Annotated in this window: 51 protein-coding genes and 1 tRNA gene (1 of these 52 only partly in view); 27 read left to right on the top strand and 25 right to left on the bottom strand. The window is 67.3% G+C overall.

The window, feature by feature from the left end:
- Positions 1-191 precede the first annotated feature (191 nt).
- From AB0I19_RS23045 to nth, 4 genes are all read right to left on the bottom strand, one after another.
- Positions 192-1,385: a MarP family serine protease gene (locus tag AB0I19_RS23045; RefSeq protein ID WP_357151011.1), complete on the bottom strand. Its 1,194-nt coding sequence runs from the start codon at positions 1,383-1,385 to the stop codon at positions 192-194.
- 67 nt (positions 1,386-1,452) lie between these two features.
- Positions 1,453-2,139, bottom strand: a complete 687-nt coding sequence (locus tag AB0I19_RS23040) for a CoA pyrophosphatase (protein WP_357151037.1) — start codon at positions 2,137-2,139, stop codon at positions 1,453-1,455.
- A 73-nt stretch (positions 2,140-2,212) separates the two neighbouring features.
- The gene (locus AB0I19_RS23035; protein ID WP_357151035.1) at positions 2,213-2,815 is read right to left on the bottom strand and encodes a TlpA disulfide reductase family protein; all 603 of its coding nucleotides are present in this window, start codon (positions 2,813-2,815) and stop codon (positions 2,213-2,215) included.
- Between the two features lie 38 nt (positions 2,816-2,853).
- On the bottom strand, positions 2,854-3,534 hold the full coding sequence (nth, locus tag AB0I19_RS23030; protein WP_157101786.1) for an endonuclease III: 681 nt from the start codon (positions 3,532-3,534) through the stop codon (positions 2,854-2,856).
- A 234-nt stretch (positions 3,535-3,768) separates the two neighbouring features.
- Here nth and AB0I19_RS23025 point away from each other — a divergent pair, with 234 nt between their 5' ends.
- Both AB0I19_RS23025 and AB0I19_RS23020 read left to right on the top strand, forming a co-directional pair.
- A complete protein-coding gene (locus AB0I19_RS23025) occupies positions 3,769-4,011 on the top strand; it encodes a hypothetical protein (RefSeq protein ID WP_067494492.1) in 243 nt (80 codons plus the stop codon).
- Positions 4,012-4,167: 156 nt separating this feature from the next.
- Positions 4,168-4,842 carry a Crp/Fnr family transcriptional regulator gene (locus AB0I19_RS23020; RefSeq protein WP_040703546.1) on the top strand — a complete coding sequence of 225 codons (675 nt, stop codon included), beginning with the start codon at positions 4,168-4,170 and terminating at the stop codon, positions 4,840-4,842.
- 163 nt (positions 4,843-5,005) lie between these two features.
- Here AB0I19_RS23020 and AB0I19_RS23015 read toward each other — a convergent pair whose 3' ends face one another.
- The 3 genes from AB0I19_RS23015 to AB0I19_RS23005 are packed head-to-tail and all read right to left on the bottom strand — an operon-like array spanning position 5,006 to position 6,435.
- The gene (locus AB0I19_RS23015; protein WP_357151009.1) at positions 5,006-5,800 is read right to left on the bottom strand and encodes an MBL fold metallo-hydrolase; all 795 of its coding nucleotides are present in this window, start codon (positions 5,798-5,800) and stop codon (positions 5,006-5,008) included.
- Between the two features lie 9 nt (positions 5,801-5,809).
- Positions 5,810-6,271 (bottom strand): RidA family protein, encoded by a 462-nt coding sequence (locus AB0I19_RS23010; protein ID WP_067494498.1) that lies wholly within the window; start codon positions 6,269-6,271, stop codon positions 5,810-5,812.
- Positions 6,272-6,273: 2 nt separating this feature from the next.
- Complete coding sequence (locus AB0I19_RS23005; protein ID WP_110038224.1) at positions 6,274-6,435, bottom strand: DUF4177 domain-containing protein; 162 nt, start codon at positions 6,433-6,435, stop codon at positions 6,274-6,276.
- Positions 6,436-6,494: 59 nt separating this feature from the next.
- Between AB0I19_RS23005 and AB0I19_RS23000 the strand changes: the two genes are divergently transcribed.
- Both AB0I19_RS23000 and AB0I19_RS22995 read left to right on the top strand, forming a co-directional pair.
- The gene (locus AB0I19_RS23000) at positions 6,495-7,532 is read left to right on the top strand and encodes an ArsA-related P-loop ATPase (RefSeq protein ID WP_225281437.1); all 1,038 of its coding nucleotides are present in this window, start codon (positions 6,495-6,497) and stop codon (positions 7,530-7,532) included.
- Positions 7,529-8,659, top strand: a complete 1,131-nt coding sequence (locus tag AB0I19_RS22995; protein ID WP_357151007.1) for an ArsA family ATPase — start codon at positions 7,529-7,531, stop codon at positions 8,657-8,659. Before AB0I19_RS23000 ends, AB0I19_RS22995 begins: the two co-directional genes overlap by 4 nt.
- Positions 8,660-8,758: 99 nt before the next feature.
- On the opposite strand, the gene AB0I19_RS22990 is transcribed toward AB0I19_RS22995, so the two are convergent.
- On the bottom strand, positions 8,759-9,082 hold the full coding sequence (locus AB0I19_RS22990) for a WhiB family transcriptional regulator (protein WP_019044565.1): 324 nt from the start codon (positions 9,080-9,082) through the stop codon (positions 8,759-8,761).
- 371 nt (positions 9,083-9,453) lie between these two features.
- Here AB0I19_RS22990 and AB0I19_RS22985 point away from each other — a divergent pair, with 371 nt between their 5' ends.
- Positions 9,454-11,832, top strand: coding sequence for a transglycosylase domain-containing protein (locus tag AB0I19_RS22985; protein WP_357151005.1), 2,379 nt, complete (start codon positions 9,454-9,456; stop codon positions 11,830-11,832).
- Positions 11,833-11,884: 52 nt separating this feature from the next.
- Here AB0I19_RS22985 and AB0I19_RS22980 read toward each other — a convergent pair whose 3' ends face one another.
- Positions 11,885-12,349 carry a GatB/YqeY domain-containing protein gene (locus AB0I19_RS22980; protein WP_225281440.1) on the bottom strand — a complete coding sequence of 155 codons (465 nt, stop codon included), beginning with the start codon at positions 12,347-12,349 and terminating at the stop codon, positions 11,885-11,887.
- Positions 12,350-12,482: 133 nt separating this feature from the next.
- Between AB0I19_RS22980 and AB0I19_RS22975 the strand changes: the two genes are divergently transcribed.
- The 3 genes from AB0I19_RS22975 (at position 12,483) to AB0I19_RS22965 (ending at position 14,911) form a co-directional block, all read left to right on the top strand.
- Positions 12,483-13,445 (top strand): metallophosphoesterase, encoded by a 963-nt coding sequence (locus AB0I19_RS22975; RefSeq protein WP_357151003.1) that lies wholly within the window; start codon positions 12,483-12,485, stop codon positions 13,443-13,445.
- A gap of 597 nt (positions 13,446-14,042) precedes the next feature.
- On the top strand, positions 14,043-14,771 hold the full coding sequence (locus AB0I19_RS22970; RefSeq protein WP_357151001.1) for a hypothetical protein: 729 nt from the start codon (positions 14,043-14,045) through the stop codon (positions 14,769-14,771).
- A 66-nt stretch (positions 14,772-14,837) separates the two neighbouring features.
- A tRNA-Pro gene (locus tag AB0I19_RS22965) sits at positions 14,838-14,911 on the top strand.
- A 120-nt stretch (positions 14,912-15,031) separates the two neighbouring features.
- Here the strand turns inward: AB0I19_RS22965 and AB0I19_RS22960 are convergent.
- Both AB0I19_RS22960 and AB0I19_RS22955 read right to left on the bottom strand, forming a co-directional pair.
- Positions 15,032-15,577 (bottom strand): tyrosine-type recombinase/integrase, encoded by a 546-nt coding sequence (locus tag AB0I19_RS22960; protein ID WP_357150999.1) that lies wholly within the window; start codon positions 15,575-15,577, stop codon positions 15,032-15,034.
- Positions 15,574-16,023 carry a hypothetical protein gene (locus AB0I19_RS22955; protein ID WP_357150997.1) on the bottom strand — a complete coding sequence of 150 codons (450 nt, stop codon included), beginning with the start codon at positions 16,021-16,023 and terminating at the stop codon, positions 15,574-15,576. The genes AB0I19_RS22960 and AB0I19_RS22955 overlap by 4 nt, the downstream gene beginning before the upstream one ends.
- A gap of 12 nt (positions 16,024-16,035) precedes the next feature.
- On the opposite strand from AB0I19_RS22955, the gene AB0I19_RS22950 reads away from it, so the two are divergent.
- From AB0I19_RS22950 to AB0I19_RS22930, 5 genes are all read left to right on the top strand, one after another.
- Positions 16,036-16,878, top strand: coding sequence for a hypothetical protein (locus tag AB0I19_RS22950; RefSeq protein ID WP_357150995.1), 843 nt, complete (start codon positions 16,036-16,038; stop codon positions 16,876-16,878).
- Positions 16,875-17,558 carry an HAD hydrolase-like protein gene (locus AB0I19_RS22945; protein ID WP_357150993.1) on the top strand — a complete coding sequence of 228 codons (684 nt, stop codon included), beginning with the start codon at positions 16,875-16,877 and terminating at the stop codon, positions 17,556-17,558. Before AB0I19_RS22950 ends, AB0I19_RS22945 begins: the two co-directional genes overlap by 4 nt.
- Positions 17,559-18,082: 524 nt before the next feature.
- On the top strand, positions 18,083-19,243 hold the full coding sequence (locus AB0I19_RS22940) for a hypothetical protein (RefSeq protein WP_357150991.1): 1,161 nt from the start codon (positions 18,083-18,085) through the stop codon (positions 19,241-19,243).
- A 558-nt stretch (positions 19,244-19,801) separates the two neighbouring features.
- Positions 19,802-20,071: a hypothetical protein gene (locus AB0I19_RS22935; protein WP_357150989.1), complete on the top strand. Its 270-nt coding sequence runs from the start codon at positions 19,802-19,804 to the stop codon at positions 20,069-20,071.
- 64 nt (positions 20,072-20,135) lie between these two features.
- Positions 20,136-20,627 (top strand): hypothetical protein, encoded by a 492-nt coding sequence (locus AB0I19_RS22930; RefSeq protein WP_357150987.1) that lies wholly within the window; start codon positions 20,136-20,138, stop codon positions 20,625-20,627.
- A gap of 36 nt (positions 20,628-20,663) precedes the next feature.
- Here AB0I19_RS22930 and AB0I19_RS22925 read toward each other — a convergent pair whose 3' ends face one another.
- The gene (locus tag AB0I19_RS22925; protein WP_357150985.1) at positions 20,664-20,795 is read right to left on the bottom strand and encodes a hypothetical protein; all 132 of its coding nucleotides are present in this window, start codon (positions 20,793-20,795) and stop codon (positions 20,664-20,666) included.
- Between the two features lie 181 nt (positions 20,796-20,976).
- Between AB0I19_RS22925 and AB0I19_RS22920 the strand changes: the two genes are divergently transcribed.
- Positions 20,977-21,669 carry a GntR family transcriptional regulator gene (locus tag AB0I19_RS22920; RefSeq protein ID WP_357150983.1) on the top strand — a complete coding sequence of 231 codons (693 nt, stop codon included), beginning with the start codon at positions 20,977-20,979 and terminating at the stop codon, positions 21,667-21,669.
- An 8-nt stretch (positions 21,670-21,677) separates the two neighbouring features.
- Positions 21,678-23,363 (top strand): allophanate hydrolase, encoded by a 1,686-nt coding sequence (atzF, locus tag AB0I19_RS22915; RefSeq protein ID WP_357150981.1) that lies wholly within the window; start codon positions 21,678-21,680, stop codon positions 23,361-23,363.
- Here atzF and AB0I19_RS22910 read toward each other — a convergent pair.
- Positions 23,320-23,982, bottom strand: a complete 663-nt coding sequence (locus tag AB0I19_RS22910; protein ID WP_067640448.1) for an arsenate reductase ArsC — start codon at positions 23,980-23,982, stop codon at positions 23,320-23,322. The two genes, atzF and AB0I19_RS22910, sit on opposite strands and share 44 nt — an antisense overlap.
- Positions 23,983-24,690: 708 nt before the next feature.
- Here AB0I19_RS22910 and AB0I19_RS22905 point away from each other — a divergent pair.
- Positions 24,691-25,929, top strand: coding sequence for an amino acid permease (locus AB0I19_RS22905; protein WP_357150979.1), 1,239 nt, complete (start codon positions 24,691-24,693; stop codon positions 25,927-25,929).
- 49 nt (positions 25,930-25,978) lie between these two features.
- Positions 25,979-27,319 carry a serine hydrolase gene (locus AB0I19_RS22900; protein ID WP_357150977.1) on the top strand — a complete coding sequence of 447 codons (1,341 nt, stop codon included), beginning with the start codon at positions 25,979-25,981 and terminating at the stop codon, positions 27,317-27,319.
- A 47-nt stretch (positions 27,320-27,366) separates the two neighbouring features.
- Here AB0I19_RS22900 and AB0I19_RS22895 read toward each other — a convergent pair whose 3' ends face one another.
- The 3 genes from AB0I19_RS22895 to AB0I19_RS22885 form a co-directional block, all read right to left on the bottom strand.
- A complete protein-coding gene (locus AB0I19_RS22895) occupies positions 27,367-28,401 on the bottom strand; it encodes an aspartate-semialdehyde dehydrogenase (protein WP_357150975.1) in 1,035 nt (344 codons plus the stop codon).
- Positions 28,402-28,403: 2 nt separating this feature from the next.
- A complete protein-coding gene (locus tag AB0I19_RS22890) occupies positions 28,404-29,669 on the bottom strand; it encodes an aspartate kinase (RefSeq protein ID WP_067494539.1) in 1,266 nt (421 codons plus the stop codon).
- Between the two features lie 136 nt (positions 29,670-29,805).
- Positions 29,806-30,378: a dihydrofolate reductase family protein gene (locus AB0I19_RS22885; protein ID WP_357150973.1), complete on the bottom strand. Its 573-nt coding sequence runs from the start codon at positions 30,376-30,378 to the stop codon at positions 29,806-29,808.
- Between the two features lie 72 nt (positions 30,379-30,450).
- Here AB0I19_RS22885 and AB0I19_RS22880 point away from each other — a divergent pair, with 72 nt between their 5' ends.
- The 3 genes from AB0I19_RS22880 to AB0I19_RS22870 all read left to right on the top strand — a co-directional run bounded on the left by AB0I19_RS22880 (position 30,451) and on the right by AB0I19_RS22870 (position 32,823).
- On the top strand, positions 30,451-31,023 hold the full coding sequence (locus tag AB0I19_RS22880; protein ID WP_067640437.1) for a TetR/AcrR family transcriptional regulator: 573 nt from the start codon (positions 30,451-30,453) through the stop codon (positions 31,021-31,023).
- Positions 31,024-31,121: 98 nt separating this feature from the next.
- Entirely contained in the window at positions 31,122-31,580 is a 459-nt protein-coding gene (locus tag AB0I19_RS22875) for an SRPBCC family protein (protein WP_067640435.1), read from the top strand.
- Positions 31,581-31,620: 40 nt separating this feature from the next.
- Positions 31,621-32,823, top strand: coding sequence for a low temperature requirement protein A (locus tag AB0I19_RS22870; RefSeq protein WP_357150970.1), 1,203 nt, complete (start codon positions 31,621-31,623; stop codon positions 32,821-32,823).
- Here AB0I19_RS22870 and AB0I19_RS22865 read toward each other — a convergent pair.
- From AB0I19_RS22865 to AB0I19_RS22855, 3 genes are all read right to left on the bottom strand, one after another.
- Positions 32,810-33,601, bottom strand: a complete 792-nt coding sequence (locus AB0I19_RS22865) for an ion transporter (RefSeq protein ID WP_245655386.1) — start codon at positions 33,599-33,601, stop codon at positions 32,810-32,812. The two genes, AB0I19_RS22870 and AB0I19_RS22865, sit on opposite strands and share 14 nt — an antisense overlap.
- 156 nt (positions 33,602-33,757) lie before the next feature.
- Positions 33,758-35,368: a GMC oxidoreductase gene (locus AB0I19_RS22860; protein ID WP_357150968.1), complete on the bottom strand. Its 1,611-nt coding sequence runs from the start codon at positions 35,366-35,368 to the stop codon at positions 33,758-33,760.
- 107 nt (positions 35,369-35,475) lie between these two features.
- Positions 35,476-36,240 carry a sulfite exporter TauE/SafE family protein gene (locus tag AB0I19_RS22855; protein ID WP_067494561.1) on the bottom strand — a complete coding sequence of 255 codons (765 nt, stop codon included), beginning with the start codon at positions 36,238-36,240 and terminating at the stop codon, positions 35,476-35,478.
- A gap of 284 nt (positions 36,241-36,524) precedes the next feature.
- Between AB0I19_RS22855 and leuA the strand changes: the two genes are divergently transcribed.
- Together leuA and AB0I19_RS22845 are read left to right on the top strand one after the other, a co-directional pair.
- Entirely contained in the window at positions 36,525-38,324 is a 1,800-nt protein-coding gene (gene leuA, locus AB0I19_RS22850; RefSeq protein WP_357150966.1) for a 2-isopropylmalate synthase, read from the top strand.
- A 326-nt stretch (positions 38,325-38,650) separates the two neighbouring features.
- Positions 38,651-40,390, top strand: a complete 1,740-nt coding sequence (locus AB0I19_RS22845) for an AAA family ATPase (protein WP_357151033.1) — start codon at positions 38,651-38,653, stop codon at positions 40,388-40,390.
- A gap of 83 nt (positions 40,391-40,473) precedes the next feature.
- Here the strand turns inward: AB0I19_RS22845 and AB0I19_RS22840 are convergent, their stop codons facing one another.
- Positions 40,474-41,373, bottom strand: a complete 900-nt coding sequence (locus AB0I19_RS22840; RefSeq protein ID WP_225281199.1) for a LysR family transcriptional regulator — start codon at positions 41,371-41,373, stop codon at positions 40,474-40,476.
- Positions 41,374-41,445: 72 nt separating this feature from the next.
- On the opposite strand from AB0I19_RS22840, the gene AB0I19_RS22835 reads away from it, so the two are divergent.
- On the top strand, positions 41,446-42,435 hold the full coding sequence (locus tag AB0I19_RS22835; RefSeq protein ID WP_357150963.1) for an EamA family transporter: 990 nt from the start codon (positions 41,446-41,448) through the stop codon (positions 42,433-42,435).
- Here the strand turns inward: AB0I19_RS22835 and mycP are convergent.
- A complete protein-coding gene (mycP, locus tag AB0I19_RS22830) occupies positions 42,384-43,718 on the bottom strand; it encodes a type VII secretion-associated serine protease mycosin (protein ID WP_357150961.1) in 1,335 nt (444 codons plus the stop codon). The genes AB0I19_RS22835 and mycP overlap by 52 nt on opposite strands.
- Before the next feature lie 383 nt (positions 43,719-44,101).
- Between mycP and AB0I19_RS22825 the strand changes: the two genes are divergently transcribed.
- The 3 genes from AB0I19_RS22825 (at position 44,102) to AB0I19_RS22815 (ending at position 47,780) form a co-directional block, all read left to right on the top strand.
- A complete protein-coding gene (locus AB0I19_RS22825; RefSeq protein ID WP_357150959.1) occupies positions 44,102-45,763 on the top strand; it encodes an FAD-dependent oxidoreductase in 1,662 nt (553 codons plus the stop codon).
- 68 nt (positions 45,764-45,831) lie between these two features.
- Positions 45,832-47,067 (top strand): MurT ligase domain-containing protein, encoded by a 1,236-nt coding sequence (locus tag AB0I19_RS22820; protein ID WP_357150957.1) that lies wholly within the window; start codon positions 45,832-45,834, stop codon positions 47,065-47,067.
- A complete protein-coding gene (locus AB0I19_RS22815; RefSeq protein WP_357150955.1) occupies positions 47,064-47,780 on the top strand; it encodes a glutamine amidotransferase in 717 nt (238 codons plus the stop codon). Before AB0I19_RS22820 ends, AB0I19_RS22815 begins: the two co-directional genes overlap by 4 nt.
- A gap of 39 nt (positions 47,781-47,819) precedes the next feature.
- Here AB0I19_RS22815 and AB0I19_RS22810 read toward each other — a convergent pair whose 3' ends face one another.
- Both AB0I19_RS22810 and AB0I19_RS22805 read right to left on the bottom strand, forming a co-directional pair.
- Entirely contained in the window at positions 47,820-48,677 is an 858-nt protein-coding gene (locus AB0I19_RS22810) for a transglutaminase family protein (RefSeq protein WP_357150953.1), read from the bottom strand.
- Complete coding sequence (locus AB0I19_RS22805) at positions 48,674-51,439, bottom strand: circularly permuted type 2 ATP-grasp protein (RefSeq protein WP_357150951.1); 2,766 nt, start codon at positions 51,437-51,439, stop codon at positions 48,674-48,676. Before AB0I19_RS22805 ends, AB0I19_RS22810 begins: the two co-directional genes overlap by 4 nt.
- Positions 51,440-51,565: 126 nt before the next feature.
- On the opposite strand from AB0I19_RS22805, the gene AB0I19_RS22800 reads away from it, so the two are divergent.
- Positions 51,566-52,201, top strand: a complete 636-nt coding sequence (locus tag AB0I19_RS22800; protein WP_357150949.1) for a hypothetical protein — start codon at positions 51,566-51,568, stop codon at positions 52,199-52,201.
- On the opposite strand, the gene recR is transcribed toward AB0I19_RS22800, so the two are convergent.
- Positions 52,198-52,806, bottom strand: a complete 609-nt coding sequence (gene recR / locus AB0I19_RS22795; protein WP_067494585.1) for a recombination mediator RecR — start codon at positions 52,804-52,806, stop codon at positions 52,198-52,200. The two genes, AB0I19_RS22800 and recR, sit on opposite strands and share 4 nt — an antisense overlap.
- On the bottom strand, positions 52,806-53,065 hold the 3' portion of the coding sequence (locus tag AB0I19_RS22790; RefSeq protein WP_067640418.1) for a YbaB/EbfC family nucleoid-associated protein. It continues 82 nt past the right edge of the window; 260 of the gene's 342 nt are visible here — the last part of the coding sequence; its start codon lies beyond the right edge, outside the window; the stop codon is at positions 52,806-52,808. Before AB0I19_RS22790 ends, recR begins: the two co-directional genes overlap by 1 nt.

Raw genomic sequence — 53,065 nt, 5'->3', positions numbered from 1 at the left:
CTCGAGACTCGCGCTTCGCGCATGCGCTTCGAGCGCTGTTCGCGCGGCCGGGCCGCTGCGCCGCTTCGCGGCGGACCCTCCTCGAGGTCGGGTCGGGCGGGGTTGGGAATGCTGTCATGGCGGACTGCTGGGAATCCCACCCGGGCGCGCATCACTCAGGGCTTTACCTAGCGAGTTTCCAGTTGTCCGCCTCAGCTCAAGACGCAGGCTCCTGTGTCGACTGAAGCCTGACTGCCGCCGGCGGCTGCCAGCTCTGAGGCGACCTCGTCGAGGGTCAGTACATAGCCTGTGTCGTCGTCGGTCACGGCGGCGCCGAAGACGACGCCCAGTACCTGGCCATCGGTGTCGACCAGGGGGCCGCCCGAGTTGCCCGCGCGGACCTGGCCGCGAACTGTGTAGACCTCGCGTTCGACGGTTCCGTCGCGATGAATCGTCGGGCCGGTCAGGTCCAAGGTTTCGCGGACGCGGGCGGCGCTGGCGGTGTACGGGCCGCCACCGGGGTAACCGAGGACGATCGCACTCTCGCCGGATGTGGCGGGCGTGGGTGCCAGCGGGATCACCGGCGAAGTCAGGCCGGGGACCGCTAGGACCGCGATGTCCTTGGATGGGTCGAACAGCACAACGTTGGCGTCGAGCGGTCCGCGTGCGGTATCGACCGACACGCTGGTGGTGCCTGCGACAACGTGCGCGTTTGTCATCACACGCTCCGGCGCTACGACGAAGCCGGAACCTTCCAGCGCTCGCTGGCAGCTCGGGGCGACACCACGGATGCGCAGCACACTCGGCTGCAACGACGCGGCGACGGGGCTGGCCAGAACGCTCGGGTCGGGGGGTTCTACAGCGGCGATGGGTGCGCGGCCGAACGGTCCGATGACGTCCGGAAGTCCGGAGGTGTTGAGCAGTTTGGAGAACTCGTTGGGCAGCTTGCGCAACCAGGCGGGGGCAACGGCGTTCACATCGGCGAGCACTCGCGAACCGTTGATGGCGGCAGCCACGCCTGGTTGGGAGGCCGTGGCCAGGGGCAATGCCATCAGCCAGGCGGCGACCAGCACCGTGAGCGCCTGCAGCACCGCGCCGACACCGCTGTCGACGCTGCGCGCGAACGGATGCCGGATGCCGGAGCGGGCGGCCCGGCCGAGGACCATGCCCGCGACCTCACCGACGATCACCAGCAGCACGATCAGCAGGATGCCGCCGAGTACCCGGCTGCGGCCCTCGCTGAGGTGCTTGAGGATGTGCGGTGCGATCAGAATGCCCGCGACGGCACCGAGCGCGACGCCGAAGAACGCCAGCGCCGAGGCCACCGCCCCTTGCCGCCACCCGGTGGACGCCGCGACCAGCGCGATCAGCACCACCGCGATATCGAGCCACACCGAGGCACTCATGCTTGCGCCTCGCTGACTTTCGGCTCCGACATGACGGCGATGGCAGCTGTGCCGATGTGCCGCGCGCTCACAGGGTCATTCCGACCGCAGCCAGCGAGCTCTCCAGATCACGCACGTCGCCCCGATCCCAGTCTCGTTCCCACCCAGCAGTTTTGATGATGCCGGCGAGGATACCGCCGGTGAGTCCCCACACCAGCATGCCGTCGACCTGGAAGGCGGGACTCTGGTAGCCGAGACTGCCACGCACCATGAATCTGTGTGCGGGATCGAGTAATTCGCTCAGCGGCACCCGGACCACCCGTTCGGTTTCGCCCTGGTCGACGACCCGCACCTCGCTCGGCTCCCGCCACCAGGCCAGCACGGGGGTGACGTCGAATTTCGACGGCGGAACGAACAGGGTGGGCAGGGTCGCGAAGGGCTGCACGCCCGACGGGTCGAGGCCGGTCTCCTCCACGGCTTCGCGCAGGGCGGTGCCGACCGGGCCGTCGTCGCCGGGATCCTCGGCGCCGCCCGGGAAGGCCACCTGGCCGCGGTGCTGACGCATGGTCGAGGCGCGCTGGGTGAGCAGCACCTCGGCGTCGGCGGGTGGGGCGCCGGGGTCGCCGTCGGCGGAGCCGCCGAACAGCACGAGTACCGCCGCTCGCCTCGGTTTGCCGGTGATCGACATGGCGCGGCGCAGAGCGCGGGAGGTGGCGAGGGTGTCGTCGGCGTCGGGGCCGCCGTGCCTCGTCGCCGGGTGGAGCCAGGCCGGAATCCCGGAGTCGTCCAGTCTCACCACACCGTTCACGCTGTCATCCTCTTCGCCTGCCACCACACAACGCTGTCTGTCATACCGTGATACCGAGCTTCGCGGCGACCGTATCGGCGATGTCGGTCACGTCGGCGAAGGTTCGCACCTCCACACTCGCCACGCTGCCATCCGCGCGCAGCAACACCGAAACCGGGAGTACCGGCGGCGCGCCGACCGCGCCGCGCACCGCGGCCGCCGGGTCGGAAACGCCGGGCAAGGTGATGCCGAGGCCGGCGAGCCGGGCCAGCGCCTTCGCCTCGTCGGGATCGCTGTGCACGGTGAGGACGGTGAGCGCCGAGCCCGCCCGTTGCGCGAATTCCTGCAGGTGAGGAAGCTCGGTGGCACACGGACCACACCAGTAGGCCCAAAGATTGAGAAGTGCGGGCTTGCCCGAGAGGGCGGCGGCCAGGTCGGCTTGCGTCCCATCGGCGAGGCAGCCGACAGTGAGCCCGGCCAGCGGTCCCGAACCCGAGGTACCAGGGGCGGCGACGGGACAGGCTGTCAAACCGGCGGCGGCACGTTCGGCGGCCGACACGCCCGACTCCTGTTGCGAAGTTTTGCGAGTTTCGGTGGAGCCGGAATCCTCGCGCGGCCACAGGGCGACCGTCGCCGCGACGACAAGAATCAGTGCGGCGAGCATCCAGCGAACGCCGGGGCGGGCGAGCGGGGACGCCTCGCTCACAGCCCGGCCATTTCCAGCAGGTGATCGCGCTCGGGCCCCTTCACCAACTCGGCGGCCACGGCGGGATCGGTCGGCCCGGCACCGAAGGAGGGGCAGTCGTTGGACAGCACGCACGCGCCGCAGGCCGGTTTGCGCGCATGGCAGACGCGGCGGCCGTGGAAGATCACCCGGTGCGAGAGCATCGTCCAGTCCTTGCGCTCGAACAGCTCGCCGACCGCGTGCTCGACCTTCACCGGGTCTTCCTCCGCGGTCCACCCCCAGCGGCGCACCAACCTGCCGAAATGGGTGTCGACGGTGATACCCGGCACATCGAAGGCGTTGCCGAGGATGACGTTGGCCGTCTTGCGTCCGATGCCGGGCAGCTTCACCAGTTGATCGAGGGTGTGAGGCAATTCACCGTCGTATTGCTCCACCAGCGCCTGGCCCAGACCCATCAGCGCGCTGGTCTTGTTGCGGTAGAAGCCGGTGGGCCGGATGAATTCCTCCAGCTCCACGCGGTTGGCCTCGGCGTAGTCGCGGGCGGTGCGGTACTTGGCGAACAGCGCGGGAGTGGTGAGGTTCACCCTGACGTCGGTGCACTGGGCCGACAGGATCGTCGCGACCGCCAATTCCAGTGGAGTCGTGAAGTCGAGCTCGCAATGCGCATCCGGGAAAGCCTCGGCGAGCGTGCGGTTCATCCGGCGGGCACGACGGACCGTTCCGATCCGCGTTTCCGCAGCTATAGCGCGATTCTTGCGTTTGCGGGCCGCCGTGATCCCGGTAGTCACCGGCACCGGAACGGCGTCGCCTGCGGCGGCGGTTGCGGGGGAAACGGGCACCGCACCACCATACGGAACCGGTCCGACAACATTGCGCGGCCGAGTTGGGCACCTGTGTTCCATCTGAGACCTGGACCGTGTTTACTGCCTGTCATGCAAGGACTCGCTGTGGTGCTCTTCCCAGTGCTGTTGATGCTGTTCGCGCTGGGGATGGAGCGGGTCGAGAATCGGCTCCGCAAACTTCTCGAACCCGATGAAGAGGTTCAGCAGTACCTGGACAACGCCAGCAACGCCGAAGTGAAAGAACTGACCAAGCTCGGGCTTCCCGCCGCGGTCGCGCGGGTGCGCAAGCGCCGCACACGGACCCCGGACATGGACGTCGCCCGGGCCAGCTGAACACCTCCCCATCCCCCTCGGACACAGTGCCGCGGCTCGCGCAATCCACTCTTTACGTGGTGTCTGTCACTGTGCTGCCGTAATGCCGCGTAGACTGCGCTGTTGGTCGATTCGCTCGACCAGGTTCGCAAGCCATATCCCATAAGGAGCACATTCGTGGACGAGGCCCTCGCCAGAGCAGGCATCTTCCAAGGCGTCGAGCCCACCGCGGTGGCCGCGCTCGCCAAGCAGCTGCAGCCCGTAGATTTTCCGCGCGGCCACGTCATCTTCAACGAGGGCGAACCCGGCGATCGGCTGTACATCATCACGACGGGCAAGGTGAAGATCGGTCGTCGCTCACCCGACGGCCGGGAAAACCTGCTGACCATCATGGGTCCGTCCGACATGTTCGGTGAACTGTCGATCTTCGACCCGGGTCCGCGTACCTCGACCGCAACCACGGTCACCGAGGTCCGCGCCGTCACGATGGACCGCGACGCACTCAAGTCGTGGATCGATCAGCGCCCCGAGATCGCTGAGCAGCTGCTGCGCGTGCTTGCCCGACGCCTTCGCCGCACCAACAACAACCTCGCCGACCTCATCTTCACCGACGTGCCCGGCCGTGTGGCCAAGGCGCTGCTGCAGCTCGCACAGCGTTTCGGCACGCAGGAGGCCGGTGCGCTGCGCGTGACGCACGACCTGACCCAGGAAGAGATCGCCCAGCTGGTCGGTGCCTCGCGCGAAACCGTCAACAAGGCGCTCGCCGACTTCGCACATCGCGGTTGGCTGCGTCTCGAGGGCAAGAGCGTGCTGATCTCGGATTCGGAGCGTCTCGCGCGTCGCGCGCGCTGACGACCGGAGATTCGTCTGCCGTCCCGGTACGGCGGTCCGCTGCGTGTGGCTCATGAGGATGAGGGCCTCGTCCACACCACGGCGGTTCCGTCATGCCGGGACTTCGGCGTTTCCGGGCACGACCTGATCGCCGACACCTGCAGTGTCGGCGATCAGGAAGCGGTCAGCCCTTTTCGGCCCGCAGGTATTCCAGCTGGGCCCGCACCGAGCTACGCGCCGCGGGCCACAGGCGTTTGTCCACATCGGCATACACCTTGCGCACAACCGCGAGAGCGCCCGCGTCGGAGCCCAGCTCGACCAGCGCCGCACGGACCTGGTCGAGCCGTTCGCGGCGGTGGGTCAGGTAGTACCGCACCACCGGCTCGGCATCGGGGTGATCGGGACCGTGGGCGGGCAGCAGCGCCTTGCCCGCGCCGTGCTCGAGCAGCAGCTCCAGCGACGACAGGAACGCGGCGAGCGCACCACCCGAGGATTCGAGCACCGTTGTGCCCTGGCCGAGCACCGTGTCGCCGGTGACGACCGCGTCGTCGAGCAGGAAACTCACCGAGTCGCCGGTGTGGCCCGGCGTCGCGAGCACGGTGATCCGCAGCCCCGCCGCCTCGATGACCTCACCGTCGGCCAGCGGAGTCCCGGTGCCGCGCAGGTACTTCGGATCCACCGCCCGCACCGGCGTCCCGGTGGCTTTCACCAGGTGATCGATGCCGCCGGTGTGGTCGGGGTGGTGATGGGTGATGAGGGTGAGCGCGATGCGCCCACCGGTGGCCGCGACGATGTCGGCGGTGTGTTTCTTGTCCTTCGGGCCCGGATCGACGACCACATAGTCGTCGCTACCGGGTCCGCGTAGTAGCCAGGTGTTCGTCCCGTCGAGCGTCATCTGGGACGGGTTGTCGGCCAGCAGCACCGACGCGGTCGGCGTGACCTGCCTGACCTGGCCGTACGCGGGATGTTCCAGTGCCATGACGGCTACCTATCCGACCTCGACGATCAGTTCCACCTCGACGGGCGTGTTCTTGGGCAGTTCGGAGACGCCCACGGCCGAGCGCGCGTGCACGCCCGCCTCGCCGAACACCTCACCGAGGAACTCCGAGGCACCGTTGATCACGATCGGCTGATCGGTGAACCCGGGCGCGGAGGCGACGAAGCCGACGACCTTCACGATCCGAACGACCTGGTCGAGCCCGACCAGATCGTGCACCGCGGCGAGCGCGTTGAGCGCGCACAGCCGCGCGGCCTCCTTGGCCTGCTCCACATCGACCTCGGCGCCGACCTTGCCGACCGCCGACAGTTCACCGTCGACGAAGGGCAGCTGACCGGAGGTGTACACCAGCGAACCGGTGCGGATCGCCGGGATGTAGGCCGCGACGGGGGCGGCGACCGGCGGCAGGGTGACCCCGAGCCGATCGAGCGCGTCCTTCCACGCGGTGGCCACGACTACTTCCGCCGCTTCAGGTAGGCGACGTGCTGTTCGCCGGTCGGTCCGGGCAGCACCGTGACCAGCTCCCAGCCGTCGGCGCCCCACTGATCGAGGATCTGCTTGGTCGCGTGCGTCAACAGCGGCACGGTCGCGTACTCCCACAGGGTGACTTCACTCATGGTGTGAGTTTAGGGCTCACCCCGACCATCCCCGCGAAACGGGTTATAGGCTCGGCGACGTGGGAGCACCAACAGCAGAGCCGGTTTCCTCGGTTCCCGAGCCGACGACCGGGTGGCCAGAGCGCGCGGTCAAGGCCCGTTTGCATTACGTGACAGGCAAGGGCGGCACCGGCAAGTCGACGGTTTCGGCCGCGCTCGCCCTCGCGCTGGCCGCAGGGGGACGCAAGGTGCTGCTGGTGGAGGTCGAGAACCGCCAGTCCATCGCGCAGCTGTTCGACCGGCCGCCGCTGCCGCCCACCGAAACCCAGATCGCCACCGCCGACGGTGGCGGCGAGGTGGTGGCGCTGGCGCTGGACACCGAGTACGCCTTCCTCGAATACCTCGACATGTTCTACAACCTCGGCTTCGCGGGCCGGGCGATGCGCAGGATGGGCGCCATCGAGTTCGTCACCACCATCGCGCCCGGTCTGCGCGATGTGATCCTCACCGGCAAGATCAAGGAATGCGCGGTGCGCGTCGGCAAGGACGGCAAGCCCGCCTACGACGACATCGTCGTCGATTCGCCGCCGACCGGGCGGATCGCGTCGTTCCTCGACGTCACCCAGGCCATGGCCGAGATCGCCAAGGGCGGCCCGATCGCCTCGCAGGCCGAGGGCGTCTCCAAGCTGCTGCATTCGGATCAGACGATGATCCACCTGGTCACGTTGCTCGAGGCGCTGCCGGTGCAGGAGACCGCCGACGCGGTCGCCGAGCTCACCGCGAACGATCTGCGCATCGGCACGGTGATCGTGAACCGGGCGGCCGCCGGTCAGCTCGCGCCCGCCGACCGGGTCGCGGCCGTGCGCGGTGAACTCGACACCGCCGCGATCGCCGCCGGTCTCACCAAGGCCGGAATCACCTTGTCCGACAACGATTTCGCCGGCTTGATCACCGAAACGGCCGACCACGCGACGATGCTCACCGCCCAGGACGCGAGCGCCGCCGAACTGGCCGAGGTCGATGTCCCCCAGCTGCATCTGCCCGCGCTGAGCGACGGCATGGATCTCGGCGGGCTCTACGAACTGGCCGAACAACTATCCGCGCAGGGAGTGCGATGAACGACCGTGTGACCACCCCGCCTCCCCTCGATGTCGCCGAGATCATCGCCGACCCGCAGGCCAAGGTCATCGTGTGCTGCGGTTCCGGCGGTGTCGGCAAGACCACGACCGCCGCGTCGATCGCATTGCGCGCGGCGGAATCGGGCCGCAAGGTCGTGGTGCTCACCATCGACCCGGCGCGCAGGCTCGCCCAGTCGCTCGGCGTCGCCGAACTCGACAACTCGCCGCAGCGTGTGGAGCTCGGCCCCGAGGTGCCGGGCGAACTGCACGCGATGATGCTGAACATGCGCCGCACCTTCGACGACATGGTGCTCGAGCACACCAGTCCCGAGAAGGCCGAGCAGATCTTCGCCAACCCGATCTATCAGACGGTGGCGTCGTCGTTCGGTGGCACGCAGGAATACATGGCGATGGAGAAGCTGGGGCAGCTGGCCGCGCGCAAGGAGTGGGACCTGATCGTGGTCGACACCCCGCCCTCGCGCAACGCCCTCGACTTCCTCGACGCGCCCAAACGGCTCGGCACGTTCCTCAACGGGAAGATGATCCGGCTCATCATGGCGCCGGGTCGCGGTGTCGGCCGGTTCGTCACGGGTGCGATGAGCCTGGCCATGCGCGGGGTGTCGACGATCGTGGGCGGGCAGATGCTCAAGGACGCCTCGACGTTCCTGCAGTCGCTCGAGTCGCTGTTCGGCGGTTTCCAGGACCGCGCCGAACGCACCTTCGCGATGCTGGCCAAGCCGGGCACCCACTTCCTCGTCGTCGCCGCGGCCGAGCCGGACGCGCTGCGGGAGGCGTCGTTCTTCGTCGACCGGTTGTCGACCGAGCAGATGCCGCTGGCCGGTCTTGTGCTCAACCGCACGCACCCCGTGCTGACGAGCCTGTCCGGTGATCACGCGCTCACCGCCGCCGATCAGCTCGCCGACACCGACCCGCTCACCGCGTCGGTGTTGCGCATCCATGCCGAGCGGGTGTCCACCGCCAAACGGGAGCAACGGCTGCTGCACCGGTTCACCGGGGCGCATCCCAAGGTCCGGATCGTGTCCGTGACCGCGCTGCCGTTCGAGGTCTCCGACCTCACCGCCTTGCGTGCGGTCGGCGATCAGCTGACCGGCAAAGCCGCTTCCTAATCAGACATATCGGCTATCGCTTGCTTCGGCGGTAGTACCCGCCAACGGCGCCGATCCCGCAAACCCAGCGGTCTCGGCGCCGTTGTGGTATCCGCGCTGTCAGATGGCCACTTGGTGCTGGCGCTGAGCCTGGAAGAAGTCGGCCCAGGAGGTCACATCGGGGTGCTGCTTGAGCAACGCTCGCCGCTGGCGTTCGGTCATGCCGCCCCACACGCCGAACTCCACCCGATTGTCGAGAGCATCGGCGCCACACTGCATCAATACCGGGCAATGACGGCAGATCGTGGCCGCCTTGCGCTGCGCCGCACCGCGCACGAAGAGCTGATCCGGGTCCACTTCCTTGCATCGCGCCTGGGCAACCCAAGCGATCCTTGCCTCGGCCTGCTCTACATCCAGTCGAGCGATGGGGGTTGTGATGTGCATTTGATGTGCCCCTTTGCAGTCCGAACACCGTTGTGCGGCGCTCCAGAATCGCGAGCGCGGATCACAGCAACCCAACTACCGCTGCGTTCCGCACCACATTCCACTTTGAGTGTTAGCTCTATCACACTGGGTTCTCAATCTAGGTAAAGGTATGGCCGTTACGCAAGACCGGCCGCCGATTTTTTGGTACGGGCGTCCATTCAAATCGCGTGTCGACGCGGCAGCGGCGCTGTTCACCGGCGTGCCCGGCCGCGACACGCCGATGTGATCATTTTGTTGACACGCCCGAGCAACCCCCCTGGCACCGGGGGGACAACTGACGTCGGCCAGCAGACCGTGTCCCTCGACACGCCACCCTTTAGTCTGGACCGGTGCCGATCACTCAAACGCTTGCGAGGCTGGCCGGCAGCTGCGCGCTGGCCGCCGTGCTAGTCGCCGGGCTGTTGTTCCCCTTGGCCGGTGGGTTCGGGTTCATCTCCAACCGGGCCGCCGATGCCGTCGACAACGTGTCAGCCGAGCTGGTGGAGGGCACCGTCCCGGCTGTCTCGACGATGGTCGACGCCAACGGGACACCCATCGCCTGGCTCTACGAGCAGAGACGGTTCGAGGTGCCGAGCGATCGGATCTCGAACAACATGAAGCTGGCGATCGTGTCCATCGAGGACAAGCGCTTCGCCGACCACAAGGGTGTCGACTGGCAGGGCACGCTGCGCGCGTTCCTGACCAACACGTCCTCCGGTGAGGTGCAGCAGGGCGCCTCGACGCTCGATCAGCAGTACGTGAAGAACTTCAACCTGCTCGTCGTCGCCAAGACCGACGCCGAACGCCGCGCCGCCATCGAGACCACTCCCGCGCGCAAGCTGCGCGAGATCCGGATGGCGCTCACCCTCGACCGCGAGCTGTCCAAGGACGAGATCCTCACCCGCTACCTGAACCTGGTCCCCTTCGGCAACGGTTCCTACGGCATCCAGGACGCCGCCCAGACCTACTTCGGTGTGGACGCGGCCGACCTGAACATCACCCAGTCGGCGATGCTGGCGGGCATGGTGCAGTCCAGCTCGAAGCTGAACCCCTACACCAACGTCCAGGGCGTCACCGACCGCCGCAACACCGTGCTCGACACGCTCATCCAGAACATCCCGAGCCGGGCCGAGGAGTTCCGCAAGGCCAAGACCGAACCGCTCGGCGTGCTGCCCGAGCCCAAGGGTCTGCCGCGTGGCTGCATCGCCGCCCAGGACAAGGGTTTCTTCTGCGATTACGCCCTGCAGTACCTGGCCGAGTCGGGCATCAGCCGCGAACAGATCGACAAGGGCGGCTACCTGATCAGGACCACCCTCGACCCGGTGCTGCAGGAATCGGTGAAGCGGTCGGTCACCGAGCACGCGCCGCCGGACCTCGAGAACATCGCCGAGGTCATGTCGGTGGTCTCCCCCGGTCAGGACGCCCACCACGTGCTGGCGATGGCGTCGAGCCGCACCTACGGCCTCAATCGCGACGCCAACGAGACGCTGCTCGGCCAGCCGTACTCGCTGGCCGGTGACGGCGCGGGCTCGATCTTCAAGCTGTTCACCACCGCCGCCGCCATGGAGAAGGGCCTCGGCATCAACGCCCAGGTCGACGTGCCGAGCGTGTACGCGGCCAAGGGCATGGGTTACAGCAACTCGCCCGGCTGCCCCGCCGACTCCTGGTGTGTGAAGAACGCGGGCAACTACCCGGGTTCGATGTCGGTCACCGACGCGCTGGCCACCTCGCCGAACACCACGTTCGTCAAGATGATCCAGGACGTCGGCGTCTCCGCCGCGGTCGACATGGCCGTGCGCCTCGGCATGCGCGCCTACACCCAGCCCGGTACCTCCGGGCACGGCAACACGAGCCTGGCCGACCACATCAAGAACAACAACATGGGTTCGTTCACCCTCGGCCCGTTCGCGATCAACCCGCTCGAGCTGTCGAACGTGGCGGCCACGCTCGCTTCGGGCGGCAAGTGGTGCCCGCCGTCGCCGATCCGCGAGGTGATCGACCGGCAGGGCAAGACCGTGCCGCTCACCCAGCAGGCCTGCGAGCAGGTGGTCGACCCCGGCCTGGCCAACACCCTCGCCAACGCCATGAGCAAGGACGACACGTCCGGTACCGCCGCCGCGGCGGCCCGGGCCAACGGCTGGAACGCGCCGATGTCCGGCAAGACCGGAACCACCGAAAGCCACCGCTCGTCGGCCTTCCTCGGTTTCACCAACTCGCTCGCCTCGTCGGTCTACGTGTACGGCGACAGCCCGACCCCCGGCGAGATCTGCTCGTTCCCGCTGCGCAACTGTGGCGCGAGCGATGCCAACGGCCTGTTCGGTGGTAACGAGCCCGCCCGCACCTGGTTCGGCGCGATCAAGCCGGTGATGGACCGGTTCCCGCCGCCCGCCCTGCCGCCGCTGGACGACAAGTACGTGCGCGGCGCGAACAACTCGCAGGTGCCGGACGTGGCGGGCAAGTCGCAGGGCGAGGCCACCTCGATCCTGGTCGGCGCCGGTTTCCAGGTGTCGGCGGTGACCAGCCCCGGCTCGCAGCCCAAGGGCACGGTGATGGGTAGCTCGCCGAACGGTTCGGCCATCCCGGGTTCGGTCGTCACGATCTACATCAGTGACGGGTCGGTCCGGGTGCCGGTGCCGACCACGCCGCCGCCCGCCGCGCCGCCGCCGGCCATCCCGGGTCTGCCGCAGATTCCGCGTCTGCCACCGATCCCGATCCCGGTGCCGCGTTAGAACACGATAAGGGCCGCCGTCCAGTCCGGACGGCGGCCCTTGTCGTTCGGTTCTACAGTCGCGACTTGACCGCCGCCGACAGCCGCGACCCGTCGGCCCGGCCGTTCGCCAGTACCGTCGCGGCCTTCATGACCTGACCCATCTGCCGCATTCCGGGCCGCTCACCGAGCTCCTCGGCGACCTGGGCGATGGCGGTATCGGCCACCTCGGCCAGCTCCGCCTCGGTCAGCTGCGTGGGCAGGTACTCCTCGATGATCGCTTCCTCGGCGCGCTCGTTCGCGGCCAGCTCACCGCGGCCGTTCTGCTCGTAGACCGTCGCCGACTCGTTGCGCTTCTTGGCTTCCTTCTGCAGGACGGCCACCACATCGGTATCGGACAGTTCGCGCGCTTGCGTTCCGGAGACCTCGGCGTTCTGGATCGCGGCGAGCAGCATCCGCAGGGTCGACAGACGCAGTTTGTCCTTGGCTTTCATCGCGGAAGTCATATCCGCGCGCAGCTGTGCTTTCAGTTCCGACATGGGGTCACGGTAGCCCGAACGCCCGAAAACTCCCATCACATTTCGACACCGACAGATACATCCGGGTGAAATTCCCGACTCTTGTGCGGAAACACACGCGCCGATCCGGGAGGAGGTCACCTATGCTGGGCAAATGCCCGTTATCTCGACGACCGCTGTCCGCCGAACCGCGTTGGGAGCCGCCGGGGCCGCCGTCGCAGGCATCGGTTACGCCACTCTGATCGAACGGAACGCGTTCGTCCTGCGTGAGGCCACGATGCCGGTGCTCGCACCCGGGTCGCCGACCCTGCGCATTCTGCACCTCAGCGACCTGCACATGATGCCGGGTCAGCAACTCAAACAGCAGTGGCTGCGCGAACTCGACCGCCTCGAACCCGACCTGGTCGTGAATACCGGTGACAATCTTTCCCACCCCAAGGCCGTGCCCGCCGTTGTGCAATCCCTCGGTGCGCTGCTGGCCCGTCCCGGCTTGTTCGTGTTCGGTTCCAACGACTATTTCGCGCCGGTTCCGAAGAATCCGCTGAAGTATTTCGACAAGGATCATCGCCGCGTCTACGGTGACCCGCTGCCCTGGCAGGATCTGCGCGCCGCCTTCACCGAACGCGGCTGGCTCGACCTCACCCACACCCGCCGCGACCTGGAGGTGGCGGGCATCCGTATCGCCACCGCGGGCGTCGACGACCCGCACCTGCAGCGCGACCGCTACGACACCGTGGCCGGTGCGCCGAACCAGTTGGCGCAGTTGAGCATCGGCCTCACCCACTCCCCCGAACCGCGCGTGCTCGACCGTTTCGCCGAGGACGGGTACGACCTGGTGCTGGCCGGGCACACCCACGGCGGTCAGCTGGTGGTGCCCGGTTACGGCGCGCTGGTGACCAACTGCGGTATCGACAAGTCGCGGGTGAAGGGTCCGTCGCAGTGGGGTGCGCACACTCAGCTGCACGTCTCCGCCGGTATCGGCACCTCCCCCTGGGCGCCCTACCGCTTCTGCTGCCGCCCCGAAGCCACCCTGCTCACGCTGGTAGGCGCGGCCCCGAAGCGTCCGGCCGCCGATGCGGGACACGGCATCTCAACCTCGGAGGCCGTCGCCCGCTAAGGTCGTCCCCCGAACGATTCTTGTCTCGAGGGGGCGGCCGTGAGTGCATCCGACGATCCGAACCTGTCCGGCGACCCCGGCGCGCAACCAGCCGATCCCACGGCGGTGTGGGCGCCGGGCGGCGCGGGCCTTCCGCCGACCTTAGGATGGGACGGGTCCGGGCCGCCGCCCGGGCTGCCGGATCCGACGCCGTGGAATCCGGCTGGGCCGCAGGTTTGGCAGGATCCCGGTGCGCAGCCGGCCCAAGGGCAGTGGGAGGCGGCCGGCAGACCGGGGCAGCCGCTTCCGAACCAGGTGGGGCCGGCCGGGCAACCGAATCCATGGGCAGTGCCCGGCAACCCGGGTCAGAACCAATCAGCACCCGGCGGGCAGCAGTGGGGCGCCGGGCAATCCCCCGCGCAGTCTTCATGGGGCGCACCGGGATTCGGGGTGCAGCCGAATGCGCAGTGGAATCACGGTGCGGGACAGGCCGGCTCATGGGGACAGCAGCCCATACAGAAGTACGGTGAGGTTCCGCCGCTCGAGCATTACGGGGTGCAGCCTTATGGGCAGCCCCTTCCCGGCGGGCCGAAATCCGGTGGGAAGGCGTGGGTTTGGGTGGCTGCGGGTGTGGCGGCGCTGCTGCTGGGCGGAGTCGCGATCACGGCTGTCGCGCTGTCCGGTGACGAGGCATCCTCGACGGCAGGCACCAGCACCCCATCGATGGTCAGCGCACTGACCACCTCACCGGCCCCGTCGTCGACCAAGCCGAAATCCACGACCCCCTCGCCGACGGGTGCGGCAGCCGGAAAGACCCCGCTCATCGACGGCTACCAGGTTGTCGCCGCCCCCGACCGCGGCGCCGCCTACGACGTCCCACCCGGCTGGAAGGTCGCGACCGAAACGACCATCGGCGGCGTCGGCGAACCACCCGGCGACACGGTGATCGGCAAGGGCTACGCCACCGACGGCCGCGACTACTGCCCCGGCTCCACCCGAACCATGTCCCTGCTCACCGGCTCCAAACAAACCGACCACGCCGCGGCAGGCGCCGAACTCGGCACCAAGGCGGCCCGCCTCGCCTACGGCGGCGCCACCGGCACGCCCCACCCCGCCGAACCCCTCACCTCGATCGACGGCACAACCACCGGCATGTTCACCGAAACCACCGGCACCGTCCCCACCCCCAAACCCGGCTGCGCCCCCACCTTCTCCATCTACACCTACGCCTTCGAAGGCACCAAAGACGGCAGCTTTGTCATGGTCATGATCGCCGACACCGGCGTCCCCGGCGCCATAGACCCCGCGACCGCCAAACGCATCTTCAGCTCCATCCGCGCCCTCTAACCCCACCTGACCAGCCAATTTAACGTTTCCCACCCCCACGTTGTAAGCTACTTCAGGTTCGCCTCACGGGGTGTGGCGCAGCTTGGTAGCGCGCTTCGTTCGGGACGAAGAGGTCGCAGGTTCAAATCCTGTCACCCCGACGTGTTGGTTGAGACACCAAAAAGCCTCTGACCTGGTTTCCTGGTCAGAGGCTTTTTGCATGTCCGCGTCTTCTCCCCCCTGGCAGGCCCGCCGAGGCAGCGAAAAGGCAGCATCACCGCTCAGTCGTCGCCCATCGCCCGGCGAACCGCGTCGTGATCGTCGGTCTTGCGGATGTAGTGCTGGTAGGTCGTCGCGACGTTCTCATGCCCCATCACCACCGCGATCTTGTGCGGCGGAACCTTGTCGTCAGCGAGCCAGGTTCCGAACATATCGCGCAGATCATGGAACCGAACGCCCACAGCTTCCGACCGAGCCACCATCCGAACGGCCTGCTCGTACTTGCTGAACACTTCCGATTCCACCTCACCCTCGGCGTTCTTCCACACCGCTTCGAACTTGTCCCCGACTTCGGACACTTCGCCGAGAAGACCGGCACGAACCAGCGCGGGCCGCCAGACCCGAGACCGGAACAGGGTTCGACGCAGCGGGCCGCCGACCTCATTGCTGAAGATCAGCCCGTTCGCACCCTGCTCGTAGTCCTCGATGTGGCTCACCAGTTCGTTCACCAGCCACCCCGGAATCGGGATGCTTCGCCGACCAGCGCGCGACTTGGGAAACGCCTTGAACTCGACATGACCAGCTACCTCGGTCACGGTGCGGATCACGTGAATGAGCCCGTTGCGATGTCGACCGCATCGACGCACAGCCCAGCAGCCTCACCCCAGCGGAGACCGGCGAAGGCACCGCAGGCCACCAGCGCCCGGTAACGAGCAGGCTGGATCGCCGGGAGCAGTTGTTGCCGAACCTCTTCCCGCGTCAACAGCCGCTCGTCGGTGTCTCGCTCGCGCCGCTTCGGAATCCGCACGCCCGCAGTCGGATCGGAGCCGATCAGCTTGTTCTTCACTGCCGACTGCATCACCCCGGCCAGCATCCTCTTCGCTTCGGCGACCGTTGCCCGCGACCGCTCTTTCCCGATTTCACCCAACCAGGTCTGAACCGACAGGTGATCGATCTTCCCGGGCTGCCAGGTCGACCACTTGGGCAGGACGTGCGTCCGCATGATCGACTGATCACGGGCGCGCGTCGTCCGCTCGGTGTTCCACGACTTCATCCACTCCTCAGCATGAGCACCGAACAGCGCCCGCCCGGCGTGCGGCGACACGTAGACGCCGCTCGACTTCGACAGCTCGACCTGAGCGAGAAAGGTCGAAGCCTCCTTCTTCGTCCGAAACGTCTTGGACCGCTGCTTACCGGACGGCTCACGCCAGAATGCTTTCCACTTCCCTGCGCTGCACTTCGCGAAGAGGGGCTAGTGGTCAGCAGGCCCGGCAGCGGCACCTACGTTCGCGAACGGACAGAACGCCCCGTCGGCCTTCGCCCACACATCGAGCAGGCATTCGAGTCGGCCAACGTCACCGTCGACTTCGCCGGATTCTCCGGAGAAACCCTGCATGGCGCGATTGCCGAACCACTCGACCGAATCCGCGAGGGACGGCTACGACCCGAAAGCCTCAGCATCCGGCTGCTGCTGCCCGACCCGTCGCAACCTTGGTCACTCCCGGCCCGCGTGGATGACCTCCAGGACAGCCCCGCCTTCCGCAAGCGCGCCACCAAGATCATGGAGCGCCACAGCAGCGCAATCGTAGGGTCAGTCGAGGAGCTCGGACGGCTCGGCCTGGTCCCCACCGCAACCGCCCAGATCAGGACCTACCCGGCCGTCCCGCTGTTCAAGCTGTACATACTCAACGGCGAACAGGCATTTTCCGGGTACTACCCCGTTGTCGAGCACACGATCCCCCTCGAAGGCGAGAACGTCGCGATGTGGGACCTCATGGGCAAGGACGCGACACTGTTCCACCACGCCAGCGATGCCGACCCCGACTCGACCGGCAGCCAGTTCGTCGCTCAATCGCTGTTGTGGTTCGACAGCATTTGGAATTCAGTCGCACAGGACTACCGCCCATGACCGAACTCCGAGCCCTCATCGCCGCCCGGCCGAGTCTCCTGCTCGACTTCGACGGCCCGGTCTGTTCCGTGTTCGCTGGCCTGTCGAGCAGACGAGTTGCCGAACGGCTTGGGGCCGCGATGGGTGTTGCTCTGCCTGCCCACCTCAGCGCCACATCCGACCCGTTCGACCTCCTCGACTACGCCGCCCAACTCTCCGACGACGTAGCCGTTTCCACCGAGCAGGAACTAACCCGCCTTGAGGTGGAAGCCGTCGAAGTTGCAACGCCAACCCCACACGCCCACGACGTCATTCGTGACGGAGCAGCCAGGCGCGGTGGTTCAGTCGCAATCGTCAGCAACAACTCCATTGCCGCGATCGACGCCTATCTCCGCCGTCACGGACTGCGCACACACGTCGCAGGCATCTACGCGCGCACCTCAGCGGCTACGGCACTCAAGCCGAACCCGCACCTTCTCCATACCGCCCTGACCGGCCTCCGAACCGAGGCAACAGCCGCCACATTCACCGGCGACTCAGCCACCGACCTACAGGCCGCCAACTCCGCAGCCATCCCCGCGATCGCATACGCGAACAAGCCCGGCAAGGTCGAGCGTTTCGCTCCCTACGCGCCAGCCGCGACGATCACCAGCATGTCCGCGCTACTCGACGCCGTTCACGGCCAAGTCGTCTCGCAGTAGCCACCGCAGCGCCCGTCACCGCACGGAGTTGTTGCCGAATTTCGCTATATAGAGTCAAGAGCGCCCCGGCGGCGCTGCGCGCCGCCGCCGCGCTTCGACGCGCAACCGCCGGCCTTCGCAAGCTGCGGCAGGCGGGCGCGTCGGCGCGTCGGCGGCACACCGGCCGCCAGGGCAACACCCTGGTCCCCTCAGCATCATCGGCTATCCGCTTTGGCGACGGGGTAGCACGGAGACTCGGGCCGTGCTCACTTTTTCATTCACCGAGCAGTGCTGGGCACGACGCCAGCCGTACCCGACTTGCTCTCCCGCAGCCCGCCCACCAAACCGCCGGGCATCGTCCGTGGGGCCTGGCTGTTGTCGCCGAAAGCGATCGTACGAGCAGAATCAGCACGTAACGTCGCGCACAGCCGTAACGAACTTGCCCATACACACGGATGCCGACACAAGGGGACATCTTGGATTCCGACCCTCGCGCGACAATTTGGGAACGAGCGGACGACAATTTCTGCAGCTGGGGTTACAGCGTGTCCGAAAGATCCGCATATATCCAGGAAAGCGAACAGAGATTCAAAGTCATAGAAGTACTCAATTCGGATGACGATCCATACTTCGAGGCCTCTGCGATAAGAGTCATCTCTGACCAGAAGCCCCCATTTGGGGAATGGAATCCCGTCGAGGATGCAGACATCCTAGATGCCGCTCTTGCGAGGAATAAGGCAGCCGCCGAGGCCCGCGAGAACTCTACGGAAGCCGAGATCGAGAGGCGGAAAAGACATCTCGAGTCGCTGCCAGGAAGCCGCTATCAAGAGCTTCAAGAATCACTGGATCGCGCAGTCTTCGCCTACACCTCCAACGTCAAATCATTGATCGAGACCGCAGTTCGCTACATGTCTACGATGGATGATAGCGACCTTGGAGAGCACTTCAAATATAAGTTCGCAACCGACCTGTTCAACTATCTCGCAGCCATTGGAACCCTGCGCGATATTCAGCGGGTTGTCCATAGACGAGTGTGGCCCATGCAGAAACCCGCGCCCACCAGCACGGGAGGTAAGGGAGATAAGACATCTGCGACACCTTCCGAGTGGGAGGTGAACACATACGGTCCCAAGCTCAAAGAAACATTCGATGCGAGCGCAGCGTTCCTGCTCAAACTTCGAGACTATGCTATTCATTACGAGCTTCCGATGCCTCAATTGACGACGCGGATGAGCTGGGGAGTGGGACAGTCAGCAGTATTCGAAAAGAGCTTCCCGCTTTCAAGAGATGGCCTGCTCAAATGGGATGCATGGAGCGCACCCGCGAAGTCATTTCTGAAAACTCAACCGGAATGGATAGATCTACGCGAATTGACATCAAAGTACTCGCGATCAGTGAGCATCTTCCACAAATGGTTCCTAGACGAAGTTGCAGCTGCATTGAACCTCTCCGAGTTTCGCGATAAGGCCGATGAATTACAGCTCTGGTTAAACGAAAAGGACGTCAGGCCGGATTGGTACGGGACCAACGACCCCATCCCGGATAACTGGAACGAGATATGCCGGTCCGTGTTGAGAAAGAAGCGCATTAGAGCAAAGATCGACCGGTGGGCTCACGGTTCCCGATCATGGACTGTCCACACGGTAGACACGGCCGGAACCGTCACTGTAGGAAGTTCAACTGGATGGGAAAAGTTTCCAATGTGAGTCACGGCTCCTGTTGGGGAAAGGTCACGACCTTCGGCCGTGTGGCCCTGGTGTGTGGTGGCCTGCATTGTGTTCCCGCGCCCCTCCAGCGTCAAGAGCGCCGAAGGCGTCCCTACGGGATGAACTTCGCTCACACTTGACCCCGGAGCCTCTACGCGAGAAGGGCAGGCCATAAGGGGCAGGCGCAGCCAGCCCGCCGTTCGGCGCAACCCACCACCCGCCAGGGCCAAAGGGCGAGAAAATCCCGCAGCAGGCAGCGAAAAGGCAGCAAGACCAGCCACACGGGACAGAACAGGACCGCACCGGAAGATACTTACACCCAGCTCAGCGGCACAGGGTGAGACCAGCCGGGAGCCCGGAGCAACGTTCGGGACGAAGAGGTCGCAGGTTCAAATCCTGTCACCCCGACGTGTTGGTTGAGACACCAAAAAGCCTCTGACCTGGTTTTCCTGGTCAGAGGCTTTTTGCATGGGCGTCTTCTCCCCTTTGGCGACTGGTGCGAGTTGCCGCGTTCGAATTCGGTGGTGTTCAGGATCGGCGCGTGCTGTGATTCGGCGCATGAGCAGATTCGCGGAGGTCATCGTGTTGGCCTTGGATGCTTGCGAGGTCATGGAACCACTGACCCGTGACGACGAGAGCCGGAGCTGGCGAGGCCGCTTCGTGCCGATCGACAGCCAGTGGCCACAGACGCGGCGCTACCACCTGCCGGCTCCACCGACCGACGAATTCCCACCCAGCCCGGGCGTCCTGGTGCGGACTGACAACATCGGCCACGACCAGCTCCAGCAGACGCCGGAAGCCGGGCGCGATCAGCGGCGAGCTTGGTAACGGACGTGCGTTCCGGATCCGGTCAGCGGCTCGAGCCGGTACTCGTGGAGATTGGAGTGCTTGGGTGTCACATGCCATTACCGCGCTGGTACTGAGCGGTTCGTATAACGGCGAGGCAGCGGGTAGGTGGGATCTGGTGCCGGTGGCTTTGGGTGGTGGCCTGACGTTGTTTCATGTGACGCACTACTACACCGCCTACTGGCAGGAGAGGCTCGGCGTCAGTGGGCATTTCGAATTCAGATCGGTAGGTGGGCCGGTGTTTCCCACCGAGAACGTTGTACGGGTGGTCGCGGCCGATCTGGTCGGGCGGCCGGATCCGACCTTCGCCCTGGTGGCTACGGAATACTTCGCCGGCGTGGGCGACCAGGCTGCGGCCGTCTGTGTGCGGGGCGGATCGATTCGGCAAGTGGCGAGTATCAACGACGCGCTGCGCGTTCTGGGCGTCGCCGCAGCAGCGGGGTCGGACGAGTTCGACACTGTCGGTCTGACAGCCCACCGATCGACGCCGGACTACCTGGACCGTTACGAAGATCTCTGTGATGAGCTCGGCGTTTGAGATGATCGCCGTCCGGCACCCCTGCTGAATACCTGGCTACTTGTCGGTGCCTTCGGCGTCGACGGCGGTGCGGCCTTGGCGGTCGGCGGGGTTGGGCCACCAGACTGTGATGGCGGTGATGGCTATCAGGCACAGGATGAGTGCCAGGATCGCGGTCGAGTTGTTCATGGGCCCTCCTCTGTGGAGAAGGGTGCGCTCGGTGTGTGTCGGTGGGGGGCCGTGGGTGTTGAGGGGTGGTTGAGAAGTGCTCTCGGTGGGGTGGGGCGGGTGGTGAGGTGTGAGGAAGGGATAACGTGGTGCTTACTTTCTGTCACTTGATAGAAATTCGGGGTGCCTAGCGTATACAGGCATGTCGACAAGGGTGGGTACCGCGGGGGAATCGCTGCGTGACGTGGTGTATTCCACCTTGCGTGGGGAGTTGATGAACGGGGATATCCGGTTCGGGGAGCGGCTCACCGAGCCGAAGCTGTCGGCGCGGTTCGGGATGTCGCGGACGCCGGTGCGGGAAGCGTTGACGATGCTGTGCTCGGACGGGCTGCTCCAGCGGGAGGAGTTCGGGTTCAGTCCGGTGCGGCCAAGTGTCGCGCGGATTCGGGATCTGTACGAGCTGCGGCTCACCCTCGAACTCGGCGGGATGACCCGGATCATGGACAACCCGGACCTCACCCACGACGAGGAGGGCTTGCGGGCCGAACAGCAGCGCTGGCTGGCCCTGCAGGCCGACCCGCCCGCCAAGGAACCGGGGTTCGTCGTGGTCGACGAGGAATTCCACGTCGCCCTGCTGACGGCGGCGGGCAATGCGGAACTCGTGCGCGCGCTGGTGGCGGTGAACTCCCGGATCCGGCACGTGCGGATGTACGACTTCATGATCAACAACCGGATCGAGACGACGATCAGCGAGCATCTCGGCATCCTCGACGCCGTGTTCGCGCGGGATCTCACCCGCGCACATCGGCTGCTGCACACCCACATCGGTGATTCGCTCGATGTCGTGCTCGAGCGGATCTCGCGGGCGATCGCCGCCATGTCCATGAGCGAATAGAGGAACCGATGCCCGAATCCCCAACCACCCGGGTCGCCGCCGCGTATCAGCGCATTGCCGAGGTCGACAGGCCGGAAGTCTGGATCACATTGCGCCCGCAGAGCGAACTCGACACCGAGGCACGGGAATTGGAGCGAAGGCTCGCCGACGGCGCCGAGCTCCCGTTGGCAGGCCTGCTCCTCGCGGTGAAGGACAACGTCGATGTCGCGGGCCTGCCGACCACCGCCGCGTGCCCCGAGTTCGCCTACACGCCGACCGAAACCGCCTCTGCCGTGCAACGACTGACAGACGCGGGCGCACTGATCCTCGGCAAAACCAACCTCGACCAGTTCGCCACCGGCCTGGTCGGCACCCGCAGCCCGTACGGCGCGGTCCGCCATGCCCGACATCCCGAAATGGTCTCCGGCGGTTCGAGTTCCGGTTCGGCCGTCGCGGTGGCCCTCGGCATCGCCGATATCGCGATCGGCACCGATACGGCCGGTTCGGGCCGTGTCCCGGCCGCCTTCCACGGCATCGTCGGGATCAAGGCGAGTCTCGGCATCTTCCCGGCTCACGGTGTGGTTCCGGCCTGCGCCGACTACGACGCCGTCACCGTCTTCGCCGGCACTCTGGATCTCGCCGTCACGGCCGCCGCGATCATGGCAGGCCCGGACGCGCGCGACCCACGCAGCCGCACCTGGCCCGCGGATGTCCCCTTGGCGGGCACCCGAAAACTTGCCGTCCCCCACGACCTCAGCCCGCTGAGCACCGAATACCGAGTCGCTTTCGCCGAAACACTTGCGGCACTGCGCCATCAGGACGTCCAGATCACCGAGGTGGACATCACCCCACTCCTCGACGCCGCCCGCCTGCTCTACGACGGCGCCATCGTCGCCGAACGCTACGCGGCAGTAGGCGAATTCATCGACAAGGGCGCCAAGGGACTCGACAAGACGGTCGCCGGAATCATCAGCGCGGCACAGCATCTGAACGCCCACGATTTCGCGACAGACCTCGACACCCTCGCCACAGCACGCGCACAAGCGAAAGCCCTGCTCGAAGACTACGACGGTCTACTCCTGCCGACCACAACCGAACACCCGACCATCGCCGAGGTCCAAGCCGATCCGCTGACGATCAACCGCCGCCTCGGCACCTACACCAACTTCTGCAATCTCCTCGACCTCGCCGCCGTCGCCGTCCCCGGCGCCACGACAACCGACGGCCTCCCCTTCGGCGTGATGGTGGTTGTCCCCACCTTCGCCGACCAGATCGCCGTCGACCTCGCCGCGCTCGTCACCGGCACCCCAGCACCTCTGCTGGTGAAAACCGGTGTGCCGCTGGCTGTTTTCGGCGCCCACCTGCGCGGCCAACCCCTGCACTGGCAGCTGGAAGACCTGGGCGCCCGCTTCGCAGGCGAGATCACCACCAGCGACGCCTACCGCCTCACCGCCCTGGACACCACCCCGCCGAAACCGGGCCTGGTCCGCCACGGCGACGGCCTCGGCGCCCCCATCGCAGGTGAACTGTTCCTGCTCTCCCCCGGCGCACTCGGCCGCTTCCTCGCCGACCTACCCGCACCCATGGCCTTGACGAGCATCGAATTGTCCGACGGCACAACAGTTGTGGGCTTCGCCTGCACCTACGACGCGGCTGTGGCCGCCACCGACATCACGCGCTATGGATCTTGGCCACGGTATCTGCGGGAACGCTGATACCGAGCTCGGCGAGCAGACCCGTCACGCGACGGCCGATATCGTCGCGGATGGGTCGCACCTGCTCCACCTCGAGACCGGCGGGGTCCTCGATGATCCATTCCTCGTAGCGCACGCCGGGAACCAGCGGGCAGGTGTCACCGCAGCCCATGGTGACGATCACGTCGGCGGCGCGGATGATCTCGTCGGTCCACGGCTTGGGGTATTCGCGGGAGATGTCGATCCCCACCTCGGCCATCGCGGCGACCGCCGCCGGATTGAGCTGCCCACCGGGCACCGATCCGCCCGACCAGGCCACGGCGCGGTTCAGGGCGAGCGCCTCGAAGTAGCCGAGCGCCATCTGGGAACGGCCCGCGTTGTGGGTGCACAGGAACAGCACGGTCGGCCGCGGCTTGGCCACCTTGCCTTCGATCTTGGCGACGGCGTTCAGACGCTGGGCGGCGAACCGCTCGGCCAGCAACGGCAGGTACAACGTCACCGTCGCTCGTGCCGCGAAATCCTCGTAGGAACTATGGAGGAACTGGTGGATCGTCGCCGGATCGAACATTGTCGCGAACTCTTCACGCAACCGTTCTTCGGCACGATCAAGGGCATCGGAGTGCTCGGTTATGTCGACCACTCCTCAACCCTTACCGCACTGTCCACGTAACGCAAACGACCGGGCCGCTCACCCCTCGTCGACCGGCCCGGCCGATATCCTCCTGTGACACCCCATCGGAAGCGGCTTCGGTTGTAGTCCTCGGTGTGGTTACCGTCGGCAGTTCGTCTTCAGCGTCTGGAAGAGCCACCCTCCGGCTACACCGCCGGGTCCGGCTGATCACCCCTCGAGACCTGCCGGACCCGGTTGCTCCCGGTGCCCGAGAAAAGAATGCGACCTGGGTCTCTAGAGGTTCTTAAGAACAACTTGTCGGTTCTCGGCGAGAATGGAAGGACCGAAGAGATGGAGTACGACGATGGAGACGATGATCGTCTGGTTGCTGGCGAGCCTGCTGTACTGGTTCAGCAACTTCTGACACGCACAACGGCGCGGAGCCGAACAGCTCCGCGCCCCGACCTCCTCGGGCAGTGAGCAGCGTCACCACCCGGATCCCGGAATAGTTCGCGGGGCGCACCGGTTGAACACCACTGTCGGCGTCCGAACAGCCCCGGGCCTCACCCCTTTGTCGCTACGAGCGACCACTCGCCGAGAGGCGCTTGTGGGGCGTCGACACCCTGACCGGATCGCCCCCCGCGATCCGTTCGACTCGCGAACGCCGCCAGGTCACCCTCATCGACCTGGCGGCGTTCGTCGTTTCTCGGGTCGCGCCCGTGACCGCGATGCTCGAGGATGGTTGCCATGGAGCTGACGCGGGGTCTCGGTCTGCGCGACTGTGTGGTGATCGGGCTCGGCGCCATGATCGGTGCCGGAGTGTTCGCCGCGCTCGGTCCCGCCGCCGGTGCGGCCGGGTCGTGGATGCTGCTCGCCTTGGGCATCGCGGCCGTGGTCGCCTATTGCAATGCCCAGTCCTCGGCCCGGCTGGCCGCGCTCTATCCCGTGTCGGGCGGGACGTACGTGTACGGACGGGAGCGGCTCGGACCGTTCTGGGGGTACCTGGCCGGCTGGGGCTTCGTGGTCGGGAAGACCGCCTCGTGCGCGGCGATGGCGTTGACGGTCGGCAGCTACGCGTGGCCCGAACACGCGCATGTGGTCGCGGTGGCGGCGGTGGTGGTCGTCACGGGCATCAACTACGTGGGGGTGCAGAAGTCGGCGCTGGCCACGCGGGTGATCGTGGGGTCGGTACTCGCCGTGCTCGCGGCTGTCGTGGTCGCCGGGGTGAGTGGAAATCATTCGGCGGCAATCGTCCTCGATGACGAGATCGGCCCGTACGGCGTGCTGCAGGCGGCCGGTCTGCTGTTCTTCGCGTTCGCCGGGTACGCGCGCATCGCGACCCTCGGCGAGGAGGTGCGCGACCCACAACGAACCATTCCGCGTGCGATCATGCTGGCGCTCGCCGGTGCCCTCGCGGTGTACACGCTGGTCGCGGTGGCCGCCCTGCTGACGCTCGGCTCCGGCGGACTGGCCGCCGCGCACGACCCGCTCGCCCGCGTCGTCGAGGCCGCGGGTGCCGGGTGGCTGGCGCCGGTGGTGCGGGTGGGGGCGGTGCTCGCGGCGGCCGGTTCGCTGATGGCGTTGATCCTCGGCGTCTCGCGCACCACACTGGCGATGGCGCGTGACGGGCACCTGCCTGCCACGTTGGCCGCGGTTCATCCGCGCTATTCGGTGCCACACCATGCCGAACTCGCCGTCGGTGCGGTGGTCGCCGTGCTCGCGGCGACCGTCGACCTGCGCGCCGCCATCGGGTTCTCCTCGTTCGCGGTCCTCGCCTACTACCTGATCGCCAATCTCTCGGCCGCCACCCTGAGCACTGCCGAAAACCGTCCGGCGCGGTGGGTTCCGGTGGTCGGTGCGCTCGGCTGTGTGGTGGTCGGCTTCTCGTTGCCGATCGGCTCGGTGCTGGCCGGACTCGCGGTTCTCGCCCTCGGCGCGGCGGTGTACGGAGTGCGGCGGAACATACCCGCGGGTTAGGGGCCTCGCTTTACGGGTTACGGCGCCGCAAGCGAACTAACCTCGAATTATGCGAATCAGGGGTGTTCTCGCAGGGGTATTCGTCACGGCGCTGGTATCGGCGACGCTGTTCGCCGCCCCCGCCCAGAGTGCACCGTCGACCACGTGCGAGGTGACCTCCGCCCGCGACCTGGAACGTGCCGAACCCGAAGCAGTCGGCCTCGATTCGGCGAAACTCACCGAGGCACTGCAATTCGCGGCCACCCGCAACCGGCTCAATGTGCAGGTGTTCCGGCACAACTGCCTGGTCGGTGAGGGGTTGCGCAATCATGAGACCGGCAAGGTGGCGTGGAACATCTGGAGCGTCACCAAATCGGTGACATCCATGCTCGCCGGAATCGCCTCGGACCAGGGAAAACTCGCCATCGATGCCCCTATCGACCGCTACCTGCCGCCTGGTCTCGGCGATGCGACGCACCGGTCGATCACCGTGGAACACCTGCTCACCGAAACCTCCGGGATGAAGGTCGGCGTGCTCACCGAGGGCATCACCGCCGTGGTGCCGGTCGACCCGAACAGCGCGGTGCAGGCGCTGGCCGTCCCGCTGGCGAACCCGCCGGGCACGGCGTTCAGCTACAGCCAGCGCAATGTCGACTTGCTGTCGTATGTCATCGAATTGGCGGTCGGCGAACCGCTGCAGCAGTTCGCGCAGCGCGAGCTCTTCGACCCGCTCGGCATCCCCGCCACCGACTACTACTGGGCGCGTGACCGATCCGGGCACACCTACGGCTACGCCCACCTGATGCTGCCGCCCGACGACCTCGCCAAGATCGGTCTGCTCGTCGCCAACGACGGCCGCTGGGGCGCCGAGCAGGTGGTCTCGGCCGACTACCTGCGCAGAGCGCGCACACCATCGAAGCAGAACCCCTGCTACGGCTACCTTTTCTGGGTGGGCGCCGGGTGCAACGAGTCACCCGAATTCCTGCCGGAGAACACGTTTTTCATGTCGGGCCTGGCCCTGCAGAACGTCTTCTTCCTGCCCGAGCTGGACATGATGGTGATGTGGACGGGCGCCTTCGGCAACATCTCCGCCTACGGCCCGAGCGGCATCCTCGCCCACGCCGAGGAACTCCCCCACGAATTCTTCCGCCGCCTCTTCGCCGCCGTCACCGACGCCCCCGTCCCGACGCCCGCCCCCTACGTCGAACCACCCCTGAACTTCGACCCGAAATCCCTGGTAGACGCCGAGATCCTGCTGGCCGTCTTCGGCATCGGTCCCGGCGCCTACCCCGGCTGCACCGTCTTCAACTGCCTCAACCAACCCCTCGCCGCCCCCTTCGCCAGCATTCCCCCTGGCTGCGCCATCCTCGCCTGCGTAGGCAACGACCCCCGAACCCCCGGCATCCGCTGACAAAGCCGGGCCACCCCGCAGGGTGACCCGGCTTCGGAAAGTACCTGTCAGCGGTTGTTCAGCAGAACTTCCGCGATCTGAATCGTGTTCAGCGCGGCGCCCTTTCGCAGGTTGTCGCCCGAGATGAACAGGGCCAGACCCCGACCGTTCGGCACACCCGGATCCTGACGAATACGCCCGACGAGCGAATCGTCCTGACCCGCGGCGGCCAGCGGAGTCGGCACGTCGACCAACCGCACGCCCGGCGCCTTGGCCAGCAACTCCTGCGCCTGCTGCACCGAAATCGGTTCGGCGAATTCGGCGTTGATCGACAGCGAGTGCCCGGTGAACACCGGCACGCGCACACAGGTGCCGCTCACCAGCAGGTCGGGCAGGCCGAGGATCTTGCGGCTCTCGTTGCGCAGCTTCTGGTCTTCGTCGGTCTCACCCGAGCCGTCGTCGACGAGCGCGCCCGCGAGCGGAATCACGTCGAAGGCGATGGGCGCCACGTACTTGTTCGGGGCGGGAAAGTCGACGGCCGAACCGTCGTGCACCAGCTTCTCGGCGTCGGCGGCCACCGCGCGCACCTGCGAGGCGAGCTCCTCGACACCGGCCAGCCCGGAACCCGACACCGCCTGGTACGACGACACGATCAGACGCTGCAGGCCCGCCACGTCGTGCAGCGGCTTGAGCACCGGCATCGCGGCCATGGTCGTGCAGTTCGGGTTGGCGATGATGCCCTTGGGCAGCGAGCGGGTGACTTCGGGGTTGACCTCCGAGACCACCAGCGGCACATCGGGATCCTTGCGCCAGGCCGACGAGTTGTCGATGACGGTGACACCGGCGGCGGCGAACCGCGGCGCCTGCACCCGCGACATGGTCGCCCCGGCGGAGAACAGCGCGATGTCGAGACCCGACGGATCGGCGGTCTCGGTGTCTTCGACGACGATCTCGCCGCCGCGCCACGGCAGCGTCTTACCGGCCGAGCGCGCGGAGGCGAAGAAGCGCACCTCGTCGGCCGGGAAGTTGCGCTCCTCGAGCAGCTTGCGCATCACGGCGCCGACCTGACCGGTCGCGCCGACAACACCTACACGTACACCCATGATCAGCGCCCCGTTCCGCCGTGGACGACAGCGTCTTCGTCGCCGCCGAGATCGAAGGCCTTGTGCAGCACCTGCACGGCCTCGTCGAGTTCGGTGTCGCGCACGAGCACCGAGATCCGGATCTCCGAGGTGGAGATCAGATCGATGTTGACGCCCGCGTTGGCCAGCGCCTCACAGAAGGTCGCGGTGACGCCGGGGTGCGACTTCATGCCCGCACCGACCAGGGACACCTTGCCGATGTGGTCGTCGTAGAGGACCTGCGCGAAGCCGATCTCGTCCTGGCGCTTGGTGAGCATCTCCACCGCGCGGGCGCCGTCGGTCTTGGGCAGGGTGAAGGTGATGTCGGTCTTGCCCGTGTCGACCTTGGAGATGTTCTGCAGCACCATGTCGATGTTGATCTCGGCGTCGGCGACCGCGCGGAACACCTTGGCCGCGTAGCCCGGCTCGTCCGGCAGTGCCACGACGGTCACCTTGGCTTCGCTGCGGTCGTGCGCGACGCCGGTCAGGATTGCCTGCTCCACGGGAATGTCCTCCATCGATCCGAAAACAGTGGTGCCGATCTTGTCGGTGTAGGACGACCGGACATGAACGGGCACGTTGTAGCGGCGCGCGTACTCGACGCAGCGCAACATGAGCACCTTCGAGCCGCAGGCCGCCATCTCGAGCATTTCCTCGTAGGAGATGTTGTCGAGCTTCTGCGCGTCTTTGACGATGCGCGGGTCGGCGCTGAAGATGCCGTCGACGTCGGTGTAGATCTCGCAGACATCGGCTTTCAGCGCCGCGGCCAGGGCGACGGCGGTGGTGTCGGAACCGCCGCGGCCCAGTGTGGTGACGTCTTTGCTGTCCTGGCTCACGCCCTGGAAGCCGGCGACCAGCACGATCTGGCCTTCGTCGAGGGCTTCCTGCAGGCGGCCGGGGGTGACGTCGATGATCTTGGCGTTGCCGTGTGCGCCCGTGGTGATGACACCGGCCTGCGAGCCGGTGAACGAGCGCGCCTCGGCGCCGAGGGTGTGAATGGCCATGGCCACCAACGCGTTCGAGATGCGCTCGCCGGAGGTGAGCAGCATGTCCATCTCGCGAGCGGGTGGCGCGGGGGCCACCTGCTCGGCGAGATCGAGGAGTTCGTCGGTGGTGTCACCCATCGCCGAGCAGACCACGACCACGTCGTGGCCCTGCTTCTTGGTCTCCACGATCCGTTCAGCGACGCGCCGGATCCGCTCGGCGGTGGCCACCGAGGATCCTCCGTACTTCTGAACAACGAGAGCCACAGCAAGGTCCTTCGCGATCGGGTATCAGTTCGGTATCAGGGACCTAGAGTACCGGCCGCCGGTCCCGTGATCTGCCGCTACCTCCCTGACCTGTGCAAAACGACACAGGCTCGTCACCTGTGCACGATCTCGGCGATCAGGCCCGTTCGAACCAGGTGACCTGCGTGCCGTTGCCGAATTCCTGGCGCCGGACAGGACGGAAGTTTGTCGGTTTGAAGACGCCGGTGAACACCGGAACTCCGGAGCCCGCGATCACCGGGTAGCTCTTGACGACCATCTCGTCGATCTCGTCGATGAGCTGACCGGCCAGCTTGCCGCCGCCGCACAGCCAGATGTCCGCGCCGTCCTCCTTCTTCAGCTCGCGCACCAGCTCGACGGGATCGCCGGAGAAGATCTCGACACCGGGATGCTCGCTCTGATCGAGCGAGGACGAGACGACGTACTGCTTCAAGTGTGAGAACGGGCTCTCGATGTGCCCCTCCGGCAGTACATAGGTGCCGCGCCCCATCAGCACCGTGTCCCAGTGCTGGGCCGGTAGCTCGGGGTCCATGCCGAAGTGGGCGCGCAGGTGGGTGGGGATGGAGTCGGGGAACTCCTTCATCATCCACTCCACGTACTCGGGTGGCGTCGGGTAGAAGTCGACTTCACCGCCGGGACCTGCGATGCAGCCGTCGAGGGAGACGCCGATGTAGTAGACGAGCTTTCGCATGGGGTACCGCCTCAGTTGTTGTACTATGTGTGAAGTGGTTAAAACGTAGTACTACAGACGGAGTGGTGTCAAGTGCGAAAAAATCCCGAACGTCGACAAGCCCTGCTCGACGCCGCCATCGAGGTCCTCGCCGCCGAGGGCGCCCGCGGCCTCACCTTCCGCGCCGTCGACAAACAGGCGAACGTGCCCGCCGGAACCGCCTCCAACTACTTCGCCAACCGCGACGAACTGCTCACCCAGGCGGGCAGCCGCTTCTACGAGGTGGTCCAGCCGACCGAGGAGACACTCGCCCTGGTCAGCGAGGGACCCAAAACGGTCGAGAACATCACCGCGTTGATGAAAGAGGTCGTCGGCAGGCTCGAATCGCACCGCACCGCCTACCTCGCGCTGCTCGAATTACGTCTCGAAGCGACCCGCCGTCCGGAGCTGCGCAAGGTGCTCACCGAGCGGGTCGGCGCGGATCTGGAATTCAATGTCCGCAATCACCTGGCGTCGGGTCAGCCGGGCGACGAAGCCTCCGTACTACTGCTGTACCTGGCGCTGAACTGGCTGATCCTCGAACACCTAACCCTCCCAGGGGTGTTCACCGAGCAACAGAGTTCCCAGCTGATCGAAACAGCCGTCGAGCGGGCAATTCGCGGCTGACCCGGACGTTTGTCCAGACCATAGACGTGTTGACGATCACTGGTACAACTGTGCACAATCGGGCGCGAGAGACAGCGGGGGTTCGGAGGACAGGCAAGATGCGCTCGAAGATCGACATCCGTTTCACCGTTGATGCTCATATCGACCAAGTCATGGATGCCCTACTGGCAGTCGATCGCCTAGCGGAGTGGTCGCCGTCCTACAGCGATGTGCGGATGGGCCCGCCCGATGCCGAAGGCAGACCGCGGCGGGTGTTCGTCACCGCCCACTTCATGGGTGATTCCGACACCCAGGTGCTGGAATATCACTGGGAACCGAACCGGGTGTCCTGGGAGGTCGTCGACAGCAGTCGCGGTTCCAAGGGTGGCGGCTCGTTCGAGCTGTTCGAAGGGGGCGAGGGCACCGAGGTCGATCTGCACGTCGAGCTGCGCTATCCGCTGCCCATCCCCGGCATCCTGTTCAACCGCACCTTGCGCAAGCAGAACGAGGAAGCGGTCGCGAATTTCATCGACTTCGCCGAGCGATTCCCGGAGAACGAGGGTTACGCCGTCGGCTGAGTAGCGCGCCGCCTCGGCTCCGAGGTGACACGATAGGCCGATGATCGGAAAACCACGGGCCAGATTCCAGCCCGTGACCGAGGGCAGCTCGGTCACCCAGCTCGAACTGTTCTTCGACCTGGTGATCGTCTTCGCCTTCACGATGGTCACCGACCTGGCCGCCGACAACACCTCGGCCGTCAACATGCTGCGCGCCCTGCTGGTGCTCGCGCTCATGTGGTGGTTGTGGATCGCCTATTCGTGGCTGGGCAATGTGGTGCGCGCCGACGAAGGCATCGCCCGCGTGGGCATCTTCATCGCCATGGGCGGCGCGTTCCTGGCCGCACTCACCATCCCCGAGGCGTTCGTCGACCTGCCCGGCGGCTGGTACGGACCGCTCGTCTTCGCCATCGCCTACCTGGTCGTGCGGCTGGTGCATGTCGTCATCTTCTGGACGGTGAGCCGTGACGATCCCAAGTTGCGCGGGCAGCTGCTGCGCTGGGCGCTCGGGTCGATCACGATCGGCACCGCACTGCTGGTGATCGCCGCGACCACCTCCGGGCTGGCCCAGATACTGCTGTGGCTCGCCGCGATCGTCGGCGACATGGCCTGGACAGCGGTGGCGGGCACTGATTGGCGGCTCAACTCGGCCAAGCATTTCGCCGAACGGTACGGGCTGATCGTCATCGTCGCGCTGGGTGAGTCGATCGTGTCCATCGGCATCGGCGTGGCCGGGTTGCCGATCTCGTGGCCGATCACGGTGGCCTCCATGCTCGGACTCACGGTGTCGGGTCTGCTGTGGTGGCTGTACTTCGACGTGGCCGCCATCTCGATGGAAGAAGGTCTGGCGAACGCGAAGGGTTCGGCGCAGATCAAGATCGCCCAGTTCAGCTACACCTACGGGCACTTCCCGATGATCGCCGGTGTCATCGCGCTCTCGCTTGGGCTGAAGAAGGTGCTGTACTACGTGGGCGACTCCTCGCACCATCAACTCACCGATCCGCTGTACGGCATTCCGCTCGGCGCGCTCTACGCCGGGCCCGCGGTGTTCCTGCTGGCGGTCGTCGGCGCGAAATACGCCGCGGTGCGGCAGTTCTCGACCGCCCGAGTGCTGGTGGCGGCCCTACTGTTCGCGTTGATCCCGGTCGCCGCGCAGCTGCCCGCGCTCGTCTCCCTCGGCCTGCTGTGCGCGATCCTCGCCGCGCCGGTGATCTGGGAGACGGTGCACTATGCGCGCAGGCGCGACGAGATCAGGCACGCTTGATCTGCGAGAGATGATGGCGCACACCGTGTTCGGCCGGTGTCGCGCCGCGCTGTGAGGGCGGCACCCGCACGCCGGCGCGCACGGCCTCGTTGATCTGGTCGAGGTTCTCGCGCAGCATGTCGGCGACCAGTTCGTCGGTGCGCGGATCGTCGAGCAGCTGGTTGAGCATGCGGTACACGGTGTCGGCGACGAGCCGGATGATGTCGTCGTGGAACGGCACGTAGCGCAGCTTGCCGGTCTGCGGGTCGTTCTTGATGAGATCGACGATGAGCTGGTCGATCTCGGCGTGGTTCTCCTCGAGCGCGGCGGCGATGTTCTTGGTGTAGTGACCCGCGCGCAGCACATTGGAGACCTCGTCGAGGATCGCGACGGTCATCGGGCGGCGGATCACGTCGACGATGGTGCCGACGAACCGGTTGACGATCTTGGCCGTCACCCGCTCACCGAACGCCCGGTCGGCCACCCGGCCGAGCCGGATCAGGATCACCACGATCCGCAGCAACCGGAAGCCACGGAAGATCGGGCTGGTCACCGGGATCATGCCGAGCACTTCGTACCAGTAGACGAACGGGAACGTCCACGGCCAGCCCGCTCGCCGCCAGCGCCACAGGAACTCGATCGCGAAGATGCCGCAGATGGTCCAGTCGACCACCACGATGGCGTGATAGGTCTTGCCCGACACCGGGAAGAAGGTGATCCAGGCGACCAGCACCACCGACACGATCGCCAGGACGAGCATGAAGATGTCGAGGCGCATCGACGGCGTTGTGGTCCGCACGTCCTGTACCTCGACCGGTTCGATCCCCGGTGACGCCAACTCGACCGCTCCTGTGGTTCCGGCGGCTGACGCCGCTACTCGGCCCGCCCGATCGGCGGCCAGTACTTTGCCCACGCTAATTGGTTGCGGCGCCGTCCGAGTGGGCTTCGGCGCGTGTCAGCCGCGCAGGATCGCCTCGATATTGCGTTCGGCCAGCGCCGTGATGGTCAATGACGGGTTGACGGTGGCGGTGCTGCCGGGAATCGCGGCACCGTCCATCACATACAGCCCGGGGTGTCCGTGTACCCGGCCGTAGGCGTCGGTGGCCTTGCCGAGCACGGCGCCGCCCAGCGGGTGGGCGGTGAACTCGGCGTTGGCGTCGTAGCCGAGTGCGCCGTATTCGGCCAGCGCACCGGCCCGGTCGGCGATCCGGCGGTCGACCGTGCGTGCCGCGTGCACCACGGCATCCTGGGCGGTGGTCGGCCAGGTGAGGCCGACGCCGCCGGTGGCCGGGTGGTAACCGAAGCGGGCGCGGGTCGGGTCGAGCACCATGCCGAGCGAGGCGAGCGCGCCGGTTTCGAAGGGGATGCCGGGGATGTACCAGTTCTCGAGCGTCAACGGCATGGTCGACTCGTCGTAGATGCGGCTCGCGCTCGGCACGCCCTGACCGAAACCGGCCAGCCCGCTGGCGCCGCGGGCCAGGACCACGTCACCGTTGGTGCCCCAGCCGTCGCCGATGTGCTCGTTGAGGTTGGGCAGCGCGCCGGTGGCCTGGGCGCGAACCAGCAGTTCGGAGGTGCCGACGGAACCGGCGCCGAGGAACAATTTGTCGCAGGTCAGGGTGCGGGTTCCGAGCTGCGCTCCGGTCGGGGCCAGTTTCGTCACGGTGACCACGAACTTGCCGCCGGGTTCCTGGGCGATGCTGTCGACCCGGTGACCCGGGTACACCCGTGAACGGCCGGTCTGCTCGGCGTAGCGCAGGTAGTTCTGGTTCAGATCGAATTTGGCGCCGTTGGAATTGCCCAGGTTGGACCGGGCGACGGTGGCCGACGGGCGCGAGCCGCCCGCCAGCTCGGCGCGCAGCACGTCCCAGGTGAAGATCGAGTCGTTGGGCACCGGCTGGTACCCGGCCGCCCGCACCTGATCGTCCCAGGCGCGGGAGTGTGTGAACGGCTGGGACTGGTAGATGTCACCGGGCATCGGGTCCAGGCGAAGCATCTGGCGCACCCTCGGGAAGTACACCCGCTCCAGCTCGCCGTAGTCGACGACACCGCCGAAGACCTGGTCGAAGAGCCTGCGCTCGGGAGCGACCATGGCGCCGGTGAAGATCACCGAACCACCGCCGACGGCCGCCGCCCGCCACACGTCGATACCCGCGAACTCGGTGACGTCGAGGACACCGCCGAAGGCGCCGAAACTCATCGGCACCTTGGTGACCCCGGTGAAGCTGGTGCGATGCCAGAAGCCGCGCCCGTCGGGCAGGTCGTCGCCGGTGAAGATCTCGCGCCACGGGTCGTTGGGCCAGCGCGAACCGCGCTCGAGCACGGTGTTGTCGATACCCGCCTCGGCCAGGCGCAACGCGGTGACGGCCGCACCGAAACCGGAGCCGATGACGATGGCGCTCGTGTGCGCGGGCGCGTCCGGAACCGGGGCGAAGATCTCGGGGACCCACGATTCGAACATCGCCGATCGGGGGTCGGCGTGCGCGGACGTGCCCGTCAGGGTCGATCCGACAGTCCCGGCGAGCGTCGCCAGTCCCGCCGCCTTGAAGAAGGCACGTCTGTGCACCAGGCCACCTCCCTCATCACGCATGGCCGAGCGCAGAATACCGCGCAACTTCCGAATCGACCCCGCTAGTGGCCGGATTTGTCACCGATCACCAGCACACGCCCACGTCAGGTCGTCAGCAGGCGGATCACAGCGATGGAACCGACGACGACGATCACCGCGCGCAGCACATTCGGCGGCAACTTGCGGCCGACCTTCGCGCCGAGCTGACCGCCGATGATCGAGCCGACCGCGATCAGCGCCACCGCCTGCCAGTTCACGTCGGCGATCACGATGAAGATCACCGCCGACACCGCGTTCACGATCAGCGCGAGCACGTTCTTCACCGCGTTGAGCCGCTGGATGTCCTCGTGCACGAACACACCGAGCAGCCCGACGAGAAGTACGCCCTGGGCCGCACCGAAGTAGCCGCCGTAGATGCCGGTGCCGAACACCGCGACGAGCAGGATCGGCCCACCGTGCGCGGGTGCGGGGGTGTCCTCGCCGCGGCGGCGTTTCACCCAGGCCGCCAGGCGCGGCTGCACGATCACCAGGATCAGGGCCGCGATGATGAGCACCGGGACCACCGCCTTGAACGCCGCCGCGGGCGTGGTCAGCAGCAGTACCGCGCCGGTGATGCCGCCGAGCAGCGAGGCGGTGCCCAGTTGCAGCAGCCGCTCGCGCTGGCCGACCAGTTCGCGGCGGTAACCGATCACCCCGCTCACCGAGCCGGGGACAAGACCGATGGTGTTGGAGACGTTCGCCGTCACCGGCGGCAAACCGAAGGCCAACAGCGCGGGGAAGGTGATGAGTGTGCCGGACCCGACGATGGTGTTGATGCCACCCGCCGCGATTCCGGCCACGAAGACGGCCAGTTGCTCGAACCATGTCATGCGAATTCCTTTGGGACGTCTCGTCGTGCGCCGGGCACGTACAAGCGTTGCTGTCCCTGGAAACCGTACCGGTCGGACGGTGCGGTAGATATCGGCGTACCCAATTCCGCAGGCCGCTTACCAGCGCGGCTTCGCGCACGGTAAGCTCGGGGCATCATGCAGCGGGCACTTCTTCTCGGCCGCCGCGACGGGTTCTGATACGGACCGGCTCCCGTCGCGGGGTTCCAACGCGCCGGTCGACCCGCTCCCATCAGGGAATCCACCACACCCACGGAGAAACTTGCATGTCCTCGGCTGACGCATTCGTATCCGCTTCGCGCACCATCACGGCCCCCAGCAAACCTGCCCCGGCCGACCAGCCCGCTTGGAACAACCAGAAGAACTCCTCGATGCCGGCCTTCCGGTACCGCCCGTACGGCGAGGAGGTCGAGCCGATCACGCTGCCCGACCGCACCTGGCCGGACAAGATCATCGACCGCGCGCCCGCGTGGTGCGCCGTCGACCTGCGCGACGGCAACCAGGCCCTCATCGACCCGATGAGCCCCGCCCGCAAGCGCCGCATGTTCGACCTGCTGGTCCGGATGGGTTACAAGGAGATCGAGGTCGGCTTCCCGGCCGCCAGCCAGACCGATTTCGACTTCGTCCGCGAGATCATCGAAGACGGCGCGATCCCCGCCGACGTCACCATCCAGGTACTCACCCAGTGCCGCCCCGAGCTGATCGAGCGCACCTTCGAAGCGTGCAACGGCGCGCCGAACGTGATCGTGCACTTCTACAACTCCACCTCGATCCTGCAGCGCCGGGTCGTGTTCCGCGCCGACCGCGACGCGGTGAAGAAGATCGCCACCGACGCCGCCACGCTGTGCCTGGAGATCGAGAAGCGCTATCCCGACACCGAGTGGCGCTACGAGTACAGCCCGGAGTCCTACACCGGTACCGAGCTGGACTACGCGCGCGAGGTGTGCGACGCGGTCTCCGAGATCATCGCGCCCACCCCGGCCAAGCCGCTGATCATCAACCTGCCCGCGACCGTCGAGATGGCCACACCGAACGTGTACGCCGACTCGATCGAGTGGATGCACCGCAACCTGGCCCGCCGCGACTCCATCGTGCTGTCGCTGCACCCGCACAACGACCGCGGCACCGCCGTGGCGGCCGCCGAGCTGGGCTACCAGGCCGGTGCCGACCGCATCGAGGGCTGCCTGTTCGGCAACGGTGAGCGCACCGGCAACGTCTGCCTGGTGACCCTCGGCATGAACATGTTCTCCCGTGGCATCGACCCGCAGATCAACTTCTCCGACATCGACGAGATCCGTCGCACGGTGGAGTACTGCAACCAGCTGGCCGTGGCCGAGCGTCACCCCTACGGCGGCGACCTGGTCTACACCGCGTTCTCCGGCAGCCACCAGGACGCCATCAACAAGGGCCTGGACGCGATGAAGGCCACCGCCGACGCGCAGGACGCCGACGTCGCCGACATCGTCTGGGAGGTCCCGTACCTGCCGATCGACCCGAAGGACGTCGGCCGCACCTACGAGGCCGTGATCCGGGTGAACTCGCAGTCCGGCAAGGGCGGCGTGGCCTACATCATGAAGACCGATCACGGGCTGGTGCTGCCGCGCCGGCTGCAGATCGAGTTCTCGCAGGCCATCCAGGCGATCACCGACGGTGAAGGCGGCGAGGTGACGCCCAAGGAGATGTGGGACGTCTTCGCCACGGAGTACCTGAATCCGATTCTGCCGCTGGAACGTATCAAGCAGACGGTTACCGCGGCCGAGACCGATGGTGGGGTGGACTCCATCGTCGCGACGGTGAAGGTCGATGGTGTCGAGCAGGAGATCAGCGGCTCGGGCAACGGTCCGCTGGCTGCCTTCGTCGATGCTCTGGCCACTGTTGGTTACGACGTGCGGGTGTTGGATTACAGCGAGCACGCCATGTCGGCTGGTGACGATGCTCAGGCCGCCGCTTACGTCGAGGTCGCGGTCGGGGACAAGGTTGTGTGGGGTGTGGGTATCGCTACCTCTATTACGACTGCTTCCCTGCGCGCGGTCGTCTCGGCAGTGAACCGAGCCGCCAACCGCTGATAACAGCATCGAAGGCCGGGCAGCGTACGCGCTGCCCGGCCTTCGGCGTTTCGCGCGGGGGAGCGTCCAACGCACTGCCGGCCGTGCGGAACCTTCGCTGAGCTGGGCTCATGCACCGTCACTACTGCCCGTCGGCCTGCTGCCACTAGCGCGCGAAGATTAGCCGCGTGCTAGCGTTTTGGTGCACATTCAGCACCGAGCTTCCTGCTCGAACAGATCGAGCAAGTGGGGGAACTGTGACCGACAACGACCATAATCCGACTTCTCCGCCCTGGCTGCAGAGTCCGTCGGCTGATACGGCCGACGCTGCGTCCGGTCCCTCCGGGGTGCAGACGGTGCGCGACGACGAGAACGACGCCGTCGAGGCCGCTGCCGAACCGGCGGCCGAGAGCACCGACAAGCCCGATGAGCAGCCGCCCGCCGAGGCGGAGGTCGGGATCTCCGAGCAGACTGTGTTCCAGCCGGGCGGATTCGTGCCCGGACCTTTTGCGCAGAACACGTTTTCGGTGCCCGACCCGTATCAGAGCGGTGGCGCGCACCCGGTGGCGAATGCCCCGGAGCAGCAGCCGTGGCCTGGTCAGCCGGGTCAGTATCCGACGGGTGAGCAGCCGTATCCCGGTGCGCCGCCGCAGCATCCGGGCCAGGAACCGCAGGCCGGGTTCGATCAGCCGCAGTTCCCCGGACAGCAGTTCCCGGGCCAGGAGCAGCCGCAGTTCCCGGGACAGGAACCGGTCGCGCCGCAGGGCCCGCAGTCGGAGCCGATCTACAGCTGGGCGCCGCCGCCCCCGCCGATGTATCAGCCGCCCATGCAGGGTGGGATGCCGCCGGGTGAGTTCGGGCAGCCGGGGCAGATGCCGTCCGGGGAATTCGGGCAGCCCGGCCAAATGCCGGGTCAGCCGCAACCGGGCGGGCAGCCGGGTCAACCGCAACCGGGTGAATTCGGCGGGCAGCCGATGCAGCCGCAGGGGCAGTTCCCCGGTGGCGCGCCGATGGGTGCGCCCGGCCAGCAGTGGGGCGCACCGCAGCAGCAGCCGTTCCAGCCGCAGCACATGACACAGCCGGGCCAGCCGGGTCATTCGGTCAACGACCTGAATCTGCTGAAGCGGGCGCGTAAGTCGCCGCGCAGCGGGTGGCGCAAGGCTGTGCACAAGGTGTCCGGTGGTGTCATCAACCCGGGTGAGTCGGCGGCCGATGTGGTGCATCGCGACCTCGTCGAGCGCGTGAATCAGCCGGTGCGCGGCGACTACCGGATCGCGATCCTGTCGCTCAAGGGTGGTGTCGGTAAGACGACGACCACCGTCGGCCTCGGCTCCACCTTCGCCTCCCAGCGTGGTGACCGCGTGATCGCCATCGACGCCAATCCCGACCTGGGCACCCTCGCCCACCGGGTGCCGCGCCAGACCCGTTCGACGGTGCGCAACCTGCTCGAGGACCAGAGCATCACCCGCTACTCGGATGTGCGCGCACATACCTCGCAGGCGCCGAGCCGGCTGGAAGTGCTTGCGTCCGAGCAGGACCCGGCCGTGTCGGAGGCGTTCAGCGAGGCCGATTACCGCAAGGCGATCGGCATCCTGCAGTCGTTCTACAACATCATCCTCACCGACTGCGGCACCGGTCTGATGCACTCGGCGATGGCCGGTGTGCTGGATATGGCGAGCTCGCTGGTGCTGGTCACCTCGCCCGCGATCGACGGTGCGCGCAGTGCGTCGGCGACGCTGGACTGGCTCGACCACCACGGTTACTCCAAGCTGGTCGAGCGCACGGTCGTGGTGGTGAACGCGTCGCGGCGCGGCGCCTCGACGGTCGACCTGGACCAGCTTCGCAAGCTGTTCCTCGACCGCACCCGCGCGGTGCAGGTCGTCCCGTTCGACGACCACCTGGCCGAGGGCGCCGAGATCGACCTCGAACTGGTGAGCAAGCCGACCCGGCGCGCCCTGCTGGAGTTGGCCGCGATGGTCGCCGACGATTTCGGCTACCACGGTCAGCAGCAGTTCCAGCCGGGTATGCAGGCCCAGTTCCAGACCGGGCAGTTCCAGCCGGGCCAGTACCAGCACGGTCAGTTCTGATGTAGTCGGCCGGCGTGGCCTCGCCACGTCGGCCGTCGCACCGCACAGGCCAGGTCGATGCGCGCCGGTCGAGTCGACCGGCCTCAGCGAGTCAGCACGTCCGCTGCGGCTGCCTCGAAGGCCGCGAGCACCGTGGCGATCGCCGGACGGCGATGCGCCTGTGGCCGGGTGACGATCTCGTACACCCGCGCCGCCCGCACCCCGTCGAGCCGCAGCACCGTCAGGTCCGGGTGGGCGACGGCGAATCGTGGCATCAGCGCGACACCGTAGCCCGAGGCTACAACGGTCTCGATCACCCGGAACTCGTTGAGCCGCTGGGCGATCCGTGGTCGCACCCCGGTGACGGTGGCGATGGAGTTGAGCACATCGTCGACCGGGAACCCGCCACGCACACTCACCCAGGTCTCGTCGGCCAGTTCCTCCGGCCGCACCGAATCACGGTTCGCCAGAGGGTGATCCGCCGCGACGACCACGTCGATCGGTTCGCGCATGAGCACCCGCGCGGCGAGTCGTGGCCCGGCCAGCGAGGGCGCTCGTTCGTCGCGGTGGGTGAGCACGATGTCGTAGTCGGCGAGCAGCTTCCACGCTTCGCTCGGCGGCAGATCCTCATCGCCCGCGACGAGTTCCACACCGCTGTCGGCGAGCGCGGTGAGCACCGGCGGCAGCAGCAGGGCGGCACCGGACGGGAACGACGCCACCCGCACCTGACCACGCGGCGACCCGCGATAGTGCGCCATCTCCGCCACGGCCCGGTCCATGGCGGCGAGCACGTCGTCCGCGCGGAGCACGAGAGCCTGCCCGGCGTCGGTGAGCCGCACCCGCCTGCCGTCCGGCTCGAGCAGGGCGACGCCCGCTTCCCTGGCGAGCACCTTCAATTGCTGCGACACCGCCGAGGGTGTCATCGACAGCGCCTCGGCTACCGCGGCGACGGTGCCGCGTTCGGCGAGTTCTCGCAGAATCCGCAACCGGTCGACCGAAAACATGAAGTAAATCTACTTCATTCATGCAGTTTAATTCGATTATCCTGATGATTAGCCGACCGCACGATAGACCATGTGACCACCCGTGACCGCCTGCTCGGCCTGACCGTCGTCGTCCTGTGGGGCCTGAACTTCCTGGCCATCCGCATCGGCCTCGACCACTTCCCGCCGTTCTTCTTCGCCGCCCTCCGCTTCGCCGTCATCGCGCTGCCGGTGCTCGTGTTCATTCCGCGCCCGGCCGTGCCGACACGCTGGCTGCTGCTCTACGGCGCCGGTTTCGGCATCGCGCAGTTCGCGTTCCTGTTCACCGCCATGAACCTCGGCATGCCGACCGGCCTCGCCTCACTGGTCCTGCAGTCCTCGGCGCCGTTCACCGTCGTGCTCGGCGCGGTGCTGCTGCGCGAACGGTTGCGGCCGGTGCAGATCGCGGGCCTGGTGGTCGCCGTGCTCGGGATGACGATCATCGGTGCCGACCGCATGGCCCATGCCACCCTGCTCCCGGTCCTGCTCACCCTCGCCGGCGGTCTCGGCTGGGCGTTCGGCAATATCGGCGCCCGCAAGGCAGGCGCCGACTCCCCCGGCTTCGACCCGCTACATCTGACGTTGTGGATGTCGGTGGTCCCGGTGCTGCCGCTGCTCGCCCTGTCGATGGCCGTCGAGGGTCCGACGGCCGGTTTCGCGGCACTCGGTTCTGCCTTCGCCACCGAAACCGGGCCGCCCGCGCTGATCGCCGTCGCCTACATCGCGATTCTCGCCACGGTCTGCGGCTCGGGCCTGTGGACGTACCTGATGAGCCGCTACCCGGCCGGGACCGTGGCCCCACTGTCGCTGCTCGTCCCGGTCGTCGGCATCGCCGCGGCATGGCTCGCGCTGGACGAACAGCCCACGGCCGCAGCCCTTTTCGGTGGTGTGATCGTCATGGCGGGAGCCTTCGCGGCGACCACCGCCAAAGCCCTTCCGGTCTCGACGCCGACCACCGAACCGGCACCTGTCCCGGTCGATGCCGCGGTTGGTCAGTCCCTGCGTCCGCCGAGCGCACGCACGATCGGGAACGAGGCGAGATAGCCGAGCACACACAGCACAACCACGACGCCCAGCCCGATCAACGCCACATTCCGCGCGGTGTTGTCGGGCGCGGGCGGAGTGGGCGGCACGGCCAGCTGCACCTGGCGTCCCTCCGCGCTCGACGGCTTCTTCACCAGCGGTGTCGCCGTGTCGACATCATGAGTGAGCGCGGCGACGGGGTCGATGGTGCCGAACCCGCCGTAGGGGTTCCAGCCCTCCGGGGTGGAGTGGGTGGTCGCCTGGATGCGATGGATCACCTGGGCGGCGGTGAGATGCGGGAACCGGGCTCGCACCAGCGCCGCCACCCCGGCGACATACGGCGCGGCGAACGAGGTGCCCGCGATATTGCTGTCGCCCTGGTTGGTGACGGTCGCGTACGCGAGCCCACCGCTGTTCGGATCCAGCGACACGATCTGCTCACCGGGCGCCGACACCCCGACCCACGGGCCGGGCACGGTGAACGACGAGGGCTGTCCGTTGAGGTCGACCGAACCGACCGAGAGCACGTACTCGTCGTACCAGGCGGGAGTCACGGCGGTAGCCAGCGAATCCCACGGATCGGCACCAGGTTTGAGCGGGTTGATCCCCGGATTGCCGGTGCAGGCCTTGTTGTCGCTGTTGCCGGCCGAGGCGATGATGACCGCGTCCTTCACCGTCGCCGCGTACGCGACGGCCGCACCGAGCTTGCGGTCGTTCATCGTCGGTGAGCCGCAAGCGACTTCGGAGATGTTGATGACGGTTGCGCCCATGTTGGCCGCGTGCACCACGGCCTCCGACAGGCTCGACACATTGCCGACGCCGCCGCCGTTCTTGGGGTCGTTCGGGTCGACCTCGCGGCCCTTGGGCCGGTACGCGCTGGACGACTGCCTGATCCCGATGATCTGCGCCTCCGGCGCGACACCGGAGAAACCGTCCGTCGAGGACGGTTGACCGGCGATGATGCCCGCCACGAAGGTGCCGTGGGCATCGCAGTCGACGGTGCCGTCGCTGTCGGCGACGTAGTCACCGCCGCCGATGATGTTCGGCAACCGGGGATGGCGGGCGACGCCGGTGTCGATCACCGCGACGGTCTGTCCCGCGCCACGGCTGAACTGCCAGGCCGGTTCGAGACCGAGGAATTTCTGGGCCGGTGGGGTGGAGGTGGACGGGCTGGTCCGCGTGCTCGTGCACGGGTTCGCCGCTTCGACCTCGGTGTACGGCTTGGGCGCCCCGTCACCCGGCAGGGCCGAGGCGTCGATGGCGGGTGGCCGGGCCGCGGCGGCGGTCGGCGTGCCGATGCTCACCGAACAGCCGACGATCCCCGCGACGAGAACAACCCGTGTGACTACGTTGTGCGCCCGCCGGCGCCCCCACCAATTCCCACGCACTGCGGCATTGTCGCACATCCGCCACCTACCCGGTTCGCCGGTGAACGGCCGGACCCGATTGCCGAATCGCCGCCGCGACCGGCCGGTGGTCGCTAGCATGTGACCGGTCGGTTTCGAGCTCGGCGAACTGCGCACAGGTCGATATAGCCAGGTCTTCGCCGCGCTCTAGAGTGGTGGCAAATAGCAGGCAATACTCGAGCAAGGCAGCTGAACAGCGTATGGCGGAACAGCGGTGGCCCGTATCGCGCAGGAATTTTCTGCACGGCACGGTCGCAGCGGGGGTGGTAGCGGCGGGGGCCGTGACAGGAGTGCCCGCGAAGGCCGCTCCACCCGGACGCCGGGTCGCGGTGCTCGGCGGTGGTGTGGCCGGGTTGACGGCGGCGCACGAACTCGCCGAGCGCGGTTTCGAGGTGACGGTCTACGAGGCGCGGGCGCTCGGCGGCAAGGCGCGCAGCATCGCCGTTCCCGGCACCGGGCGCGACGGCCGCCCCGACCTGCCCGGTGAGCACGGTTTCCGTTTCTTCCCCGGTTTCTACCGGAACCTGCCCGACACGATGCGCCGAATCCCAGTGCGCGGCAACGCCGATGGGGTGTGGAACAACCTGATCGCCGTGCCCGAGGCGCGGTTCTCCCGGCGCGGCGGCGACGACATCTCGCTCGCCCTGCCGGGCACGGGCCTGCCCGTGACCACCGCCGACGCGGTCCGCGAAACGCTCACCGCGACGATCACCACCACCTCGCGAATGCCCGCCGACGAGGCCGCGTATTTCGCCAACCGGCTGCTGGTGTTCAACAGCAGTTGCCAGGCCCGCCGATTCGGGCAGTGGGAGCACACCTCGTGGCGTGATTTCGTGCAGGGGCACACGCGCTCGCACGAGTTCCGCGCCATCGTGGCCCGCACGCTCACCAGCATCATGGTGGCCGCCAAGGAAGACCTGGCCAGCACGAGGACCATCGGCAGCATGGGTGAGCAGTTCCTCGGCAACCCGCTGGGCATCGGCAACGACGGCGGCCTCGACCGGGTGCTCAACAATGCGACCAATATCGCCTGGATCGATCCGTGGGTGGCGCATCTGCGCGGGCTCGGTGTGCGTTTCGAGCTCAACGCGCGAGTGGAGGAGCTCGTCGTGCGCGATCGGCGCATCGCCGCCGCGCGGGTGGCGGGGATCGGCGAGGTCGACGCCGACTACTTCGTGGTCGCGATGCCCGTCGAACACGCGCGGACCCTGTGGTCGGCCGACGTGCTGGAGCTGGCGCCGCAGTACGCGGCGATGGACCGGCTGCACGTCGACTGGATGAACGGCATACAGATCTATTTCCGGGCACCGCTGCGCATCTCACGTGGTCACGCCGCATATGTGGATTCGCCATGGTCGCTCACCTCGATCAGCCAGAACCAGTTGTGGACGCGCAAGCTGCCCACCTTCGGCGACGGTTCGGTGGCCGACTGCCTGTCGGTCGACATCTCCGACTGGCACACCCCCGGCATCCTCTACGGCAAACCGGCCACCGATTGCACGCACGAGGAGATCTTCCGCGAGGTGTGGGCCCAGCTGAGCGAGCATCTCAACGATCGCGAACAGCTGTTGCGTCCCGCCGAGGTGCATTCGTGGTTCCTCGACCCGGGAATCTCCTGGCAGGGCGGCCGCAATGCCAATGCCGACCCGCTGCTCATCAATACCGCCGGTTCCTGGGACCACCGCCCCGAACCGCACGGGCCCATCGAAAACCTTTTCCTCGCGGGCGATTACGTGCGCACCGATGTGGACCTGGCGACGATGGAAGGCGCCAACGAGTCGGCCCGCGCGGCGGTGAACGCCCTGCTCGACGTGGCCGGTTCGGCGGCGCCGCGCTGCGAGGTGTTCCGTCTACGCCGCACGCCGGGCCTCGAACCGCTGCGCGTGATCGACGCCGACCGCTACGCCAAGGGCCTGCCCAACCTGTTCGACGTGCCCCTGTGAACGCGACCGGACGCAGCTCACACCGCTCCCGAAAGTCAGCCGTAACACCGCGCACATAGACTCGCGTCGTGGCAGACATCTCGGTGCGTGGGCGCCTGGCCTTGCGAGCGGCGGCGGCAGCGTCGTGGGCTTCGCAGAAGGCGGGCCGCGGCAAGGGTTCGATGATCGGCGGCCTGATCGCGCTGAAAATCGATCCGACGATCATGACTCAACTGGGTCGCGACCGCCGGACGGTGCTCATCACCGGCACCAACGGCAAATCGACGACAACCAGGATGACCACGGCCGCGCTCGGCAGCCTCGGTCAGGTCGCCACCCAGGCCGACGGCGCCAATATGGACGCGGGCATCGTCGCGGCGCTCAGCCAGCGCCCCGGGGTGGCGCTGGCCGCGATCGAGGTCGACGAGCTGCATCTGCCGCATGTGTGTGACGCGCTCGACCCCGCCGCCGTCGTGCTGCTGAACCTCAGCCGCGACCAGCTGGACCGGGTCGGCGAGATCAACATGATCGAACGCAAACTGCGCGCCGGGCTGCAACGTCATCCCGATGCCGTGGTGATCGCCAACTGCGACGACGTGCTCGTCGCGTCCATCGCCTACGACCACCCCAATGTGGTGTGGGTCGCGGCGGGCAGCGGCTGGGCCGTCGACGCGACCAGTTGCCCGCGCAGTGGCGAACCCATCGTCTGGGAGGGTGAGAACTGGCGTTCCACCGGCACCGATTTCCATCGCCCGCAACCGGATTGGTGGCTCGACGGCGAACAGCTGTGCGGTCCCGACGGATTCCGCGCGCCCCTGCACCTGGCCCTGCCCGGCCGGGCCAATCGCGGGAACGCGGCCCAGGCCGTTGCCGCCGCCGTGGCGCTCGGCGCCGACGCGACCAAGGCCACGGACGCCACCGGAACGGTGCGTGAGATCGCGGGCCGCTACCGCACCGTCACCGTCGGCCAACACGACGCGCGGCTGCTGCTCGCCAAGAACCCGGCGGGGTGGCAGGAGGCGCTGTCGATGATCGAGCCGTCCTCGGCCGGGCTGGTGATCGCCGTGAACGGGCAGGTGCCCGACGGTGAGGACCTGTCGTGGCTGTGGGATGTGCGGTTCGAGCACTTCGAAGGGGTGCAGGTGGTCGCCTCCGGTGAGCGGGCCACCGACCTGGCCGTCCGCCTGACCTATGCCGGTGTGGAGCACACGCTGGTGCCCGATCCGGTGCGTGCCATCGCGTCGTGCCCCGCCGGGCATGTCGAGGTGCTGGCCAACTACACCGCGTTCCGCGATCTGAATCGTGATCTGGAGGCCCGCAAATGAGCGAGTCAACTGTGCGTATCGGGCTGGTGCTGCCCGATGTGATGGGTACCTACGGCGACGGCGGCAACGCGCTCGTGCTGCGTCAGCGGTTGCGGATGCGCGGGTACGACGCCGAGATCGTCGAGATCACCCTCGCCGACCCGGTCCCCGATTCGTTCGACATCTACACCCTCGGCGGTGCGGAGGACTCCGCCCAGCGCCTGGCGACCCGCCACCTCCAGCGCTACCCCGGCCTGCAACAGGCAGCCGCCAAGGGTGCTCCCGTGCTCGCCATCTGCGCCGCCATCCAGGTGCTCGGCAACTGGTACGAGACCTCGGCGGGCGAAAAGGTCGACGGCGTGAGCCTTTTCGATGTCACCACCTCGCCCCAGGACACCCGCGCCATCGGTGAGGTGACAACCACGCCGCTGCTCGAAGGCCTCTCCGCTCCGCTCACCGGCTTCGAAAACCATCGCGGCGGAACAACTCTCGGCCCCGACGCGAAACCACTCGCACGCGTCACCCGCGGTGTCGGCAACGGCGTCGGCGACGGCACCGAAGGCGTCGTCCAGGGCTCGGTCCTCGGCACCTACCTGCACGGCCCCGCCCTGGCCCGCAACCCCGAACTCGCCGACTACCTCATCGCCCGAGCCCTCGGCATCTCCCCCACCGACCTCACCCCCCTCGACCTCCCGGAAGTCGACCGCCTCCGCCGCGAACGCCTCCGCGCCTGAGTCGACACCACAGCGCGGCCACCTCGTACTGCTCTACCGTCAGCCGATCGGGGCCACGTCTACGGAGACGTCGATGGTCGAGGTGGCAGCTTCGGTGTAGATGATGCCGCGCAGGGGTGGGACGTCTTGGTAGTCGCGACCCCAGGCGACGGTGACATAGCGTTCGTCGGCGAATTGGTTGTTGGTCGGGTCGAAGGGGAGCCAGTGGTCGAGCAGCCAGACGGCGGGCCAGGCGTGGGTGGCGTCGGCGCCGATCATGCGTTCGCGGCCGGGGGGTGGGTTGGTGGCCAGGTAGCCGGAGACGTAACGGGCGGCGAGGCCGTGGGAGCGTAGGCAGGCGGCGGCGAGGCGGGCGAAGTCCTGGCACACACCTTCGCGAGCAGTGAAGACGTCGGCGACGCTGGTGCTCACGGTTGTCGAGCCGGTGCGGTAGTGGAAGTCGTGGTGGATGCGGGAGTTCAGTTCGGTGACCGCGTCCAGTAGCGGACGTCCCGGTGTGAAGCTCTGTGCGGCATAGGCTTTGACGCCGGGTGTGATTTCGGGCGGGGTCAGGTCGAGGGTGAATTCGACGGCGAGGGGGCCGGTGCTCGCGGTCGGACGGGCCTGTTCCCAGGGGAGATCGGCGTCCGGTGGTGGGGGTTGGTCGACTTCGACGAGCGATTCGGCCGTCACCACGAGCCGGCGATGTTCCTGTGTCACATGGAAATACGTGGTGGTGTTGCCGTATACGTCGGGGCCGGCCGAGCGGTCGGACGGGCCGGGGTCGATGTGGATGTCGTGGGCGAGCAAGCGCTGGCCGGGGAACTCTCGTGGGGTGAGATACGCACGTCCGTAGGAACTGCTCACCTCATCGGAGTAGGTGTAGGTGGTGTGGTGCAGCACGCGGTAGGTGCTCATCCGACCACCTTCGCGCTGCCCCACAGTGGCTGAATCCCCTGCGGCACGGTCAACTTGGCAGTCTCGAACGATTCGGCCAGCTTGCGCAACCGCAAGTGCACCCCTTCCAGCAGTTCCACCAGTTCGGTGCGCACACCGTCGTCTGCGTGTTCCAGATCGGCGGGGTCGACCCGCCGCACCATGCGTTGCGCGTCGGCGAGCAGGCGTTGCGAACGCGACGTACCCGAACTGCCTGGCAGCGCCTGGAAACCAGCTTCGAGCCGGTCGAGTTGGTACACCAGCGAGCGGGGGTTGGCGGCGTCGAACAGCAACAGATCGGCCAGGGCAACGATCTGCGGCGCCCCACGATGTCTACGCCGGTACATGACCGCCGACTCGGTGGCCGCGAGCACCGCGTCGAACAGCACCTGCTCCTCCTCCGCCGGATGCTCACGCGCGAGCGTCGATTCGAGCAGCGCCGTCAGCGCGAGCCCGCGCTCCACCCGCTTGCCGATCTCCATCACCTGCCAACCCGTGTCGCGCACAAGGGATTCCGCCCCGATGCCCGACAGGGCGAGCAGGGCCGCCAGCGACAGCGAATGCACCGACGACATCGCCGTCTCACCCTCGGCACCACGGAATTCGGCCAGCGCCCGGTCCACCGCACCGAGGATCATCCAGGTATCCCCCGACACCTGGTCGCGCACAGCCCGAGCCGCCGACCCGTAATGGTCGATCGCGTAGGCCAACGACCCGGCCCGCTGCCGATCCCCGGTCAACGCCGCCAGATACCGGAACCCTTCCGCCGATGCCCCGACGACGCGAGACTCCGCGGCCGTTACGTCCACGACCTCCGAATTGGGAGACGACTCTTCCTCTGCAGCCCTCGGCACGCGAGACACTCCGGCGGCCGACGCCTCCGGCGAGTCCGCACCGGACCCACTGTCGGCAGGCACCCCCGCCGCTCGCTCGGCGGGCTCCTCCATCGCCTCGAGAACGCGGTCGGTACCGGTTGTCACCGCGAGCGCGTGCCACAGAACCGGCAGCGCCGCACCGCCTTCCAGCCACGGCCGGTAGCGATAGTCCTGGTAGACGTCGTGGGTCGCGGCGAGCAGTCGGACCACCGATTCGGCTCGTTCGCCGTAGCGGCCCATCCAGAACAGGTCGTTGAGGACGCGCGGGGAACTCACCGCCTCCACCACCGGCGCGGCGCGGCGCGTGCGGTCCTCGTGCGGGCGATCGGCGGCGGCGGGCGCGGCGGCCGGGGCCGCCCGGACCCAGACATCCTTGGCCGCCACCTTGATCGCGACATGCCCCGGTTCACGCCGCAACCACTGCTGGCCGAGACCACCGGCCATCGCCGTGTACCCACCACGCCGCGCCAGCGAGAACAACCGCATCCCCACCGGGGCGGGCGCCAACCCCGACCGCTCCTCCACCGACGGCGCGACGGAGAATTCGGCGGGTTCCTGACCCACCCACCGCCACGTCTCGGCCTCGATCCGTGCCGCGAGTTCCGCGCGTTCGGCGGCGGCGAGATTCGGCCCGAAGATGGTCGTCCCGTCGACAGCCGAACGGATCACCAGTTCCCCGACATGGGAAACCAGATGGGCGCGTTCGTTTTCCACCTCACCCCAGTACGACTGCACCCCGTCGAGCAGCAGTTCCTCACCGAGTACCGTCCGCGCGATCCGTGGCAGGCAGACACTCAGCGCGGGTGATTCGAGCAGCCCGCTGCCGAGGGTGTTGACCACCGTCACCGCTCCGCGCCGCAACACCTCGACCAACCCCACCACCCCGAGCCGCGAATCGGGACGCAGGTCGAGCGGATCGGCGAATTCCGCGTCGACGCGCCGCAACACCACATCGACCCGTTCGAGACTGCCGAGCGACCGCATCCACAGCGCACCGTCGCGCACGACCAGATCAGCGCTCTCCACCAGCGGGAAACCGAGGGTCTGTGCCAGATAGGCCTGGTCGAAGGCGGTTTCGGACTGCACACCCGGACTCAGCACGACCACAACGGGTTCCGCGCCGTCGGCCGATTCGGGGGCAGCCTCGGCGAGCATCGACCGCATCGCCCGCGCGAACGGGCTCAGCGGACGTGGCCCCGCGTGTTCGAACGACTCCGGGATCGCCGAGGCGACAACCCGACGGTCGGCCAGCGCGTACCCGGCACCCGACGGCGCCTGCGCCCAGTCGGCGAGCACCCGGAAGTCACCGCCACCGAACCGGCTGATGTCGCAGCCGTGCAGGAACAGCTGGTGCGTGCCGGGCACGGTGATGCCGTGCGCGGCGCGCACATACCCGGCACTGCCGAACACCACCTGCGGCGGCAGTACACCGGAGGTGAGCAGCCTGCGCGGCCCGTACACATCGGTGAGCACCTCGTCGAGCACGCGGGAACGCTGCACGAGGCCCGCTTCCAGGCGGGTCCAGTCGTCGGCGGAGACCAGCAGCGGGATGGGGTCGAGCCGCCACGGTCGAGCACTACCGTCGGGACCGGTGTAGGTGACGCCGTCGTCCTCGATCCGCCTGCGCACCCGATGATCGATGTCGGCCAGGCCCGCGACACCGCGCTCGGCGAAGGCCGCCGACAGTTCGGCCCACATCGGGCGAACCCGGCCCTGGCCGTCGACCAGTTCGTCGTAATAGCCTGGAGTCGGCCCGCCGCATTCGTCGAACGGCGCGTCGGCCCGGCTCGCGGACCGGTACCGGGCGAACTGCTCGGCCACCTGCGCCCGCACGCCCGGCGCGACTCGCGCCTCCTCGAGCTCGGTCACGGGCCCTCCGTATCGTCGCCGGTCGACACCACGCACATCGGCCCCGATTCTCCCCCGCCACCGCCCCGAGCGGAGCGTTCCCGCCCTCGGTGAGTTCTGTCCGAGCACCTACGTAGGGTTGACCAGGTGAGCTATGACCACATCCTTCTGCCGTCGGGCGCGGCCTCCTCCCTCGACGAGATCGACGCCTACCTGACCGCGCAGGAAGGTCTGCCCGAGACCGACGCCATCGCCGAGATCGCGGCCGAACTCAACGCCCGCGACAGCGCGCTGCCCGAGGAGGACGGCTTCCTCAGCAGTCCCGTGAGCGGCCCGACCGGCGACACCCTGTTCGTGCCGTCGCCGTACGACGCGATCGGCTTCGTCCGCGATCTGTTGTTCGACCTGGCCACCCCGCGCGGCTACGCCGTCTACGACCCGCAGCTGTCGTGGCTGATCGACCCCGCCGGGCACATCCCGATCGCCGTCACCCACGGCGGCGCGGGCGAATTCCCTTATCTCACCGAGGAATTGGCGCACCGCTGGGTAGCGGGCCTGGCCGCACCGAACCCGTACCTGATCGTCGAACGCGGCGAACAGAGCTACATCCAGACCTACCGCGACCCCGACGGCACCTACACCCTCGAATACCGCGACGGCTCGGCCGACCGGCACTTCGGGACGAAACTCGGCGACGCCGCCGAGGTCGGCCGCATCATCTGGGACTGGACCAACGGCAAACCCGTTGCCGACGAAGCGAACTGGGCCCGGGTCGAGCTCTAGAGCGCGCGTCGACCCGACAGCGCGCGACCGAGCGTCAGCTCGTCGGCGAACTCCAGGTCACCACCCATCGGCAGACCCGACGCCAACCGGGTCACCGAGAGCCCGGGGAAATCGCGCAGCATGCGCACCAGATAGGTGGCGGTCGCCTCGCCCTCGGTGTTCGGGTCGGTCGCGATGATGACCTCGCTCACGTCGACACCGTCGTCCTGATTGCCGATGCGGGTCAACAGCTCCCGGATCCGCAACTGATCGGGCCCGACACCGCTGAGCGGATCGAGCGCACCACCGAGCACGTGGTAGCGACCACGGAACTCACGGGTGCGCTCGATCGCCTGCACATCCTTGGGTTCCTCGACCACACAGATCATGGTGCGGTCGCGGCGGGGGTCGGCGCAGATCCGGCACAGTTCGCCGTCGGCGACGGTGCCGCACGACACGCAGAACTGCACGCCGTCGCGCACCTTCTGCAGCACGGCCTGTAACCGGTCGATCTCCGGCGGCTCCACCTGCAGCAGATGAAAAGCGATGCGCTGCGCGCTCTTCGGACCGACGCCGGGCAGCTTGCCCAGCTCGTCGATCAGATCCTGTACCGGCCCCTCATACATCAGAAATCAGGCAGTCCGGGCATCGAACCGCCGAGGCCCTGCGACAGCGGGCCGAGCCGTTCGGCGGCCAGCTGCTGTGCGTTGGCCATCGCGTCGTTGATCGCGCCGATCACCAGGTCCTGCAGACCGTCGACATCGGACGGGTCGACGACCTTGGGGTCGATGGTGAGGGCGGTGATCTCGCCGCTCACCTTGATGGTCGCCTGCACGAGGCCGCCACCGGCCTGACCCTGCACCTCCGATTCGGCGAGCTCGGCCT

The sequence above is a fragment of the Nocardia sp. NPDC050413 genome (assembly GCF_040655475.1).
GTDB classification, from domain to species: Bacteria; Actinomycetota; Actinomycetes; order Mycobacteriales; family Mycobacteriaceae; genus Nocardia; species Nocardia coubleae.
Note: the sequence above shows the minus strand (reverse complement) of the source record. Positions and strands in the feature narration are given on the sequence as shown.

What these genes read in the sequence shown, in the direction of transcription:
- AB0I19_RS23045 (WP_357151011.1), bottom strand. Translation starts at nt 1,385, where the DNA reads ATGAGTGCCTCGGTGTGGCTCGATATCGCGGTGGTGCTGATCGCGCTG.
- AB0I19_RS23035 (WP_357151035.1), bottom strand. Translation starts at nt 2,815, where the DNA reads ATGCTCGCCGCACTGATTCTTGTCGTCGCGGCGACGGTCGCCCTGTGG.
- nth (WP_157101786.1), bottom strand. Translation starts at nt 3,534, where the DNA reads ATGAACCGCACGCTCGCCGAGGCTTTCCCGGATGCGCATTGCGAGCTC.
- AB0I19_RS23025 (WP_067494492.1), top strand. Translation starts at nt 3,769, where the DNA reads ATGCAAGGACTCGCTGTGGTGCTCTTCCCAGTGCTGTTGATGCTGTTC.
- AB0I19_RS23015 (WP_357151009.1), bottom strand. Translation starts at nt 5,800, where the DNA reads ATGGCACTGGAACATCCCGCGTACGGCCAGGTCAGGCAGGTCACGCCG.
- AB0I19_RS23005 (WP_110038224.1), bottom strand. Translation starts at nt 6,435, where the DNA reads ATGAGTGAAGTCACCCTGTGGGAGTACGCGACCGTGCCGCTGTTGACG.
- AB0I19_RS22995 (WP_357151007.1), top strand. Translation starts at nt 7,529, where the DNA reads ATGAACGACCGTGTGACCACCCCGCCTCCCCTCGATGTCGCCGAGATC.
- AB0I19_RS22990 (WP_019044565.1), bottom strand. Translation starts at nt 9,082, where the DNA reads ATGCACATCACAACCCCCATCGCTCGACTGGATGTAGAGCAGGCCGAG.
- AB0I19_RS22980 (WP_225281440.1), bottom strand. Translation starts at nt 12,349, where the DNA reads ATGTCGGAACTGAAAGCACAGCTGCGCGCGGATATGACTTCCGCGATG.
- AB0I19_RS22975 (WP_357151003.1), top strand. Translation starts at nt 12,483, where the DNA reads ATGCCCGTTATCTCGACGACCGCTGTCCGCCGAACCGCGTTGGGAGCC.
- AB0I19_RS22955 (WP_357150997.1), bottom strand. Translation starts at nt 16,023, where the DNA reads ATGAAGTCGTGGAACACCGAGCGGACGACGCGCGCCCGTGATCAGTCG.
- AB0I19_RS22950 (WP_357150995.1), top strand. Translation starts at nt 16,036, where the DNA reads ATGAGCACCGAACAGCGCCCGCCCGGCGTGCGGCGACACGTAGACGCC.
- AB0I19_RS22945 (WP_357150993.1), top strand. Translation starts at nt 16,875, where the DNA reads ATGACCGAACTCCGAGCCCTCATCGCCGCCCGGCCGAGTCTCCTGCTC.
- AB0I19_RS22935 (WP_357150989.1), top strand. Translation starts at nt 19,802, where the DNA reads ATGAGCAGATTCGCGGAGGTCATCGTGTTGGCCTTGGATGCTTGCGAG.
- AB0I19_RS22925 (WP_357150985.1), bottom strand. Translation starts at nt 20,795, where the DNA reads ATGAACAACTCGACCGCGATCCTGGCACTCATCCTGTGCCTGATAGCC.
- AB0I19_RS22920 (WP_357150983.1), top strand. Translation starts at nt 20,977, where the DNA reads ATGTCGACAAGGGTGGGTACCGCGGGGGAATCGCTGCGTGACGTGGTG.
- atzF (WP_357150981.1), top strand. Translation starts at nt 21,678, where the DNA reads ATGCCCGAATCCCCAACCACCCGGGTCGCCGCCGCGTATCAGCGCATT.
- AB0I19_RS22905 (WP_357150979.1), top strand. Translation starts at nt 24,691, where the DNA reads ATGGTTGCCATGGAGCTGACGCGGGGTCTCGGTCTGCGCGACTGTGTG.
- AB0I19_RS22900 (WP_357150977.1), top strand. Translation starts at nt 25,979, where the DNA reads ATGCGAATCAGGGGTGTTCTCGCAGGGGTATTCGTCACGGCGCTGGTA.
- AB0I19_RS22895 (WP_357150975.1), bottom strand. Translation starts at nt 28,401, where the DNA reads ATGGGTGTACGTGTAGGTGTTGTCGGCGCGACCGGTCAGGTCGGCGCC.
- AB0I19_RS22885 (WP_357150973.1), bottom strand. Translation starts at nt 30,378, where the DNA reads ATGCGAAAGCTCGTCTACTACATCGGCGTCTCCCTCGACGGCTGCATC.
- AB0I19_RS22875 (WP_067640435.1), top strand. Translation starts at nt 31,122, where the DNA reads ATGCGCTCGAAGATCGACATCCGTTTCACCGTTGATGCTCATATCGAC.
- AB0I19_RS22870 (WP_357150970.1), top strand. Translation starts at nt 31,621, where the DNA reads ATGATCGGAAAACCACGGGCCAGATTCCAGCCCGTGACCGAGGGCAGC.
- AB0I19_RS22855 (WP_067494561.1), bottom strand. Translation starts at nt 36,240, where the DNA reads ATGACATGGTTCGAGCAACTGGCCGTCTTCGTGGCCGGAATCGCGGCG.
- leuA (WP_357150966.1), top strand. Translation starts at nt 36,525, where the DNA reads ATGTCCTCGGCTGACGCATTCGTATCCGCTTCGCGCACCATCACGGCC.
- AB0I19_RS22840 (WP_225281199.1), bottom strand. Translation starts at nt 41,373, where the DNA reads ATGTTTTCGGTCGACCGGTTGCGGATTCTGCGAGAACTCGCCGAACGC.
- AB0I19_RS22815 (WP_357150955.1), top strand. Translation starts at nt 47,064, where the DNA reads ATGAGCGAGTCAACTGTGCGTATCGGGCTGGTGCTGCCCGATGTGATG.
- AB0I19_RS22810 (WP_357150953.1), bottom strand. Translation starts at nt 48,677, where the DNA reads ATGAGCACCTACCGCGTGCTGCACCACACCACCTACACCTACTCCGAT.
- recR (WP_067494585.1), bottom strand. Translation starts at nt 52,806, where the DNA reads ATGTATGAGGGGCCGGTACAGGATCTGATCGACGAGCTGGGCAAGCTG.